Below are 57,671 nucleotides of genomic sequence, written 5' to 3' on the forward strand. Positions count from 1 at the left end.
TCTTCTACAACTCGAACACGCGGGCCGCCGGATCGGGGCAACTCGACGCATCCGGCGACTACGCCCACCTGAAGAGCTTCCCGGCCGGACAATTCGGGACCTGGGGAGAGATCGTATCCCCCGGCAGTGGCCAACTGTTCTTCTACAACAGCAACGGAGGAAGTGCAGTCGCCGGGTCGGGCCGGCTCGACGCCACAGGAAACTACGTGAACCTCAAGGACTTCCCCGCCGGCCAATTCGGACAGTGGACTTCGGTCGTGGGTTGACCGGGCCATCACGGGAATCGGGTCCACGCCGGTTCCATGGATCGCGTACGCCGAAGGCCCCGAACCACTTGACGCGGTTCGGGGCCTTCGCCAGGTGCGGGCTGCATGACAGCATGCGCAAATGAAGGACAACGGCGATGACATGCCCGCACCTCACCCGGTGTCGAGACTTGCCGATCTGGCGGACGCTCCGGCTGAGCGAGCCGTGCCGGACCACCGGAGCCGATCGACGAAGTCGCGGCGGCGCGGGGTACGTTTGCGCGTTTACTGGGCGAGTTCCGGCGTACGGCTGTCCTCGTCCCCTTCCACGACTCCGGGAGCCTGCGGATCGCGGACTTCAGCGGGGCGCACAGGGGAGGCTCCGGGCCCGCAGCCCCTCTCCCCGAATCCGACTCATCATCAGACATGCATAGTCGAGCGGCAAGCAGTGCGAAGGAATCATCGATCGGAGTCCTCGTGGTGCCCGAGCAGGAAGACCCGTTGCTTGCAGATGACGGGGGCTTCGCGCGAGCGTGGCTATCAGGAAAGTGCGTGGCCCTGGTCCCTGCAGGCACCCACCTCGACGGTGATGTGGTTCGCCGCGTCGAAGCGGGGTGTCGAGGGGTGGACGCGCAGCACCTTCTCGACGCTCGGACCGCGGCCGTAGCCCACCACGTCACGGCTTCAACCGCCCCGCGCCAGCCCACCGAGACCGGCCTCATGGCTCCTGTTGCTCCTCCCGTGCTTCTGCACACCCCGGACCTGCGAGGAGCCGTGCTGTTTCCCGAAGCGGGATACGTGCTGATCGCCGGGACCGAGGCGTTCATGAGAGCTGCGGTGCCGGAGGGAATCGATGAGGCGCGTGCTCGGTTCGGGCGCTACGCCCGGGCGATGAAGAAGCGGTGGCCGTACCTCCAGGGGATCGCCGCCGCCTACCCACCCGTACACGAGGCGTGGTCGCGCCCGGGCGATGTCACACCAGGTACGGCTACGGCACACCTCATGTCTCTGCTCAGCGACTTCACTCAAGGAACAATCACCGCGGCGGAGTTCGCGGACGGTTGGTGGGAGGCCCGACGGGCTGCTCGGTCCCATGGCGAACGGGCGAGCGGAGACTTGGCCGAGCTCCTGGACCGGGTGTTCATGGTGCTGGAGGACTACACCCCCGACCCTGAACTCAGAGACCCTGGCGACCTGACGGACGGCGAGCTGCGACAAGGCATCCAAAGCCTCGTCCGGAAGACGCAGCGAGGGGCGGAGCAAGGATGACCGCACCCGGGACCGCTCCCACTCCCTGCGACGGGATCCCCAGGCGGCTCCTCGACGCCCCGTCGCCGGCGGAGCTGGAACGCTACCTGCTGACGCCTGCGACCGAGGCGTGGTCGCAGCGGGACTGGGTGCAGTTGAGGGTTCTCGCGGTCGGCCGCATGCAGTCGCCTGCCCTCACACGCGAGACCAGGCTCCGGTGGGGGCACCTCGCCCTCTCCGCGATCTCGGAAATGGCCCGGAGCCAGACGCCCGAGCAGACGACGGCCGATTCCGCCCGCGTGCGTGCCTACCTGATCCTGGAGTTCGGGGTGAGCGACTCGGATGCGGCGCGGGACCTCCCTGAGCTCTGCTCGGAGATCCTGGGGAACCTGGGAGTCTCGCTGGAGGCGGCCGAGCGGCTCGCCGCAGATTGGCGGTCAGCCCCCGGGGAGCAGATGCTCCGGCTACGCCGTATCAAGAACATGCTGACTCCACTGCTGCCTCTTCAGGCACTCCTGAAAAAGGGTGGCCCTGCGCTCCAGGAGACTCGAGACTGGATGAGGCTCATTCCGGACCTCCCTTGATTGGCGTACCCGTCAGATGGACGAAACAGAATGCGGCGAGCTCCAGATCCATTCCGTGGAGCAGGACGGCCCTGACGGAGGGGTCTGCATCGCTCGGGTCATCGGGGGCGTCGTCCGGACCGGGCAGTCATACGTCCTCGAAGAGGGCGACGATCCGTACAGGGGGAAGTCCACCATCCGAGCCAACATGACGAGATCGGACCTTTGTTCGTTGCTCGTGTGAATGGGCGCGTGGAAACATGCGTGAGTGACGGAGAACAGGGACGGGGACCGCATACCGGAGCCTCAACGGATTTCGAGGCTTGCGGATTTGGCGGCCGGATCGGTCCCCGGGGCGGCGCCCGAACCGGAGGCGATCGCCATGGCCCCGTCCTCATGGGCCGTGCCGCAGCCAGGGGCCGGGCCCGAACCCGAAACTGAGGACGGCGACGAGGTCGCGGTGGCGCGGCGGGAGTTTGCGCGTTTGCTGGGGGAGTTCCGGCGTACCGCCGTGCTGGTGCCGCACGACGACCGCGGGAGTCTGTGGACGGCGGACTTCAACGGGGTCCGGTGGATCTGCGCGTTCTCCCACGAGGAGGCACTGGCGCGGTTCGCGGACGCGCGGGGGGAGTCGGCGCGGGAGTGGACGTACCAGACGATCCTGGGCGCACGGCTCCTTGACGTGATGGTGCCGATGCTGCCCGGCCCGGGCGGGGTCGCGCTGGACGCGGGCAGTACGGACGGGACGCTCTTTCCGCCGGTGGCGGGGATCGTCCCGGACGCGGTGGCGGTGGATCTCGGGGGAACGGGGACGCGATGAGTGGGAACGAGCCGGATCTGGCGGCGCCGGCGGCGGCGCTGACGGAGATAGCGAAGGGCATCGACCTGGCGCACGCCGAGCTGAAGGACCTCGGCATGACCGGCCAGGCGGCGACGGGCCGCGGCTTCTCCGGCCTGGCCCTGTCGGGCATGGAGCTGGGGCACGGCGGCCTGACGGCCGAGTTCGAGACGTTCTGCGACCGGTGGGAGTGGGGCGTCCGCGCCCTGGCCATGCGGGGCAACGGGTTCGCGCAGGGCGTCGGCCTGTCGGCGGGCTCCTTCGCCGAGCAGGAGCAGTACGTCAAGGACTCGATCAAGATCGGCGTGAACTCCCTCAACGGCAACCCGCACCTGTCCGAGGACGAGGTCAAGGGGATGCGCTGGGACGCCGTCCGCGACCAGCACATGTGGGACAACGCCGACTGGAGCGGCGACTCGTTCAGCGAGGCCCACGACGAGGTCAAGCAGAACTGGAAGAACACCGGTTACGACGTCATGGACGCGCAGCTGGACTCCATGGAGCAGTCCGGCCTGATCGACCCGGCGACGCGCGACCGCATGGACGAGGAGCTCAAGAACGACCTCGATCCCGACGAGGCGACCGTCGAGCAGGCCGAGCAGCCGCGCTGGGGGGAGAACCGCTGATGGTGGACTGGGGAGGGCTGGTCGACAAGGGGATCGACAAGCTCGGCGACGGCATCGACAAGGGCAAGGAGCTCCTCGGTGAGGGCGTCGACTATGTGACCGACAAGGCCGGCCAGGGCCTGGAGAAGGTCGGCGCGCACGACTGGGCGGACGCGGTCGAGGACTGGGGCGACGACACCGCCTCCTCGCTGGGCGCGTCGGTCGGGGAGCAGCAGCTCGGGCAGACCGAGGAAGCGGACGAACTGGTCCACGGCAAGCCGGAGAAGATCGCCGAGGCGGTGAAGAACCTCCGCGACTTCCAGGCGGCGTTCGACCTCGTCGGCAGCGGCATGCGGAAGCTGGACTCCGGCCACTGGAAGGGCGAGGCCGCCGACGCCTTCCGGGAGAAGTTCCAGACCCTGCCGACGGACTGGCTGCACGCGGCCGACGCCATGGAGAACGCCGCCAAGGCCCTGGAGACGTACTCCAAGGCGGTCGTGAGCGCCCAGGGCAAGGCACGCGAGGCCATCGCGCTCTACAAGGAGGGCGACAAGGACTCCAAGGCCGCGGCCGACACGTACAACAAGAAGGTCGACGCCTACAACGCCGCCCGCAACGGCGACAGCCCGCTGCCCGACCCCGGCGAGTTCTCCGACCCCGGCAAGGCCAAGCGGCAGCGCGCCCGGGAGATCCTGAACGACGCCCGCAAGGCCCGCGACGAGGCCGGCGACACCGCCAAGGCGGCGGTCAGCGCCGCCCTCGCCCACGCTCCGAAGGAACCCACCGGCCGCGAGCGGGCCAAGCTGGAACTGATGGACCACGCCATGGGCCAGGGCTTCGAGCTCGCCCACTTCGGCGGCGGCATCGTCAAGGGCACCGCCGGCCTCGTCAACTTCGTCCGCTCGGTCAACCCCACCGACCCCTACAACCTCACCCACCCCGCCGACTACTACAAGGGCGTCAACATGACGCTCGCCGGCCTCGTCTCCACCGCCGCCAACCCGGACCGCGCCCTGCAGAACGCCTGGAACGCCGCCAAGGGCGACCCGTCGGAGTTCCTCGGCCGCCTGGTGCCCGAGCTGATCGGGACGAAGGGCGCGGGCCTGGTACGCGGAGGGCTTCGTGCCACCCTGAAGAACGGCACGAAGCACCTTCCCGAGGGGCGGAAGCCTGGCAGCAGCCGTGGGGATCAGGAGAAGGACCCACCCACGGCCTGCAAGCAGGGCAAAGAGACACGGTGCGAACGGGACCCCGTCGACATCGCCACAGGCCGGATGCTGTTGCCGCAGAACGACATCACCCTGCCTGGCTCTCTTCCCCTTGTATTTCGGCGCTCCTTCGACTCCTCACGCCGTTCGGGGCGGTGGTTCGGCCCGACGTGGTCATCGACAGTGGATCAGCGGCTTGAGATCGACTCAGAGGGCGTGATCTTCAGCTGCGACGAGGGCAGCCTCCTCGCCTACCCACACCCTGCTCCCGGCGTCCCTGTCATGCCCACGCACGGCCGGCAATGGCCCCTCAACCGGGTCGAGGGCGGTTACACGATCACCGACCCTTCCACCGAAAAGGTCCTGCACTTCGCCGACCACAACGACGAACTCGCCCTTCTGGCACAGGTCGACGACCGAAACGGTCGGTGGATCGCCTTCGACTACGACGGTACGGGCGCGCCGACCGCCATCGTCCACCATGGCGGATACCACCTGAAGCTCACCACGAGCCAGGGCCGGGTGACAGCCCTGCACCTCGCGGGCGCGGCGGAGGACGGTTCCGACCAGGAGATCCTGCGCTACTACTACACGGACGGGCACCTCACCGACGTCGTGAACTCATCGGGTCGCCCACTGCAGTTCGGCTGCGACGAGCACGGCCGCGTCACGTCATGGACGGACACCAACGGCAGCCGTTTCGACTACGTCTACGACGACCAGGACCGATGCACCTACCAGTCGGGCACGAACGGGCACTTCGAAACCCACTTCACCTGGGACGGTGTCGATGCCGCGACGGGCCTGCGTCTCACCACCGTGACCGACGGCATGGGCAACACGAAGCGCCACCTCGTCAACGAGCACGCCCAGATCGTCGTCGAGATCGACCCGCTGGGCGCAGTCACCCGCTTCGCTTACGACCGCTACAACCGGCTTCTGTCGCGGACGGATCCGCTGGGTCACACCTACTCCTTCACGTACGACGAGCAGGGGCGGGTCGTCGAGGCGGAACGGCCCGATGGACGGCGGGCACGGGTCGAGTACGACGCGCTCGGGAGGCCGGAGCGCATCGTCGGCCCGGACGGCAACGCCATCCGTCAGACATTCGACGAGCGCGGCAACCGCACGTCGATCACCACCGCCGCAGGTACTCGGACCGACTTCGGTTACGACGACGCGGGACGGCTCACCGCGATGACGGATCCCCTCGGATCGATCACACGGCTGGTTCTGGACGCCCGGGGCCTTCCCCTGGAGATCACCGACCCGCTCGGGGCCGTATCCCGCTATGAGCACGACGCCTTCGGCCGCACCGTCCGGTTCACCGACGCCCTCGGCGCGGAGACCCGGATGGAGTGGACGGTGGAGGGCATGCCGGCACGCCGGACGTCACCCGACGGCACAGTGGAGTCATGGGTGTACGACGGTGAGGGCAACTGCCTCAGTCACACGAACGCAGTAGGCGGTACGACCCTCTACACCTACACGGACTTCGACCTGCTGACGTCCCGTACCGGTCCGGACGGCGTCCGGTACGAGTTCTCCCACGACACGAACCTTCTGCTCACGCGAGTGGCGAACCCGCAGGGACTGACCTGGGACTATGTGTACGACGCGGCGGGACGGCTGGTCGCAGAGACGGACTTCGACGGCCGGACGATGAGCTACGGCTACGACCCTGCGGGGAATCTGCGTTCACGGGCGAACGGTCTGGGCCAACGCGTCGACTTCACGCACGACGCCCTGGGCCAGGTGATCCGCAAGGAGGTCGAAGGCGCCGGTGTCACGACGTTCGAGTACGACGTCTTCGACAAACTCGCTGTTGCAGTGGGCCCGGGTGCCGAGTTGGTTCGCCACCGAGATCGACACGGTCGGCTGACATCCGAGACGATGAACGGCCGGACGCTGCATTTCAGATACGACGCGCTGGGCCGCAAAGCTGGACGAACAACCCCCAGCGGTGCCGTGAGCAAGTGGTCCTACGACGCTGCTGGTCGTAGGACACAGCTCATCACATCAGGCCGTGAGATCGCTTTCTCCTTCGACGCACTCGGCCGCGAAGTGCACCGCGCCGTATCGGACTTCGTCTCGCTGACGAGCTCGTTCGACACGATGGGCCGTGTGACGGGCCAGGAGGTCACCTCAGGGAACCGTCGTCTCCAGCGGACGTACACCTACCACCCCGGCGGCGGTCTGATCTCCATCACGGACGGCCTGTCGGGCGCGCGCCACTTCGACGTGGATGGGGCAGGCCGCGTCACGGCGGTGCGGGCGGACCGCTGGACCGAGCGGTACGCGTACGACGAGGCCGGCAACCAGACGGAGGCGCACTGGCCTTCCACCGACCCGGCTCGCTCCGCGTCGGGGACGCGCACCTACAGCGGCTCCAGGCTCGACACTGCAGGTGCAGTGCGCTACGAACACGACGGCCAGGGCCGCATCGTGCTGCGCCAGAAGCCCCGCCTGTCCCGGAAGCCCGACACCTGGCGCTACACCTGGGACGCCGAGGACCGCCTCACGGCGGTGACGACACCGGACGGCACGGTCTGGCGGTACGCCTACGACCCCCTAGGCCGCCGAATATCCAAGCAGTCCCCGTTCGAGACGGTCTACTTCACCTGGGATGGCACGACCCTCTGCGAGCAGACGACCGAGAACGTCATCCTGACCTGGGACCACGCGGGTTCACGTGTGCTCTCCCAGACCGAACGCCGCACCGACACGGACGACGAACGCTTCTTCGCCATCGTGACCGACCTGATCGGCACTCCGACAGAACTCGTCGGCGAATCAGGCGACCTGGCTTGGCGCACCCGCAGCACCTTGTGGGGCACGACTACCTGGAACCGCGACGCCACGGCGTACACCCCGCTCCGCTTCCCGGGGCAGTATTTCGACCCCGAATCGGGTCTCCACTACAACTACTTCCGCTACTACGACCCGGAATCGGCGCGCTACCTCAGCCAGGACCCCCTCGGCCTCGCCCCGGCCCCGAACTCGGTGGCATACGTCCACAACCCGCTCCTGTGGGCTGACCCCCTCGGGCTTCTGCCCTGCAGGACGAACGAGCCGGACGACCCCACGTGGGGCGGCAGGGTTATCTACGGCGAACTCGATGAGTTCGATCGCCCGACGGGAATGCACGCGACACTGGGTGAGGACATGATGGGGAAGAATCCCACCGACCCCCACGGCGATCCCCCCGGTTGGCAGAAGGACAAGGGATACAACCGGGCTCACCTGCTCGGTGCGCAGCTCGGTGGATCGAACTACAACCCCGCAAACTTCGTCACGATGCACGCATACGCGAATTCACCCGTTATGCGGCACATCGAGAACCAGGTCAGGGCAGCAGTCGAGTCCGGAGAGACCATCCAGTACAGCGTGACCCCTCGTTACAACGGCAGCGACAAGATTCCGATAGGGGTGGACATCGAGGCGTACGGCTCGAACGGCTTCACGTTCACCCAGCACAGAAGTACCGGAATCACCGACTCGGGAAATACTGCGTACATACCCAACCAGAAGAGGGGTGCACCATGACCGATGCCCTTGACCGCCTTCTCGAGATCGCCCCGGCGCCGGGCGAGCCCCGCACGAAGGACTGGGACGAGGTGGAGCGCACGATCGGTGTCGTGCTTCCCGGCGACTACAAGGAGCTCGTCGGCGTCTACGGCGGAAGCAACTGGGACGACTACCTGTACGTCCTCGAACCCGGCTGCCCGAACGACAACTACGACCTCGTCGAATGGGCCAGGAACCAGGCCGAGGACCTGGAGGACCTCTGGGAGTTCGAGAAGAAGCCGGTGGAGCTGGAGGCTGAGGGGTCCCGCGTCGTCCCGTGGGCGGTCACGGACAACGGAGAGTGTCTCTACTGGCTTGTCCTACCGGGGGTTCCTCCGGAGCGGTGGACCGTCATGGTGAACGAGGCGCGTGGCGGGCGGTGGGAGCACTTCTCCGTGTCCTGCACGCAATTCCTGGCGGCCTCCCTCGGAGGGGAGCTGCGCTCGGGCATTCTGTCGTCCTCGTTCCCGCTCGCCACTCATGAGTTCCGCCGACTCGAAGCGGCGTGAGCGTCGCTCGGCCGAGCCGCACCGCACTGATCTACGAAACGGGAGAACCGGCCGTGAACGGCGTCGAGTTCCTCGCCTCCTTCATCACCGGCGGAGAGCTGCACGGCCTCCGCATCGGCTCGACGCTCGACGAGGTCGACCGGGCGTTCCGACTTCCCTTCGTCGACGTCGTCGGTGAGGGGAAGAAGTGGCTGCGGCGGGACTACGGGCTCGTCGAGTTCGCCTTCAATCCGGAGCCGGGGCCGGATTGGGTCGTGGCCACCGCGTCGATCCAGTTGCACCGTCTCGCGTCGGACGACGACCTGGCGCGGGCCTGGGCGCGGAGCACGGGCGTGGAGTTTCCGCGGTACACGTCGTGGGAGCAGGTGCGCGCCGAGCTCTCCCGTACGGGGGGTGTCCCGGAGCTGAAGACCACCGACCAGGGCGGGTTCCTCCAGTACCGGGCCGCGTCCTCGAACGTCTCCGTGCTCGTCGTGGACGACGAGGACGAGGAGCGCGGTTACCGCGTCGGCGACGGTGACGTGTGGGCCCTCGACCTGTGGGCGCCGTACCGGGCGGCCTGACGCGCCGACGGAAAGCCGAAGGGCCCGCAACCCCTGGGGGTTCCGGGCCCTGCGTGCTGCTCAAGGCGAGTGACTACCGCGCCGCGTCCGGGTGGACCGCGTCCGTGATGTCGGTGGTCTTCTTCTCGACGGGCTTGCGGAGCTGGATGTTCAGCTCGCGCAGGCGGGACTCGTCCAGCTCGGTCGGGGCGCCCATCAGGAGGTCCTGGGCGTTGCCGTTCAGCGGGAAGGCGATCGTCTCGCGGATGTTGGGCTCGTCGGCGAGGAGCATGACGATGCGGTCGACGCCGGGGGCGATGCCGCCGTGCGGCGGGGCGCCGTACTCGAAGGCGCGGAGCATGCCCGCGAACTCCTGCTCGACCGTCTCGCGGGAGTAGCCCGCGATCTCGAAGGCCTTGAACATGATCTCGGGCTCGTGGTTCCGGATGGCGCCGGAGGAGAGCTCGATGCCGTTGCAGACGATGTCGTACTGCCAGCCGAGGACGTCCAGCGGGTCCTGGGTCTCCAGGGCCTCCAGGCCGCCCTGCGGCATGGAGAACGGGTTGTGCGAGAAGTCGATCTTGCCGGTCTCCTCGTCCCGCTCGTACATCGGGAAGTCGACGATCCACGCGAAGCGGAAGACGTTCTCCTCGAACCGGCCGGCGCGCTTGGCGGCCTCGACCCGGACGGGGCCCATGATCTTGGAGACCTCGTCGAACTCGCCGGCGCCGAAGAAGATCGCGTGGCCGGGCTCCAGGCCGAGGCGCTCGGTCAGGACCTTGACGTTCTCCTCGGTGAGGAACTTGGCGATGGGGCCGGTCAGGGCGTTGCCCTCGCCGACGCGGACCCAGGCCAGGCCCTTCGCGCCGAGGGAGACCGCGAAGTCGCCGAGCGCGTCGAAGAACTTGCGGGGCTGGTCGCCGGTGTTCGGGACGGCCAGGGCGCGGACGTGCTTGCCGGCGAAGGCCTTGAACTCGGACGCCTCGAAGACGTCGGAGATGTCGACGAGTTCGAGGTCGGTGCGCAGGTCGGGCTTGTCGTTGCCGTACTTGAGCATCGACTCGCGGAACGGGATCCGCGGGAAGGGGGAGGTGACGTGGCGGCCGCCGCCGAACTCCTCGAAGAGCTCGGTCATGAGCTTCTCGATGGGCTGGAAGACGTCCTCCTGCTCGACGAACGACATCTCGACGTCGAGCTGGTAGAACTCGCCCGGCGATCGGTCGGCGCGGGCGTCCTCGTCGCGGAAGCAGGGCGCGATCTGGAAGTACCGGTCGAAGCCGGAGATCATGAGCAGCTGCTTGAACTGCTGCGGCGCCTGCGGGAGGGCGTAGAACTTGCCCGGGTTGAGGCGGGACGGGACGACGAAGTCGCGGGCGCCCTCGGGGGAGGTCGCGGCGAGGATCGGGGTCGCCATCTCGTTGAAGCCGAGGGCCACCATCTTGGAGCGGATGGAGGCGATGACGGCGGAGCGCAGCATGATGTTGCGGTGCATGCGCTCGCGGCGCAGGTCGAGGAAGCGGTACTCCAGGCGCCGCTCCTCGTTGACGCCGTCGTCGGTGTTGATGGTGAAGGGGATCTGCTTGGCGGCGCCCAGGACCTCGACCGTGGCGGCCTCGATCTCGATCTCGCCGGTCGACAGCTCGGGGTTGACGTTGTCCGCGCCGCGGGAGACGACCTTGCCGTCCACGCGGACGACGGTCTCCTTGGTCAGCTTGTCGAGGACCTCGGCGGCGGCGGTGCCGGGACGGGCGACGAGCTGCGTGATGCCGTAGTGGTCGCGCAGATCGATGAAGAGGATGCCGCCCAGGTCGCGCCGATTGTGCAGCCAGCCGCTCAGCCGGACGTCGGTGCCGACGTCAGAGGCGCGGAGCTCGCCGCAGGTGTGGGACCTGTACCGATGCATCGTCGTTCATCCAGTCTTCGGGATCTCGGTGGTGGGCGACCGCCCTGTGGCCCCTGTCACGGATGTCACAGGACACGAGGGCAGACCCACCCAGAGTACCGGCCGGGCCAAGATCGGATTTCGAATACTCTCGGTGGCGACCTGCTGTCCGATATTCATAAAGTGGGGCAATGCGCACCGAGGACGTCCTGGCCGCGATCGCGACGGGCCTGTGGCGCTGGGACAACGCGTCGGGGATCGTCTCGCTCGACGCCGAGGCAGCCCGGCTGCTCGGGCTGCCCCCGGAACCGGTGCGCCTCACGGAGGCGGCCGTCCGGTCGCGTTTTCATCCGGTCGACTGGAACGAGATCGACGGGGTGGTGAACCTCGCGGTCGCGGAGGACACGCTCGCCGAGGCGCGGCTGCGGATCATGGACGAGCACGGGCGGGTCGTCCGTACCGTCCGGAGCAGGTCGAAGCCGCTGATCGAGGGGAACGACTACCAGCTGGTCGGCACGATCCAGGAGGTCGCCGAGCAGTTGCCGGGCACGGCCTCGCAGACGCCCGTCACGGGTGACTGGCGCCGTTCACGGGAGGCGTTCCTGCTGGACGCGGGGCGGGCGCTGGCGGAGGCGCGGTCGACGGCCGAGGTGCTGCGGGTGGCGGCGTCGCTGTCGATGCCGGGGTTCTCGCCGGACGGGCTCGCGGTGTTCGGCGTGGCGGGCGACCGGCTGACGGTGATCGGGCACCACGGGCACAGCGAGGGCGACGAGGGGCCGTTCTCGTCGATGTCGGTCGGTACGGACTACCCGGCGGCGGAGGTCGTGCGGACGGGGCGGGCGATCTACCTGCCGTCGCCGGACGAGTACCTGCGCCGCTTCCCGATGACGTGGCCGCTGGCGCAGCGCTTCGGGCGGCGGTCCTGGGCGTTCGTGCCGCTGGTGGTGGCGGGGCGGACGATGGGCGCCTGGATGGCGGCCTTCAAGCACCCGGTGGCGTTCACGCCGGACGAGCGGTCGGTGCTGACGACGGTGGCGCGGATGCTGGCGCAGGCCCTCGCACGCGCGGGCGTGGCGGAGTCGGAGCGGGAGCTGTCGCTGGGCCTCCAGCGGACGATGATGCCGGTGCTGGGGCCGGGGATCCCGGGCATCCAGGTGGCGGCCCGGTACGTGCCGACGGGCGGCGGGCTCCAGGTCGGCGGCGACTGGTACGACATGATCCGGCTGCCCGGCGGCACCTCCCGGACGGGCGGGCGGGGCGCGGGGCGGATCGCCCTCGTCATCGGCGACGTCCAGGGGCACGACGTGCGGGCGGCGGGCCTGATGGGGCAGCTGCGGATCGCGCTGCGGGCGTACGCCTCCGAGGGGCACCGGCCGGACGCGGTCCTGTCGCGGGCCTCGCGCTTCCTGTACGGGATCACGGACGGCGACGACGCGGAGGGGAACGGGGGTCCGCGGTTCGCGACCTGCCTGTACCTGGAGGTCGACCTGGAGACGGGGACGGTCGACATCGCGCGGGCGGGGCATCCGGACCCGGCGGTGCGGATGAACGACGGAACGGTCCTGCTGCGGCCCACGGCCGGCGGTCTGCCCCTCGGCATCGACCCCGACACCGACTATCCGACGACCCGGCTCACCCTGGACCCCGGCGAGACCCTGATGATCTGCACCGACGGTCTCCTGGAGACCGGCGGCCACGACCTGGACAGCGGCTGGGAGCGCGTCAGGGCGCTCCTGGAGACCCATGACGGCCAGGACCTGGAGCACCTCGCCGACACGCTCGTGGAGGCGGTCCACGGGCCGGGTTCGCACCACACGACGGGCCCGCTCGCCGACCGCCGCGAGGACGACATCGCCGTCCTGCTGCTGTCCCGCCGGCCCGCGGGCCCGGCGGTGGAGGCCCCGCGCCGCACCCTGATGACGATCGCGCAGGCGGAGCCGGAGCGGATCGCCGAGGCGCGCCAGCAGCTGCGGCAGCTGCTGCACGACTGGGCGGACGAGGACCAGCTCGACTCGGCGGTCCTGATGGTCTCCGAGATGGTCACCAACGTCCTGGTCCACACGGACGGCGACGCCCTGCTCGTCGCCGAGGTCGCCTGCGCCGAGAAGTCCCGCCGGCTGCGGGTCGAGGTCTCCGACACCAGCGACGAGCTGCCGCACAAGCGCCACCCGGGCGAGATGGCGTCGAGCGGCCGCGGCCTGGTGCTCATGGAGATGCTGGCGCACGCGTGGGGCGTCGACCCGCGCGGCGAGGGCAAGGCGATCTGGTTCGAGCTGAACGAGCCCCCGTCGGAGAACGGCTGCTGCGGCTAGGGCCTGCCGCCACCCGGGCCTGCCGCCCCGCGGGACCTCCCGCCGCACCTGGACCTCACCGGCCCGCGGGCAGCTCGTTCGCCGTGCGCCCCACGCGACCGCGTCGCAGACTGGACGGGTACGGCCGCCGGGGGGACCACGGAGCTTGCCATGGACACCCACAAGGTCGGGAGCGACACCACCGTCCTGGCCGACAGCCTCGAAATACCCGGGCTCGGGCACATCCCCGTCAACGCGTACGTCCTCACCGCCACCGAACCCGTCGTCGTCGACACCGGGCTCTCGATAGCCGACCGGAACTTCGTCAACACGCTCGGCTCGGTCATCGACCCCGCCGACGTCCTCTGGATCTGGCTCACCCACCCCGACCGCGACCACACCGGCGGCATCTTCGACCTGCTCGTGGCCGCGCCCCGGGCGAAGGTCGTCACCACCTTCATCGGCGCCGGGATCATGACGACGGAACGCGCGCTGCCGATGGACAGGTTGTACTTCCTCAACCCCGGTCAGTCCCTCGACGTCGGCGACCGCACGCTGCACGCGTTCCGGCCGCCGCTCTTCGACAACCCCGCCACGGTCGGCTTCTACGACGAGAAGACCAGGATCTGCTTCTCCTCCGACTGCTTCGGCGGGCCGATGCCGACCGCCGAGCTGGCGGAGAGCGGGCACGCGAACGACCTCAAGCCGGAGGAGCTGCGGCAGGCGCAGCTGCTGTGGGCCACCCTGGACAGCCCGTGGGTCCACGTGGTCGACCCGGACAAGTTCCGGGCGACGATCGACCCGCTACGGGACATGGCGCCCGAGATCGTGCTGTCCACGCATCTGCCGCCGGCGGTACGGATGACGTCCTCGATGGCCGACACGATCTCGATGGCCCCGGACGCGGACCCGTTCATCGGTCCCGACCAGGCGGCCCTCGAGCAGATGCTCGCGTCCTTCGAGCCGGGCGGACTGCCGGCGGCGACCTGAGTGGTCCGGGCGTGCCGGGCGACCGTGGGGCGCGGCGCCCGGAGGGGCGCCCTCCTGCCGGACGGCGACGGGCGGGTCCCGGCCGTGCTCAGGCCCGGCTGAGCCCGCCGGGTGGCTGCCCGGCGTCCGGCTTCGGCGGCGGTGGTGCCCCGTACCGGGCTTTCAGTTCGCTGAGGATGCCGGTCGCGGCCGCCGTCAGCGGGACGGCGAGCAGCATGCCCAGGATGCCCGCGACGGACGCCCCGGCGGTGATCGCGAGCATCACCGCGGCCGGGTGCATCTGCACGGTCCGGCTCTGCACCATCGGCTGGAGCAGGTAGCCCTCGATCATCTGGACGGCCAGGACGATGCCGAGCACCCACAGCGCGATGGCGAAGCCCCGGTCGGCGAGGGCGACGAGGACGGCGACCGCGCCGGAGAGGAAGGCGCCGAGGTACGGGATGTAGGCGGTCACGAAGACGAGCGCGGCGAGCCCCACCGCGCCGGGCACGTCGAGGACGACGAGCCCGACGCCGATGAGGACGGCGTCGACGAGGGCGACGAACGTCGTCCCGCGCATGAAGCCCTCGACGGCCTCGAAGGCGCGGCGGGCCATCGCCTCGACGAGGTCGCCGGTGGCGCGGGGGACGAGGGAGCGCAGGGTGCCGACGGCCCGGTCCGAGTCCCGCAGGAAGAAGAAGATCAGGACGAGGGCGAGGGCGGCGGTGGCGATCATCCCGCCGACCACGCTGAGGCCGGTGAGCACGCCGGACGCGGCTGTTCCGCCGAACTCCTTGAGGAGGCCCTCGGCGTTCTGGGCGAGGTCGTCGAGGGAGGTCCCGGCCGGGCCGAGGTGCTCGGCGATGTCGGCGGCGGCCTGCCGGAGGGAGGTGATGATCTGGTCGCCCGTCTTGATGAGCGCGGCGACGACGATGTACGTGGCGCCGCCGACGACCGCGAGGACGGCGACGACGGTGAGCGCGGCGGCGAACGACTTCCTGACCTTGAGCCGGACCAGGTGCCGGTAGAGGGGGCCGAGGAGGGCGGTGCCGAGGATCGCGAGGAGGACGGGCGTGACGACCGTCTTGAAGACGATGCACAGCCAGATCCCGACGGCGGCGACCCCGGCACCGAGGAGCAGGACGACACACCAGGCGGCGAAGCGACGGGCGGGTTCGGGGAGGAGCGGTGCTCTGGTCGTCTGCACCCGTCCACCGGACCACGCCCGTCGGCGTGTCGTCGCGCGCTGACGGCCGTACGGGTGACACCCCGTCAGCGGCCGTCGGCGCGGTGCGCGGACCCTACTCGCCCATGCCGTGGACGGCCGGGATGGTGCCGAGGCGGCCGGCCTGGAAGTCCTCGAAGGCCTGGCGGAGTTCGTCCTGGGTGTTCATGACGAACGGGCCGTAGTGGGCCATGGGTTCGCGGATGGGCTGCCCGCCGAGGAGGACGACCTCCAGGTCGGGGGTGTGCCCGTCCTGCTTCTCGTCGGCGCGGACGGTGAGGGCGCCGCCCTTGCCGAAGACGGCGGTCTGGCCCATGTGGACGGGGCGCCGGTCGGTGCCGACGGTGCCGCGGCCGGCGAGGACGTACGCGAGGCCGTTGAAGTCCTCGCGCCAGGGCAGGTTGATCTCGGCGCCGGGGCGGAGGGTGGCGTGGATCATCGTGATGGGGGTGTGGGTGATGCCGGGGCCCTGGTGGCCGTCGAGTTCGCCGGCGATGACGCGGAGCAGCGCGCCGCCGTCGGGGGAGGTGAGGAGCTGGACCTGGCGGCCGCGGATGTCCTGGTAGCGGGGGGCCATCATCTTGTCGGCGGCGGGGAGGTTGACCCAGAGCTGGAGGCCGTGGAAGAGGCCGCCGCTGACGACGAGGGACTCCGGCGGGGCCTCGATGTGGAGGAGGCCCTGGCCGGCGGTCATCCACTGGGTGTCGCCGTTGGTGATGGTGCCGCCGCCGCCGTTGGAGTCCTGGTGGTCGAAGGTGCCGTCGATGATGTAGGTGACGGTCTCGAAGCCCCGGTGGGGGTGCCAGGGCGTGCCCTTGGGCTCGCCGGGGGCGTACTCCACCTCGCCCATCTGGTCCATCATGATGAACGGGTCGAGGTACTGGTAGTTGATCCCGGCGAACGCGCGGCGGACCGGGAAGCCCTCCCCCTCGAACCCCTGGGGGGCCGTGGTGACGGCGAGCACGGGGCGGGGGGCGGCGTCGGCCGGGGCGGCGACGCGCGGCAGGGTGAGCGGGTTCTCGACAGTCACAGCGGGCATGACCGGACCTCCTAGGTGCGACCTTGTGCGTCCACTTTAGTTGAACAATGAACTTCCTGCCACCCGGAACGCGGAACGCCCGGGAGGAATTCCTCCCGGGCGCCCTCGCGGGTACCAGCGTCGGTCAGCCGTACATCCGCCGCATCGCGAAGTCGACCATCTGCTCCACGGCCTTCGCGTCGAAGACCATGCGGTGGTCGCCCTCCATGTCGAGGACGAAGCCGTAGCCGGTCGGGAGCAGGTCGATCACCTCGGCGCCGGTGATCACGAAGTACTTCGACTCCTTGCCCGCGTACCGCCGCAGCTCCTTGAGCGAGGTGAACATCGGGATGACCGGCTGCTGGGTGTTGTGCAGGGCCAGGAAGCCGGGGTTGTCGCCGCGCGGGCAGTAGACCTTCGAGGTCGCGAAGATCTGCTGGAAGTCCTCCGGCGCGAGCGTGCCGGTGGTGAACGCCCGGACGGCGTCCGCGAGCGAGGGCGGCGACGGCTCCGGATAGAGCGGCGCCTGCTGCTGCCCGTACACACCTCCCGGCATGCCGGCCTGCATGCCCCCCTGCGGCGCGTACTGCCCCTGCGGCGGCGGGGCGTACTGCTGCTGGGCACCCGGATTCTGCTCGTAGCCGTACATGGGCCACGAGCCTACTGCGTCACAGATGACCGGATAGGGGTTGCTCTTATTACCGGCGGGTAGCATCATCGTAGAGAGCGTGTTTGCTACTCGCTGGTACGTGTACGAGGAACCCCTCCCCGAGCCTTACGGAGCCGTCGCCATGGGGCACTACAAGTCGAATCTCCGCGACATCGAGTTCAACCTCTTCGAGGTCCTCGGCCGCGACAAGGTGTACGGCACCGGTCCGTTCGAGGAGATGGACGTCGAGACCGCGAAGAGCATCCTCGACGAGATCCGCCGCCTCGCCGAGAACGAGCTCGCGGAGTCCTTCGCGGACGCCGACCGCAACCCGCCGGTCTTCGACCCGGAGACCAACACCGCCCCCGTGCCGGCCTCGTTCAAGAAGTCCTACAAGGCCTTCATGGACTCCGAGTACTGGCGCCTCGGCATCCCCGAGGGCATCGGCGGCACCACCTCCCCGCGCTCCCTCGTCTGGGCCTACGCGGAGCTCCTGCTCGGCTCGAACCCGGCCGTCTGGATGTACTCCTCCGGCCCGGCGTTCGCCGGCGTCCTCTACAACGAGGGCAACGAGGCGCAGAAGAAGATCGCCCAGATCGCGGTCGAGAAGCGCTGGGGCTCCACCATGGTCCTCACCGAGCCCGACGCCGGCTCGGACGTCGGCGCCGGCCGCACGAAGGCCGTCCAGCAGGAGGACGGCTCGTGGCACATCGAGGGCGTGAAGCGCTTCATCACGTCCGGTGAGCACGACATGGAGGAGAACATCCTCCACTACGTCCTCGCCCGCCCCGAGGGCGCCGGCCCCGGCACCAAGGGCCTGAGCCTCTTCCTCGTCCCGAAGTACGAGTTCGACTGGGAGACCGGCGAGCTGGGCGCCCGCAACGGCGTCTACGCCACCAACGTCGAGCACAAGATGGGCCTCAAGGCCTCCAACACGTGCGAGATGACCTTCGGCGACCAGCACCCCGCCAAGGGCTGGCTCATCGGCGACAAGCACGACGGCATCCGCCAGATGTTCCTCATCATCGAGTTCGCCCGCATGATGGTCGGCACGAAGGCGATCTCCACCCTCTCCACGGGCTACCTCAACGCCCTGGAGTACGCCAAGGAGCGCGTCCAGGGCACCGACCTGGCCAACTTCATGGACAAGGCCGCCCCCAAGGTCACCATCACGCACCACCCCGACGTCCGCCGCTCGCTGATGACGCAGAAGGCGTACGCCGAGGGCATGCGCTCCCTCGTCCTCTACACGGCCTCCGTGCAGGACGAGATCGCGATCAAGGAAGCGGCCGGCGAGGACGTCAAGGCGCTGCACGGCCTGAACGACCTGCTGCTCCCGATCGTCAAGGGCTACGGCTCCGAGAAGGGCTACGAGCAGCTCGCGCAGTCGCTCCAGACCTTCGGCGGCTCCGGCTTCCTGCAGGAGTACCCGATCGAGCAGTACATCCGGGACGCCAAGATCGACACCCTCTACGAGGGCACCACCGCCATCCAGGGCCAGGACTTCTTCTTCCGGAAGATCGTCCGCGACCAGGGCGCCTCCCTGAACGCGCTGTCCGAGGAGATCAAGAAGTTCCTCGCGGTCGGCACCGGCGGCGACGACCTGGCCGGCGCCCGCGACGCGCTCGCCAAGGCGGCCGTCGACCTGGAGGCCATCGTCGGCACGATGATCACCGACCTCACCGCCACCGGCGAGGACGTCAAGAACATCTACAAGGTCGGCCTGAACACCACCCGCCTGCTGCTCGCCTCCGGCGACGTCGTCGTCGGCTACCTGCTCCTCAAGGGCGCGGCCGTCGCCGCCGAGAAGCTGGCCGCCGGCGCCACCGGCAAGGACGTCCCCTTCTACCAGGGCAAGATCGCGGCCGCGAAGTTCTTCGCCGCCAACGTCCTGCCGGGCGTCGGCGCCGAGCGCGCGCTCGCCGAGGCCGTCGACGGCTCGGTGATGGACCTGGACGAGGCCGCGTTCTGACCGACGCCTCTCGTCCTGCCGGTACGGCCCGTCCCCGGGGAGGGAGGCGGGCCGTACCTTTCTCTTCCCGGGGCCCGTTCCGCCTCCGGGGCGCTCCATCGGGCCCACACGACCGACCGTGCTCGGATCGCTCGCCGGACCGTCCGGGCTCCCGCCCCTTCACCCCGGCGCCCGTTCCTTTTCCGGGGCCCCGTATTCGTATTCCGGTCCGGCCGTAAGGTGGCCCCATGAGCAGCGCAGCTTCCCGTCCCACCGCCGGCCCCTTCGACCGCGGCCACACCGACGACCTGATGGCCTTCCTGACGGCCTCGCCGACGCCGTACCACGCGGTGGCGACCGCCGCCGAGCGGCTGGACAAGGCCGGCTTCCACCGCGTCGAGGAGACCGCGGCGTGGGACGGGACGACGGGCGGGAAGTACGTGGTCCGCGGCGGCGCGATCATCGCCTGGTTCGTGCCGGAGGGCGCCGCCCCGCACACCCCGTACCGCATCGTCGGCGCGCACACCGACTCGCCCAACCTGCGCGTGAAGCCGAACCCCGACATGGGCACGCAGGGATGGCGGCAGGTCGCCGTCGAGATCTACGGCGGCCCGCTGCTCAACAGCTGGCTCGACCGCGACCTCGGCCTCGCCGGCCGGCTCACCCTCCGCGACGGCTCCCAGACGCTGGTGAACATCGACCGGCCGCTGCTGCGCGTGCCGCAGCTCGCCGTCCACCTGGACCGCGCGGTCAACGACGGCATGAAGCTGGAGCGCCAGCGCCACATGCAGCCGATCTGGGGCCTCGGCCCGGTCCACGAGGGCGACCTGATCGCCTTCGTCGCCGAGGAGGCGGGCGTCGACGCCGAGGACGTGACCGGCTGGGACCTGATGGTCAGCGCCATCGAGGCGCCCGCCTACCTGGGCCGCGACCGCGAGCTCCTCGCCGGTCCGCGGATGGACAACCTGATCTCGGTGCACGCGGCCGTCGCCGCGCTCATCGCCGTGGCGGGCCGCGACGACCTCGCGTACATCCCCGTCCTCGCCGCCTTCGACCACGAGGAGAACGGCTCCGAGGCCGACACCGGCGCGCAGGGCCCGCTCCTCGGCAACGTCCTGGAGCGCTCGGTGTACGCCCGCGGCGGCGCCTACGAGGACCGCGCGCGCTCGCTCGCCGGCTCCGTCTGCCTCTCCTCCGACGTCGGCCACGCCGTGCACCCCAACTACACGGAGCGCCACGACCCGACGCACCACCCGCGCCCCAACGGCGGCCCGATCCTCAAGGTCAACGTCAACCAGCGCTACGCCACCGACGGCGCGGGGCGGGCCGCGTTCGCCGCCGCCTGCGAGAAGGCCGGCGTGCCGTGGCAGTCCTTCGTGTCCAACAACGACATGCCCTGCGGCACGACGATCGGCCCGATCACCGCCGCCCGCCACGGCATCACCACCTTCGACATCGGCATCGCCTGCCTGTCGATGCACAGCGCCCGCGAGCTCTGCGGCTCCGACGACCCGTACCTCCTCGCGAACGCCCTGGTCGCCTTCCTGGAGGGCTGACCTTCCGCGTGGTACGACGACGGCCCACCCGCGTCCTGCGGGTGGGCCGTCGTCGTACCACGGGCCCTAGCCGTCCATGCCCGCGAGGATCAGCGGCAGCCGGGCGACGCCGTCCGCCGTGACCTTCACCGGGACGCCCCAGTCCTGCTGGTGGACGTGGCAGGCCGGGTACTCGTTGGCCGGGTCGTCGTCGCAGGAGGCCGCCATGGCGGAGACGTGCAGGACGCCCTCGGTGACCTCCGGGTTCAGGTCGAGCTCCCGGAAGAGGTCCGTGCCGGTGCCGTCGCCCGCCACGAGCAGCTCCGGCGGGGTCGAGGAGACCAGGAGCCGGGTCGAAGGGCCGTAGCGGTCGTCGAGCTTCTGGCCCGTGGGGGCCTGGAAGACGACGTCCAGCCGGAGCCGGCCGGGGGCGACCTCGGTCGCCTCGCGGCGGGTGCGGTGGGCGACCGCGTCGACCTGGACGGCCTCCTCGGGCAGCCGCAGCCGGGTCAGCCGGTGGCGGGCCGACTCGACGACCACGATGTCGCCGTCGACCAGGACCGCGTCGCTCGGCTCGCGCAGGTCGGTGGCGAGCGTGGTGACCTCGCCGGTGGCGGGGTCGTAGCGGCGCAGGGCGTGGTTGTACGTGTCGCTGACGGCGACCGAGCCGTCGGGCAGCGCGGTCACGCCCAGCGGGTGCTGGAGCAGGGCCTGGCCGGCGTCGCCGTCGCGGTGGCCGAAGTCGAACAGGCCGGTGCCGACGGCGGTGTGCACGACGCCGTCGGTGTCGATCCAGCGCACGGCGCTCGTCTCGGAGTCGGCGATCCACAGCCGGTCCTCGGTGGCCGCGAGGCCGGACGGCTGCGCGAACCAGGCCTCGGCGGCGGGCCCGTCGACGAGGCCCTCGTTGGTGGTACCGGCGGCGACCTCCACGGTCCGGGTCTCCGGGTCGTACGTCCACAGCTGGTGGACGCCGGCCATGGCGATCCACACCTTGCCCCGCCACCAGGCCACGTCCCACGGCGACGACAGGTCGACCTCCAGGGCCGGCCCCGAGGTGGGGGACCCCTGCCACCACTGGCGGCCGGTGCCGGCGACGAGCTCGATCGCCCCGGTCTCCGGGTCGAGGACGCGCAGCGAGTGGTTCACGGTGTCGGCGACGACGACCTTGCCGTCGGGGAGCGTCGCGAGGCCCTGCGGCTCGCGGAACACGCCCTCGCCGATGCGCCGCACGACGGTCTCGCCGTCCGCCGCCAGCTCGACGAGCTGGTGCCGGGTGGTGTCGGAGACCAGGAAGTTCCCGCCGGCGAGGACGACGGCCTTGCCGGGGAAGCGGAGGTCGGTCGCGACCGGCTCCGGCGCCACGTAGGGCCCGTCGCCGCGCCGGAGCGTGCCCTTGGCCTCGTGCTCGGCCTCCAGCTCCTCGACGAGCGTGCGGATCGCGTTCGCGTGCCCCTCGCCGGCGTGCTGGGCGACGACGTACCCCTCGGGGTCGATCACCACGAGCGTCGGCCAGGCGCGTACGGCGTACTGCTTCCAGGTCGCGAGTTCCGGGTCGTCCAGGACGGGGTGGTGCACCTCGTAGCGCTCGACGGCGTCGACGACGGCCTGGTGCTCGGCCTCGTGCACGAACTTCGGCGAGTGCACGCCGACGATCACGAGGGTGTCGCGGTGCTTCTCCTCCAGGTCGCGCAGCTCGTCGAGGACGTGCAGGCAGTTCACGCAGCAGAAGGTCCAGAAGTCGAGCAGAACGATCTTTCCTCGCAGGTCGGCGAGGGTCAGGTCGTCTCCACCCGTGTTCAGCCAGCCGCCCTTGCCGATCAGCTCGGGGGCGCGGACACGGGCACGTCGGGGCGCGGGGGTGGGCGCGGAGTCGTTCATGGTTCAAGAGTGCCGTACGGGTGGCGCGCGGGGGCCGGGCGGGGCGGGCACGCGTGTCCCCGGGCCCGCCGCCCGGACCGGCGGGGCGGGGACGCCTCCACCCGCTGCTCCGGGTGAGGCGCGCGCCGTACGGGGCAGGCATGGCACCGTGAAATATCTCGTGCGGGACAAGATCTTCGCGATCGGCGACGACTACTGGATCGAGGACGAGCGGGGCCGCCACGCCTTCCTCGTCGACGGCAAGGCCCTGCGGCTGCGCGACACCCTGGAGCTGAAGGACCCCGACGGGCAGGTCCTCGTCACCCTGCGGCAGAAGATGTTCGGCCTGCGGGACGCGATGACGATCGAGCGCGACGGCCGGCCCCTCGCGACCATCCGCCGCAAACGGCTCTCCCTGCTGCGCAACCACTACCGGGTGGCCCTCGTCGAGGGCACCGAACTGGACGTCAGCGGGCGCGTCCTGGACCGGGAGTTCGTCGTCGAGTACGACGGCGAGCTCCTCGCCCACATCTCCCGGCGGTGGTTCCACGTCCGCGAGACCTACGCGGTCGACGTGGTCCGCGAGGACGCCGACGCCGCCCTGCTCGTCGCCGTCGCCGTCTGCGTGATCAGGATGGCCGAACGCGAACGGGAGGACTAGCAGGGCGGTCCGACGGTGTCGTCCCGGTCCGCGGGGCCCGTGGGCCCGGTTCCGGGACCGCCGTTTGCCTTCTCCGGTCCGGTCCCCGCAGATTGGTGCGACGCGCACGCCGACGGAGGAGACCGCATGCACCGCACCGTCAGCCCGTTCACGCTCCGCCCGTGGCGGGAGGGGAAGGGGTACGACCGGCGGACCGGTTGGCGGGGCGACTCCGCCGAGTTCGGCGGGATCACCGTGGAGGCCCCGCTGCGGCAGAGCGTTCCGCAGGTGGCCGTGACGGAGCTGCGGGGCGGTCTGCTGCCCCCAGCCTCGTACGAGACGCGGGGCGTCCACACGGAGGTCGCCCGGCTGCCGACCCTCAACCGGGCGACCCTCCGCGTCGGCGACGCCCTCGTGTCGATGACCCGCAACCGCCTCGGCGCGACGGCCCGCCAGCGGGCGCTGCACCTGCGGTACGGCGGCGACCGCTACCGGCTGTGGGCGCGGGACCGGCGCTCCTGGGTGCTGGCGCGCGAGGCGGACGACGAGGACCCCGGCGTCACCGTGGCCGTACGCGGCGCCGGGCGCGGGAAGCGCCGCCGGCTCGACGTCACGGTGTCGGGCCGGGCGGGCGGGGCCGACCTGGCCCTGGCGCTGGTCTTCGCCGGGGTGGACCGGGCGGCCCTCACCCGCGGCGGCGCGGTGCGCGCGGGCCTCTCCCGGATCACCGGCTTCTGGGCCGAGTCGCAGTACTGAGCCCTGAGCCCTGAGCTTTGAGCCCTGAGCCCTGAGCTTTGAGCCCTCGGCCGGCGGCGGACCCGTCCTTTCAGGCGCTGTGCGGTGCGGGGACGCCGAGGACGCGGTCCTTGAGGGCCGGGAACTGCTCGCGGGTGGTCACGACCTTCGCGGGGTCGAGGACGACCCGGAGGACCTCCTCGTCCGGTCCGGCCTCCGCGAGGACCTCTCCCCAGGGGTCGACGACGATCGAGTGGCCGGCCTGCTCCACGCCCGCGTGGGTGCCGGCGGTGCCGCAGGCGAGGACGTAGGCCTGGTTCTCGACGGCGCGGGCGCGGGCCAGCAGCGTCCAGTGGGCGCGGCGGAGGGCGGGCCAGCCGGCCGGGACGACGAAGGCCTGGGCGCCGGCGTCGACGAGGCCGCGGAAGAGCTCGGGGAAACGCAGGTCGTAGCAGGTGCCTACGCCGAGGGTGAGGTGCGGCAGGTCGACGGTGACGAGGTCCTCGCCGGCGGCCATCAGCACGGCCTCGCCCTTGTCGAAGCCGAAGCGGTGGATCTTCCGGTAGGAGGCGGCGAGTTCCCCGTCGGGGGAGAGGACGAGCGAGGTGTTGTAGAGGGCGCCGCCCTCCGCCTCGACGAAGGAGCCGGCGTGCAGCCAGACCCCGGCGTCGCGGGCGGCGGCCGCCATCGCCGCGTGGGTGGGCCCGTTCAGGGGCTCGGACTCGGCGGCGAACAGGTCGGACGCGAAGGCGCCGACGGTCCACAGTTCCGGCAGGACCACGAGGTCGGCGCGGCCGGATTCCTCCCGTACGAGACGTGCCGCGCGGGCACGCCGGGCGTCGACCGGTTCGTCCGGGTCTACCGCGATCTGGATCAGCGAGGCGCGCACACTACCACCGTCCTGGCATTCGAGCCGTCAACACCGGCCTACGATCGTCACACGAAAGCACTGCCGGGGTGCCTTCGGGCAGCGTAACTTAGCGTCCGAGCCTCCCACCCAGTCGTGTTTTCAGCCCGCGCACCGAAGAACCGCCGAGGGGTCCCGTGACCGTCCATCCCAGCCTCCAGACCTACGCCGACGCCTGGACCCATTCCATCGAGGCGATAGCCGAGCTGGTCCAGCCGCTCGTGGAGGGCGAATGGAACCGGCCAACACCGTGCGTCGGCTGGTCGGTGCGCGACATCGTGTCCCATGTCATCGGCATGGAGACGGAGATGCTCGGCGACCCGCGTCCGATCCACTCCCTGCCGCGCGATCTGTACCACGTACGCAGTGACTTCGCGCGCTACATGGAGGTGCAGGTCGATGTGCGGCGGCACCACACCGCGCCGGAGATGACCTCGGAGCTGGAGTACATCCTGATCCGTCGGGCACGGCAGCTGCGCAACGAGAACCGCTCCCCCGAGCACCTGATCCGCGCACCCCTGGGCGCCGAGCAGTCCCTGGAACTGGCCTACCGACTGCGCGCCTTCGACGTGTGGGTGCACGAGCAGGACCTGCGGACGGCGCTCGGCGTGCCCGGCAACCTGGACTCGCCCGGCGCGCACGTCACCCGGGACCTGCTCCTGGAGGCGCTGCCCAAGGTGGTCGCCAAGGACGCCGGGGCGCCGCCGTCCTCCGCGGTGGTCCTCGACGTGACCGGTCCGCTGGAGTTCCTGCGGACGGTGCGGGTCGACGCGGACGGCCGCGGTTCGATCGACGGCGCGCCGTCGCTGGGCCCCGCGGTGACGCTGGCGACGGACTGGGAGACGTTCGTCCGCCTCGCCTGCGGCCGGGTCCGGCCGGCCGACGTGGCCGACCGGGTCAAGGCGGAGGGTGACGAGGACCTGGCGCGGGCCATCCTGGACAACTTCGCGGTGACGCCCCGGTAGGTCGCCCTACGCGGGCACGTGGACGGCCTCGACGCGGCTGGCCACGAGCCGTTCCCGTTCCCTGCGGTGGGTGCGGGCCTTGAGGCGCAGGATCTGCACCACGCCGACCGCCTCCAGGACGAAGACCGACGAGAACGCGATCCGGTAGTTGCCGCCGGTCGCGTCCAGCAGCACGCCCACGGCGAGCAGCGTCGTCATCGAGGCCACGAAGCCGCCCATGTTGACGATGCCGGAGGCGGTGCCCTGACGCTCCGGCGGGTTGGCCGGGCGGGCGAAGTCGAAGCCGATCATCGACGCGGGCCCGCAGGCGCCGAGGACCGCGCACAGGGTGACGAGCAGCCACATCGGGGCGTGGTCGCCGGGGTGCACGAGGGTGGTCGCCCACAGCAGGGCGGTGGCCGCGACGGTGCCGAGGGCGAGCGGGGCGCGGGCCGTGTGGTGGCGGGCGATGATCTGCCCGTACGCGAGGCCGACGACCATGTTCGAGAGCACCACCAGGGTGAGCAGGGCCCCGGCGGTGGACCGGGACAGGCCCTGCGCCTCGACGAGGAACGGCAGCCCCCACAGCAGCAGGAACACCATCGCGGGGAACTGGGTGGTGAAGTGGACCCACATGCCGAGCCGGGTGCCGGGTTCCCGCCACGACTCGGCGATCTGCCGGCGGACGAAGGCGGCGCCCGCGTGCGTGGAGGGCCGGGGCTCGTACCCCTCGGGGTGGTCCTTGAGGAACAGCAGCAGCAGGACGAGGACGACGACGCCGGCGAGCGAGCTGCCGACGAAGGTGGTCGTCCAGCCGAGGCCGTGCAGGGCGCGGGCGATGAAGACGGTGGAGACGAGGTTGCCCGCCATGCCGAAGAGGGCGGCGACCTGGCCGATGAGCGGGCCGCGGCGGGCCGGGAACCAGCGGGAGCCGAGCCTGAGGACGCTGATGAACGTCATGGCGTCGCCGCAGCCGAGGAGGGCGCGGGAGGCGAGCGCGGTGCCGTACGTGGGGGAGAGCGCGAAGCCGAGCTGGCCGACGGTGAAGAGGACCACGCCGAGGGCCAGGACCTTCTTGGTGCCGAGCCGGTCGACCATGAGGCCGACGGGTATCTGCATGCCCGCGTAGACGAGCAGCTGGAGTATGGAGAAGGTGGACAGCGCGGAGGCGTTGACGTCGAAGCGGTCGGCGGCGTCGAGGCCGGCGACGCCCAGGGACGTCCGGAAGATGACGGCGACGAAGTAGACGGCGACCCCGACGCCCCAGACGAGCGCGGCCCGGCGGCCGCCGGGCGGGTCGCCGGGGAGGGTGACGGCGGATCCGTAGGACCTGTTCACCGGTACTCACCCCGGACCAGGACCTTGACCCAGCTGAGGTGCTGGCGGACGCAGTGGGCCGCGCCCTCGACGTCGCCGGCGCGGATCCGGTCGAGGATCTCGGCGTGCTCGGTGATGTTCTTGGCGACGCGGTCGGGCTGGGACTGCATCACGGCGACGCCCATGCGCAGCTGGCGGTCGCGGAGCTGGTCGTAGAGGCGGGAGAGGATCTGGTTGCCGGCGTGCTGGACGATCTCGGCGTGGAAGCACCGGTCGGTGACCGCCACCTCCGCGAGGTCCCCGGCCGCGGCCCGCAGTTTCTGCTCCTCCAGGAGCTCCTCGAGGCGGGCGATCAGCGAGGCGGGCGCGGGCACGGCCCGGCGGACGGCGAACTCCTCGACGAGCAGCCGGGTCTCGACGACGTCGGCGATCTCCTGGGCGGAGACGGCGAGGACGAGGGCGCCCTTCTTCGGGTAGAGCTTGAGCAGCCCTTCCATCTCCAGCTTGAGCAGCGCCTCGCGCACGGGCGTCCTCGACACCCCCACCGCGTCCGCGAGTTCGCCCTCGGTCAGCAGGGTTCCCCCCTCGTAACGCCGGTCGAGCACGGCCTGCTTGACGTGCATGTAGACACGGTCGGCGGCGGGTGGCTGCTTGGTGGGCAGCGGGACGGGACCGGCGGGCGCTGATGGCATGCGCACAGCATAGATACAACAGAGGTGCAACAGGCAGCCTCGTCCGGGATGTGGACGCGGCAGCCGGAGGGGCCGGGCGCCGCCTGGATCAGACGGAGACGGCTGCGATGATCTCGCGGATCCGCCGGACCGACGACCGCCGGTGCGGCAGGGGCGCCACCTGCTCGACGACCGCGCCGAGCCACTCCGCGTCGCCCAGCCGATGCGTCAGCTTCGCCTCGGAGAGCGCCCGGAAGAGCTCGATCACGAGGTAGATGTGCACACCCGTGTAGCGGCGCTCGTGGTGGCTGTAGCGCGCGTACCAGTCGTCGTACGGATGGCGCACGAGGGCGTGTACGGAGCAGGCGTCGCGGCCCATGTCGATGGCGTCCGACTGGGCGGCCCAGACGAGTGCGGTACCGCCGCGGGTCGCCATCCAGGCCCGGTAGGTGGTGCGGATGCCCAGCTCCATGACCCTGGACCACGGCAGGACCTCCAGCGGCTCCGCAGTGCCGTTCGCCCGGTGTTCCATGCCTTCGGCGGTCAGGACCAGGCACATCCCTCCGGCGCGCTCGGGATCACCTATCACCCATCGGTCCCCGACCAGTTCCAGCGGCCCCAGCTGTCCCATGGACTTCCCCCTCGAAGCGTGAGACACAAAGGGAAACACCCGGCCGGGGATGGTGTCATCCCCGGCCGGGTGTTTCACGTGAAACGTCGCAACTCGGGCCTCACGCCCAGGTGATGAGCCTCTTCGGCTGCTCCAGGACCGCGGCGATGTCCGCGAGGAACTTGGAGCCGAGCTCGCCGTCGACCAGGCGGTGGTCGAAGGAGAGGGCCAGCGTGGTGACCTGGCGGGGCTTCACCTTGCCCTTGTGGACCCACGGCTGGAGCTTGATCGCACCGACCGCGAGGATCGCGGACTCGCCGGGGTTCAGGATGGGCGTACCGGTGTCGACGCCGAAGACGCCGACGTTGGTGATGGTGAAGGTGCCGCCCTGCATCGCCGCCGGGGTGGTCTTGCCCTCGCGGGCGGTGGCGACGAGCTCGCTCAGCGACTTCGAGAGCTCGGGCAGGGTCTGGGCGTGCGCGTCCTTGATGTTCGGCACGATCAGACCGCGCGGGGTGGCCGCGGCGATGCCCAGGTTCACGTAGTGCTTGAGGACGATCTCCTGCGCCGCCTCGTCCCAGGCCGCGTTGATCTCCGGGTTGCGCTTGACCGCGACGAGCACGGCCTTGGCGATGAGAAGGAGCGGGTTGACCCGCAGGCCCGCCATGTCCTTGTCGGACTTGAGCTCCTCGACGAGCTTCATCGTGCGCGTGATGTCGAAGGTCACGAACTCGGTGACGTGCGGCGCGGTGAAGGCCGAGCCGACCATCGCCGCCGCCGTCGCCTTCCGCACGCCCTTGATCGGCACCCGGGTCTCCCGGGCCTCCGACGCACCCGCCGTCGCCGCGGCGGGCACCGCCGCCGGGGCCGCCACGGGCGCCGCGGCCGGGGCCTCGACGACCGGCGCGGGCGCCGGAGCGGCCACCGGCGCGGCCGCCGCGTGGACGTCCTCACGGGTGATGATGCCGTCCGGGCCGGTCGGGGTGACCGTCGCCAGGTCGACGCCGAGGTCCTTCGCGAGCTTCCGGACCGGCGGCTTGGCCAGCGGCCGGTCACCGGCCGGCCCGTGCCCGTTGAGCTGCTCGGGTACGGAGACGGCGATGGGAGCCGGGGCGGCGACGGGAGCCGGGGCGGCGACGGGGGCACTCGCGCCCGCCGGCTCCGACGCCGCCTTGCGCGCCCGGCGCTTGGTGGAGCTGGCGGCCACGCCGTAGCCCACGAGGACCGGCTGGCGGCCCTTGGGCTCGTCGTCCTCGGCCGCCGGCGCGGCGGGGGCCGCCACCACCGGGGCGGCCTCGGCCACCGGGGCCTCGGCCACGGGCGCGGCGCCGCCGCCGACGTTCACCGAGATGATGACCTGGCCGACGTCGACCGTCGTCCCCTCGGGGAAGAGCAGCTCGTGGACCGTGCCGTCGAAGGGGATCGGCAGCTCGACGGCGGCCTTGGCCGTCTCGACCTCGATCACGACCTGGCCGTCGGTGACGGTGTCACCGGGCTGGACGTACCACTTGAGGATCTCGGCCTCGGTGAGGCCCTCGCCCACGTCGGGCATCTTGAATTCGCGGATCGTCACGGTGCTCTCCTCAGTACGCCAGCGAGCGGTCGACGGCGTCGAGCACGCGGTCCAGACCCGGCAGGTACTCCTCCTCCAGGCGCGCCGGCGGATACGGCGCGTGGTAGCCGCCGACCCGCAGGACGGGGGCCTCCAGGTGGTAGAAGCAGCGCTCGGTGATCCTGGCGGCGATCTCCGCGCCGGAGCCGAAGAACACCGGCGCCTCGTGGACGACGACCAGGCGGCGGGTCTTCTCGACCGAGGCCTGGATGGTGTCGAAGTCGAGCGGGGAGATCGAGCGCACGTCCACGACCTCGATCGACTTGCCCTCCTCGGCGGCGGCCGCGGCCACCTCCAGGCAGGTCTTCACCATCGGGCCGTAGGCCGCCAGGGTGAGGTCCGTGCCCTCGCGGGCGACCCGCGCCTTGTGCAGCTCGCCCGGGATGGCCTCGGTGTCGACCTCGCCCTTGTCCCAGTAGCGGCGCTTGGGCTCGAAGAAGATGACCGGGTCGTCGCTCTGGATCGCCTGCTGGAGCATCCAGTAGGCGTCGTTGGAGTTCGCCGGGGTGACGACCTTGAGGCCCGCGACGTGCGCGAAGAGCGACTCGGGGGACTCGGAGTGGTGCTCGACGGCGCCGATGCCGCCGCCGTACGGGATGCGGATGACGATCGGCATCTTCACCGTGCCGAGCGAGCGGGCCCGCATCTTCGCCAGCTGGGACACGATCTGGTCGTACGCGGGGAAGACGAAGCCGTCGAACTGGATCTCCACGACCGGGCGGTAGCCGCGCAGGGCGAGGCCGATCGCGGTGCCGACGATGCCGGACTCGGCGAGCGGGGTGTCGATGACCCGGTCCTCGCCGAAGTCCTTCTGCAGCCCGTCGGTGATCCGGAAGACGCCGCCGAGCTTGCCGACGTCCAGGCCCATGATCAGAACCTTGGGGTCGGTCTCCAGGGCCTTGCGCAGCGACTCGTTGAGCGCCTTCGCGAGGGGAAGCTTCTGAACAGCCATGGTTACTCGGCCTCTCCGCCCTCGAAGGACGCCTGGTAGGCGGCGAACTGCGCCCGCTCCTCGTCGACGAGCGCGTGCCCGTCCGCGTACACGTTGTCGAAGATCGCCATGTGCTCCGGGACGGGCATGGCGCGGACGACCTCGCGGACGTGCTTGCCGAGCGTCTCGCTCTCCGCCTCCAGCGCCTCGAAGAAGGCGGCGTCGGCGTGGCCCTCGTTCTCCATGTACGTCTTGAGACGCTGGATCGGATCCTTGGCCTCCCACTCCTCGCGCTCCGCGTCGCGGCGGTAGCGGGTCGGGTCGTCGGAGGTGGTGTGGGCGGCCATGCGGTAGGTGTACGCCTCGATGAGCGTCGGGCCCTCGCCGCGGCGGGCGCGCTCCAGCGCCGAGCGGGTCACGGCCAGGCAGGCGAGGACGTCGTTGCCGTCGACGCGGACACCGGGGAAGCCGAAGCCGCGGGCACGCTGGTAGAGCGGGACGCGGGTCTGCTTCTCGATGGGCTCGGAAATGGCCCACTGGTTGTTCTGGCAGAAGAACACGACCGGGGCGTTGTACACCGCGGAGAACACGAACGACTCGTTCACGTCGCCCTGGCTGGAGGCGCCGTCACCGAAGTACGCGATCACGGCGGAGTCCGCGCCGTCCTTGGCGATGCCCATGGCGTAGCCGGTGGCGTGCAGGGTCTGCGAACCGAGAACGATCGTGTACAGGTGGAAATTATTGGTGCTGGGATCCCAGCCACCATTGTTCACACCGCGGAACATTCCCAGCAGATTCGTGGGGTCCACCCCGCGGCACCAGGCGACGGCGTGCTCACGGTAGGTGGGGAAGACGTAGTCGTCGTCCCGCAGGGCGCGGCCGGAACCGATCTGGGCGGCCTCCTGGCCGAGCAGCGACGCCCACAGACCCAGCTCGCCCTGGCGCTGGAGCGCGGTGGCCTCGGCGTCGAAGCGACGGCTGAGGACCATGTCGCGGTAGAGACCGCGCAGCTCCTCGGCGCTCAGGTCGATGTCGTAATCGGGGTGCTGGACGCGCTCTCCTTCGGGCGTCAGCAGCTGGACGAGCTCGGGCTCCACAGCGTCCGCCTCGGCGCGCGTGCTCGTCTTCTTGGTGGTGCTCGTGCTCGCGCTTGCGGTGCGCTTGGTGCCGCTGCTGCGTCGCGTCGTCTTGCGCGCGGCAGTGCTCTCCACGGTCACGTGCGTGCTCCTCCGTCGGTCCGGCCCCCGGGTTCGCCGGCAAGGCCAGTGCGGCTCTCCGCCTTATCCGTACCCTTCGCACGGGGTGGGTGCGACGCGGCCGGGGTCGGGCGTGACAGGTGCCCCGGCGAGCGCCCCTGTCATAGGCACGTTACCCACAGCGCAGCATTCCCGCGAAACCCCACTTGACCTGCGATTTTGCTTGGATTTCCAAGTAAATCGAGAAAAGCGGGAAGCGCGGCTGGTCAGCGCGTTGGCAGCGGCTTGAGGGGCCGCCGGAACAACGGGCACGTTATCCCGCGCACCCCGGGCGCGGGAAGAGCCAATATGTGAGACTGACTGCGTGCGCGAAGATGGAAAAATCCGGGTATTTCTGCTGGACGACCACGAAGTCGTCCGGCGCGGCGTCCACGAGCTGCTCTCCGTGGAGGACGACATCGAAGTGGTCGGCGAGGCCGGAACGGCGGCGGACGCGCTGGTCAGGATCCCCGCGACCCGCCCCGACGTCGCCGTGCTCGACGTCCGGCTCCCGGACGGCAGCGGCGTGGAGGTGTGCCGCGAGATCCGCTCGCACGACGAGTCGATCAAATGCCTGATGCTGACCTCGTACGCCGACGACGAGGCGCTCTTCGACGCGATCATGGCCGGGGCCTCGGGCTACGTCCTCAAGGCCATCCGGGGCAACGAGCTGCTGAACGCCGTACGGGACGTGGCGGCCGGCAAGTCGCTGCTCGACCCGGTGGCGACCGCCCGCGTCCTGGAGCGGCTGCGCGACGGCAACAACCCGAAGAGGGACGACAGGCTCGCCAACCTGACGGATCAGGAGCGCAGGATCCTGGACCTGATCGGCGAGGGCCTGACCAACCGGGTGATCGGCGAGCGGCTCCACCTCGCGGAGAAGACCATCAAGAACTACGTCTCCAGCCTGCTGTCGAAGCTGGGCATGGAGCGGCGCTCGCAGGCCGCGGCGTACGTGGCACGGCTCCAGGCCGAGCGCCACTGACCCACCGCCCTCCCTGACCCACCGCCCTCCCTGATCCACCGCCCTCCCTGATCCGCTGATCCACCGGCCGCCGGGCACCACCGGCCTCGGCGCCGAACCCCCGGGCTCCGGTCCGGTCCGCACCTCACCCGTACGGACCAGACCGGGGACCCAGGTGGTTTTCGGGACCTACGTCCCCGCGAAACCGGGGCAGGGGCCCCTTTTCCGACACGGTGCCGGTGGCGGAGAGTGGAACCATGTCCACCACCGACGAGAACCGCGCCATCGAGCTGCTCCGCCGCGTGTCCTACGGCCGGGTGGCGACGAGCATGCGGGCGATGCCGTTCGTCGCCCCCGCCCGGCACATCGTGGCCGACGGCCGCGTCCTGCTCCGGATGCACCAGGGGCTCGGCTACCACCGCGCCTGCAACGGCAGCGTCGTCGCGTACGGGGCGGACAACTTCGACTCGGGGTCCGAGAACCTGTGGTCCGTGCAGTTCACCGGCACCGCGGAGATCGTCGAGCCGACCGCCGCGGAACTCGCGGCCTTCGGGCCCGAGCCGGAGCTCGTGGACGGCGAGCCCTTCGTCCCGGTCTTCATGCGCGTCGAACCGCAGTTCGTGACGGTGCACGCGCTCGACTACGCGAGCGAGACCCCGACGACCGCACCCACCGGGCCCTCCGTACGGCGACACCTTCACCACGTAGCGTGATCTAACATCTGGCGGGTGCCGCGCTCATCTGAACCCCTCCCCGTCCCCGCCGGACGGCACCCCCGTCCGTCCGGGGCCCCGCCCGTCGGCGCCCTGCTGCGCCGCCATCGGCACGCCGGAGAGCCCCTCGCCTGCTTACCCGTCGCCGAAGGCCTGCTCAACCGCGGCTTCCGGCTCACCACCACCCGCGGCACGTACTTCCTGAAACAGCACCTGGACGCCCCCACCGCCGACCGCGCCACCATCGTCCGCCAGCACCGCGCCACCCAGCGCCTGTACGCCCTCGGCCTGCCCGTCGCCCCGCCGCTCGCCGACGCCAAAGGCCGCACGGTCACCGTCGTCGACGGCCACTGCTACGCCCTGCACCCCTGGATCGACGGCCGGCACCGCGACGGCGCCCAGCTCACCGCGGGCTGCTCCCGCCGCCTCGGCACCCTCCTCGGCCAGGTCCACACCGCACTCGACCGGGTGATGGAACCCACCGTCACGGACGGCCGGGGGGGCGCCGACGACCGCGCGAGCGCCGACCTCCCGGACACCTTCCGGGCCATCGACGAACTGATCGGCCTGGCCCGCGCGCACCGCCCCCGCGACAGCTTCGACGCACTCGCCGAGCACCGGCTCAGGGAGCGCCGCCGGCTGCTCGCCCAGCACGCCCACCGGCGGCCCCCGCCGGCCGCCGCCGCCGGCTGGGTGCACGGCGACTTCCACCCCCTGAACCTGCTGTACCGGGGCGCCGAGCCCGCCGCGATCGTCGACTGGGACCGGCTCGGGGTCCGTCCCAGGGCCGAGGAGGCGGTCAGGGCCGCCGCGATCTTCTTCGTACGGCCCGGGGGCGAGCTGGCCCTGGAGAAGGTCCGGGCGTACGCGCGGGCGTACCGGCGGGCGACGGGGGCGTGCGGCGGCGAGCTGGCGGTCGCGGCCCACCGGGTGTGGTGGGAGCGGCTCAACGACTTCTGGACGCTGCGCTGGCGCTACCAGCTGCACGACCGAAGGGCCGACCCGCAGTTCCCTGCGGTGTCGGCCCTGGCGGTCTGGTGGACCCGCGAGTACGAGGCGGTGCGCGACGCGTTCGCCGGCTAGGCGGTGTCCCGCCGATCAGGGCGAGGGCCTTCGGGGCCCGCGCCGTGTCGGCGGGTCACGGGGCGCCGGTGGTCGGCGGGGTGCCCGGGTTGCCGCCCGAGTCGTCGCTCGGGTCGGTGCCCGGGTCCGTGGTGGGGTCGGTCGGCGTCGTGGCCGTGCCGGTCGGCGAGCCCGTGGGGTCGGTGGGCGGCGGCGTCGTCGTCTCCGTGGGCGCCTCGGTCGACGGGGTGCCCGTGGGCTCCGTCGGCTGGTGCGTCGGCGGCGGGTTCCACGGCTCCTGGGTGGAGCCGCCGTCCGAGGTGCCCGAGTCCTGCGTCGGGTCGTCGGTCGGCTCCTCCGACGGCGTGGGCTCCTCGGAGGCCGTCGACGGCGAGTTGCTGACGGTCGTCGGCGTCTTCACGTCGCCGTTCTTGTCTTTCGCCTTGTCGACCGCGTACACGACGCCGGCGACGACCGCGATCAGCGCGAGCGCGACGAACAGCCACAGCTTGCCCCGCCCGCCGTTGCCGCCCTGCGAGCCGTACGACCCGTCCTGGCCGTAGCCGCCGGTGCCGCCCGTGCCGCCGTCGTAGCCGCCGTAGCCGCCGTCGTCCGGGTTCATCGGCGGGAGGATCGGGCGCTGCGCGGTCTCCCCGTGCATCGGGTGGCCCATCGCGGCGGTCGCGGCCATGCCGCCGGCCGGGGTGCGCCCGCCGTCGTGCATGTCGACCGGGCCGGTGTTCCAGGTGCCGGTGTGGCCGCCGTGCTGATGGAGCATCTGCAGGCCGTACTGGATCAGCCCGCGCATCTCCTCGGCGCTCTGGAACCGGTCGTCCGGGTCCTTCGCGAGGGAGCGCATCACCAGGCCGTCGAGCTCCGGCGGCACCCCCGCGGTGACCTCGGACGGCGGGACGGGCGCGTCCTGCACGTGCTGGTACACCACGGAGAGCGGCGTCTCGCCGGTGAAGGGGGGCCGCAGCGCGAGGAGTTCGTAGAGGAGGCAGCCCGTCGCGTACAGGTCGGAGCGGTGGTCGACGGCCTTGCCGAGCGCCTGCTCGGGGGAGAGGTACTGCGGGGTGCCCATGACCATGCCGGTCTGGGTCATCGTCGACTGCGCGCCGTGCAGGGCACGGGCGATGCCGAAGTCCATGACCTTCACCGCACCGGTGTGGGTGATGATGACGTTCGCCGGCTTGATGTCGCGGTGCACGATGCCGTGCTGGTGCGAGTAGGCGAGTGCCTCCAGGACGCCGGAGACGATGATGAGGGCCTGCTCGGGCCCGGGCGCCTCGGCGCTGAGCAGCAGGTCGCGGATGGTGCGGCCCTCGACCAGCTCCATCACGATGTACGGCACGGGCCGACCGGACACCAGGTCCTCGCCGGAGTCGTACACGGCCACGATGGCATGGTGGTTGAGGCCGGCGACCGACTGCGCCTCGCGGGTGAAGCGGGCCTTGGAGACGGGGTCCTCGGCGAGGTCGGCGCGCAGCAGCTTCACCGCGACCGTGCGGCCGAGCCGTACGTCCTCCGCGGCAAAGACCTCCGCCATGCCGCCGCGGCCCAGACGGTGCGTCAGACGGTAACGTCCGTCGCCGACGACGCCGCCGACGCCCCAGGACTCCGCTGCCGAGTCCGGCACACCGCCGCCTGCTCCGGATTCGGGTGCCATCAGTCCTCGCCGTCGTCTGTCGTGCCGTGTCCAGTCGTCACGCTACAGGCTCCGTACGACATCACGGTCCGAGATGGACCGGCCATCCAACCCCGTCCCCGTACACCTGTGCAAATTCGGTGGCATCGTCCGACCGTGGCCGAAACGTTTCGGAGAGGGTTCCTGTGCGGAGGGTCACGGAACGGGCACCCGGCTTGACGTGTCACTGCCCTCGGGCAGACTTGGCCGAGAAAATCCGGATCAACGCCGCCACCGCGCGCGTAGGGGGAAGCACAGATGAGCCAGGACGGCGCACAGGGCCGCTATGCGGGCGGTTCGGTCGCGGGCGGCCGGTACCAGCTGCGCGATCTTCTCGGCGAGGGCGGCATGGCGTCCGTGTACCTGGCCTACGACAGCGCGCTGGACCGGCAGGTCGCCATCAAGACGCTGCACACCGAACTCGGCCGGGAACAGTCGTTCCGCGAGCGCTTCCGCCGCGAGGCGCAGGCCGTCGCGAAGCTGTCGCACACCAACATCGTCTCGGTCTTCGACACCGGCGAGGACACCCTCGACGGCGCCGTCATGCCGTACATCGTCATGGAGTACGTGGAGGGCCAGCCGCTCGGTTCGGTCCTCGCCGCGGACGTCCAGCAGTACGGCGCGATGCCGGCCGACAAGGTGCTCAAGGTCACGGCCGACGTGCTGGCCGCCCTGGAGGTCAGCCACGAGATGGGCCTGGTCCACCGCGACATCAAGCCCGGCAACGTGATGACGACCAAGCGCGGCGTGGTCAAGGTCATGGACTTCGGCATCGCGCGCGCCATGCAGTCCGGGGTCACCTCGATGACGCAGACCGGCATGGTCGTCGGCACCCCCCAGTACCTCTCCCCCGAGCAGGCCCTCGGGCGCGCGGTGGACGCCCGCTCCGACCTTTATTCGGTCGGCATCATGCTCTTCCAGCTGCTGACGGGACGTCTGCCCTTCGACGCCGACTCCCCCCTCGCCATCGCCTACGCGCACGTGCAGGAGGAGCCGGTCGCCCCGTCGACCGTCAACCGGTCGGTGACGCCGGCGATGGACGCGCTCGTCGCCCGCGCGCTCCGGAAGAACCCGAACGAGCGGTTCCCGAGCGCGGCTGCCATGCGCGACGAGTGCCTCCGGGTGCTGTCGGCGGGCCAGACGGGCGCCCCGGTCATCGTCCAGGGCGGTCCGGTCAGCAGCGGCGCGGGCGTCGGCTCGGCGGTCTTCCCGCCGGTCGGCCAGACCCCGCCGCCCGCCCCGCACGGGGTGCAGCAGCCGTACCAGCCGCCGACGCCGCAGCCCGGCCCGTACGGCCCCTCGACCCCGGCACCCGGCCCCTCGTACGGCTACCCCCAGCAGGCCCCGACGCCGGCGCCCTACGCCTCCGCGCCGACGCCCGCGCCGTACGCCGCCGCCCCGACGCCCGCGCCGTACGCGCACATCCCGGCCCCCGCGCCGTACGCGCCCGGCCCCTCGCCCGTCGCGTCCGGCGGCTCCCGGCGGAACACCCCGGTGCTCGTCGGCGCGATCGTCGTCGCCCTCCTCGCCGTCGGCGGCCTCATCGTGGCGCTCAACCTCGACGAGGAGAAGGACCCGACGGCGGGCGGCACCGGCGGGACCGGCACCCAGCAGACCCAGACGGCGGCCCCCGGCCACAAGGGCCCCGACCTGACCAAGACCGTCGACACGAAGAAGTGCACGCAGCCGGAGGAGTCGAGCGACGACCCCGAGAAGTTCGAGGTGCCCAACTTCACCTACAAGAACCTCCAGTCGGTGAAGGCCTGCGTCCAGGCGGCCGGGTGGAAGATCATGACCCAGACGCCGGTGGACGAGTCGACGTACGGCAAGGACACGGTCCTGGAGCAGTACCCGCCGGCCGGCCAGGACATCACCGACAAGGACGCCGAGTTCACCCTCAAGATCTCCACGGGCAACCCGCCGCAGTAGCGGACGCCCCGTACGGCGGTGGCCGAGCCGCCACCGCCGTACGCCGTACGCCTGACGCCTGACGCCTGACGCCTGACGCCTGACGCCACAGCTATACACCTGGCGCTCCCGCCGCACACCCGGCGCCACGGCTGTACGCACGCCTGGCGCCCCGCCGTACGCGTGCCGACCGCCCGGATGCCTGCCGCCCCCGCCGTACGCTCCGTACACCCGCCGCCACCGCCCGGATGCCGGAAACGTCCCGTCATGTGACGCTGAGTTGACCACCTCGGCGGCTCGGCACGGGAGGGGGTCACCCGGTGACTCCAGCAGTCCGCAGGGCACGGGCGCGGGCTCTCCGCCCCGCGCTCACCTGCGCGTTCGTCGGTGCGTGCGCCCTGTACGCCGCACCCCTCGCCCATCCGGCCGACCCTCCGCACACCGCGGTGGGCACCACGGCCCCGACGCCCGCGCCCACCGGCACCACCCCGGCGGCGCCCTCCGCGTCCCCCTCCTCCACCGCGCCGTCCGCGACCGCTCCGACCACGGGCACGGGCACCGCCTCACCGGGGCGCACCGGTGCGGTCGGCACGCCGGCGTCCCCGGCGGCCGCGCCCACCGGCACCGGAACCGGCACCCTCTCGGGCTCCCCCGCCGGGCCGAGTGCCGGGCCGAGTGACGCTCCCGCGCCGAGCGGCTCCGCCTCGCTGGCCGGCCGGCCGGCCGGGGAGGGGCGGCCGCGGCCCGGACGCCCCGAGGCGGCATCCGAGAGTGCGGCGGCCCCGTCGCCGGGCCCCTCTCGTACCGAAACCGCTACAGACGAAGGGGAACAGGAGGCCGTCGAGGAGGAGCCGGAGGCGGTACGCGAGGAGGACGCGGTGCTGCCCGAGGCGGCGCCGGCCACCCTGCCGGCCGCCGGTTCCCGGCTGGCGGCCGAGGCCGCGCCCACCCTCGCCGACCAGCGGATTCCCGTCCTCACCCTGGGCGCGGGGCTGGCGCTGATGGGGCTCGGGATCGGCTTCCTCGGCCTCCGGATGCGCCGCCGCTGAGGCTCCCGCGGACCGCCCGGTCCCCCTTGAGGCGGAGCTGCCGCTTCCGTCTCAGGGCGGTTGTCCCCGAGGGCATACCCGGTATACATACTGAGTATGTCGATCCGCCACGGGCTCCTCGCCCTCCTCGAACGCGGCCCGCGCTACGGCTCCCAGCTCCGTACGGAGTTCGAGTCCCGCACCGGTGCCACCTGGCCGCTGAACGTCGGCCAGGTCTACACGACCCTCAACCGTCTGGAACGGGACGGGATGGTCGCGCAGAGCGGCGAGGACGCGGCCGGGCACGCGCTCTACGCGATCACCGACGACGGTCGCACCGAGCTCAGGACCTGGTTCGAGAAGCCGGTGGACCGCACCAGCCCCGCCCGTGACGAGCTGGCCATCAAGCTCGCCATGGCCGTGGGCGCACCGTCCGTCGACATCCGCGACGTCATCCAGTCCCAGCGCCGGCACACCGTCAAGGCCATGCAGGACTACACCCGGCTCAAGGCGCAGGCACTCGCCGCCGTGGAGAGGGGCGGCGCCCGGGAGCGCGACGACGTGGCCTGGCTGCTCGTCCTCGAACAGCTGATCTTCCAGACCGAGGCCGAGGCCCGCTGGCTCGACCACTGCGAGTCCCGGCTGATCCGCCTGTCGGCGACCGCTCCGCCGGCCCCGGCCGCCGCCGACACCGCGGCCGCCCCGCGGCCGCCGGACGCGGCGGGCATCCCGACCACCGGTACGCCCGGAGCGCGTTGACCGCACGCTCGCGCTCCGCCCGTACCGCCGACGCACCGCCTTCCACCGCACGCTCCGTGCCCGGCCGTCCGCCGGGCACGTCCCAAGGGGGGACCCCTCGATGTCCACACAGCAGCCCGTGCTGCAACTGCAGAACCTGACCCGTGTCCACGGCTCCGGCGCCACCGAGGTGCACGCCCTGCGCGGGATCGACCTCGCCTTGTACCCGGGCGAACTCGTCGCCGTCATGGGCCCGTCGGGCTCCGGGAAGTCCACGCTGCTCACCATCGCGGGCGGCCTCGACACCCCCAGCTCGGGCCGGGTGATCGTCGAGGACACCGACATCACCACCGCGACCGTCAAGCAGCTCGCCGCCCTGCGCCGCCGCAGCATCGGCTACGTCTTCCAGGACTACAACCTCATCCCGGCCCTGACCGCCGCCGAGAACGTCGCCCTCCCGCGCGAGCTGGACGGGACCTCCGCCCGCAAGGCGCGCGCGGAGGCCCTGGCCGCCCTGGAGGAAATGGGGCTCGGCCACCTCGCCGACCGCTTCCCCGACGAGATGTCGGGCGGCCAGCAGCAGCGGGTGGCCATCGCCCGCGCCCTCGTCGGCGACCGCCGGCTCGTCCTCGCCGACGAGCCGACCGGCGCCCTCGACTCCGAGACCGGGGAGTCCGTGCTCGCCCTGCTCCGCTCGCGCTGCGACGCGGGCGCCGCCGGTGTCCTCGTCACCCACGAGCCGCGGTTCGCGGCCTGGGCTGACCGCGTCGTGTTCCTCAGGGACGGCGCCATCGTCGACCAGACCGTGCGCAGCGACGCCGACTCGCTCCTGTCGGGCCAGGTGGCCGAGGCGTGAAGACCTGGTTCCACTCCTGGCGGGCCGCCATCCGCATCGCCCGGCGCGACGCCTGGCGCTCCAAGGGCCGCAGCGCCCTCGTCCTCGCGATGATCGCCCTGCCCATCCTCGGCGTCAGCGCCCTCGACCTGACCTACCGCAGCTCCGAACTCTCCCCCGCCGAAATGGTGGAGCGGTCGCTCGGCGCGGCCGACGCGCGCTTCAAGGACGCCCAGATGGGCGGTGTCCCGATCCTCCAGGACCCGACGGGCGAGATGCACACGCCGGCCAAGGATCCCGGGGAAGGGGTCTGGCCGAGCGGTCCCACCGACGTCGCCGGGGTCGTGCCCGCCGGCTCCACCGTCCTCACGGACGGGACCGGTTCGGCGAAACTGACGACGGTCCACGGCCTGCTCATGACGGAGGTGCGCGAGCTCAAGGCGTCCGACCCCGTCGCCCGCGGCATCATGACGCTCCTCGACGGGCGTTTCCCGGAGAAGGGCGACGAGGTCATGGCCACCTCGCACTTCCTGGAGAACAGCGGTCTGTCGATCGGCTCGACCCTTTCCGCCCGCAACTTCGATCGCCCGTATCGGATCGTCGGCTCCTACGAACTTCCCAACTCTCTCGACGCCGAGCAGATCAACGCGCTGCCCGGAGCGTTCCTCGCCCCCTACGGGAAGGCCGTCGAGAAGGCCGGTCTGCCGGCGCCCGAGACCTCCGTCTCGTACCTGGTGCGCAAGCCCGGTGGTTTCACGTGGAACACCGTGCAGCAGATCAACACCAAGGGCGTCACCGTCGCCTCGCGCGCCGTGCTGCTCGACCCGCCCGCCGAGTCCGAGGTGCCGCTGTTCCGGGCGGGCGGCTACGCGAACTACGAGTCCAGCCCGGCGGCCGACGCCGCCGAGCTCGCCGCCCTCGGCACCGTCGTCGGCCTGGCCATGCTGGAGATCTGCCTCCTCGCCGGACCCGCGTTCGCCGTCGGCGCCCGCCGCTCGCGCCGCCAGCTCGGTCTGGTCGGGGCCAACGGCGGTGCCCGCAGCCACATCCGGGCCATCGTCCTGAGCGGCGGTCTGGTCATCGGCGTCGCCGCCGCCGTCACCGGCACCGTCCTCGCCGTGATCCTGACCCTGCTGCTCCAGCCGGTCCTCGAGGACACCATGGGCCAGCGGTTCGGGGCCTTCGACATCCGGCCCGCCGAACTGCTCGGCATCGCGCTGCTCGCGGTCCTGACCGGCCTGCTCGCCGCGATCGTCCCGGCCGTCACCGCCTCCCGCCAGACCGTGCTCTCCTCGCTCACCGGCCGGCGCGGCGTCCGCCGCAGCAGCCGGGTGCTGCCCCTGGTCGGCCTCGGGGCCGTCCTCATCGGCGGCGCGATCGCCCTCTTCGGCTCGCTCTTCAGCGAGCAGTTCGTCATCGTGGCGGGCGGCTCCGCCATCGCCGAGCTGGGCGTCGTCGCCATGACCCCGGCCCTGGTGGGCCTGTTCGGGCGGACCGGCCGCTGGCTGCCGCTCTCCCCGCGCCTCGCGCTGCGGGACGCCGTCCGCAACCGGGGCCGTACGGCGCCGGCCGTCGCCGCCGTCCTCGCCGCCGTCGCGGGCACGGTCGCCGTCTCCACGTACATGGCCAGCAGCGAGGCCCAGAACAGGGCCGACTACGTGCCCCTGCTGCCGTACGGCGTCGCCTCCGCCTTCGTTCCCGAGGAGGGCGGCCGGGACGTCCCCGCCGTCCGCGAGGCCGTCCAACGCGCCTTCCCCGTCGACGTCAGCGCCGACGTCGAGCGGGTCTCGGTCGGCAACCCCGGCTGCGCGCGGTGGGACCAGACCGCCGGCTGCGGCCGCTACGAGGTCGTCATCCCCCGGGCGAACGAGTGCCCGCTGTACGCCTCCGTCCCCGGCGGCGGCGACCCGGCGGAGAAGTACCCGCCCGCGCAGCGGCAGAAGATGCTCACCGACGACTGGCGGTGCAAGGAGTCCGCGAGCAGCGGCATGTACATCACGGACGGCGGCCTGCTCGTCGGTGACGCCGCCGTGCTCCAGGTCCTCGGCGTCGACGACCCCGCGACCGTGAAGGCCCTCGCCGACGGCAAGGTCGTCGTCTTCAACCGCTCCCTCGTCGACGGGAACGGCACCCTCGGGATCAAGCAGATCACCGACGTCGCCGCCGCCCAGAAGGCCTCCGACGAGAACCGCCCCGTCCCCGGCGAGGTCAGCTCCCTGTCCGCCTACCTGGTGCCCGGCGACAAGCAGTCGTACGGCCTCCAGGCCCTCATGACCCCGGCCACCGCCAAGGCCGCCGGCCTGGCCACGGTGCCGATGGGCGTGTACGTCAGCACCGACCGGCTCCCGAACAGCGAGCAGCGCCAGAAGCTCGAAGGCGACATCGCCAAGCTAGGCAGCGCCGTCGAGTTCCACCTGGAGGAAGGATTCGTCAACCGCGACAGCATCATCCTCATCGCGCTGGCCGTCTTCGCCGGCCTGGTCACCATCGGCGCGGCCGGCATCGCCACCGGTCTCGCCCAGGCCGACGCCGAGGCCGACCTGAAGACGCTCGCCGCCGTGGGCGCCCCGCCCCGGGTCCGCCGCACGCTCAGCGGGTTCCAGTGCGGAGTCGTCGCCGCGATGGGCGTGATCCTCGGCTCGGCAGCCGGGCTGCTGCCCGCCGTGGGCCTCCTGCTCACCCAGGAGCGCGAACAGGTCCGCTACTACGAGGAGAGCCTCGCCCAGGGCTGGAACGCCAACCCCACCCCGCCCGACCTGCCGATCATCGTCCCCTGGGAGACGCTGGCCGGCCTGCTCGTCGCCGTCCCGCTGGGCGCCGCCCTGCTCGCCGCCCTCGTGACCCGCTCGCGCGGCGCGCTGGCCCGGCGCGAGGCGACCTGACGGACCCGGTTCCCGACCTGTGCCCCTGTACGAGGGTGGATCACCCCCGTACAGGGGCACACCAGTGGGTGACGCGATGTGTACGAGAGAATGGCGGCATGGAGATGCCGAGGAATGACAGGTCGCAGGAGAGCCCCCAGGTCCTCATCGTGGGACAGGACGGGATGGCGCTCGGCGGCACTCAGGGCGACGACGAACCCCGCGAGGTCCCGGTGACGGAAATGGTCGAGCAGCCTGCGAAGGTCATGCGGATCGGCAGCATGATCAAGCAGCTCCTGGAGGAAGTACGCGCGGCACCTCTCGACGAGGCCAGCCGCGTCAGGCTCAAGGACATCCACGCCAGCTCGGTGAAGGAGCTGGAGGACGGGCTCGCGCCCGAACTGGTCGAGGAGCTGGAGCGGCTCTCGCTGCCCTTCACGGACGAGGCGATCCCCTCCGAGGCGGAGCTGCGCATCGCGCAGGCCCAGCTGGTGGGCTGGCTGGAAGGCCTCTTCCACGGCATCCAGACGGCGCTGTTCGCCCAGCAGATGGCGGCCCGTGCCCAGCTGGAGCAGATGCGGCGCGCCCTCCCGCCGGGCGCCTCCCACGACGAGGACGACGACCGCGGCCACGGCCACGCGGTGCGCTCGGGACCGTACCTGTAGATCCGTCCGTACGGAGAAGGGGCCCGGCACGGTTCGCGTGCCGGGCCCCTTCGTCGTCCCCGCCGTGCCCGGCGTCAGCCCCGGGGGGCGAGCAGCAGCACCTTGCCGACGTGGCCGCCGGAGTCCAGCGCCCGGTGCCCGTCGGCGGCCTCCGGCATCGGCACCGTACGGTCGACGACCGGCTTGACCGTGCCCGCGCCGATCAGGGGCCAGACGTGCTCGCGGACGGCGGCGACGATCGCGGCCTTCTCCTGCGCGGGCCGGGAGCGCAGCGTGGTCGCCATGACGGCCGCACGCTTCGCGAGCAGCGCCCCGAGGTTCAGCTCGCCCTTCACCCCGCCCTGGAGGCCGATGATCACCAGCCGGCCGTTCACGGCCAGCGCCTTCACGTTCCGCTCCAGGTACTTGGCGCCCATGATGTCCAGGATGACGTCCGCGCCCGCCCCGTCCGTCGCCTTGGCCAGCTCCTCGACGAAGTCCTGCTCGCGGTAGTCGATGAGGACGTCCGCGCCCAGCTCTGCGCAGCGCGCCAGCTTCTCCGGACCGCCGGCCGTGACCGCGACCCGCGCGCCGACCGCCTTCGCCAGCTGGATCGCCATCGTGCCGATGCCGCTCGCGCCGCCGTGCACGAGCACCGTCTCGCCCGGCCGCAGGTGCGCGATCATGAAGATGTTGGACCAGACCGTGCACGCGACCTCGGGGAGCGCGGCGGCCGTGACCAGGTCGACGCCCTCCGGCACCGGCAGGAGCTGGCCGACCGGGACCACGACCTTCTCCGCGTAGCCGCCGCCGACGAGCAGGGCGCAGACCTCGTCGCCGACGGACCAGCCCGACACTCCGGGGCCGAGGGCCGCGATCCGGCCCGAGCACTCGAGGCCGGGGTAGGGGGAGCTGCCCGGCGGCGGGTTGTAGAAGCCCTGGCGCTGGAGCAGATCGGCGCGGTTGACCGCGCTGGCCACCACCTCGACGAGGACCTCGCCCTCGCCGGGTACGGGATCGGGCACCTCGGCCCAGACGAGGGCCTCGGGACCACCGGGTTCCGGAATCGTGATCGCATACATGGCGGCGAGGCTACTCCCGCCGCCCCCGCGGGCCGTGTTCAGTCCTCCGGCGGAGTGGAGAGCGGCGTCACCGGTGCGGCGCGGACGATGGTGATCACCCGGTCCGTGAGCTGGAGGGGGCTGGCCGCGGGATCGTCGTAGCCGAGCAGGCGGTGGCCGCGGAGCACGCTCACCACCAGGTCCCCGGTCTCCCGCACGCTCTTGCCGGCCTCGCTCTTGGTCACCGGGCGTTCGACGAGGTCGAGGCCGGAGCCCTGCTGGATCAGATCCTCCATCACGGTGCCCGCGCTGGGGCTCAGGACGGAGAGGCCGAGCAGGCGGCCGGCGGCGCTGGCGCTGGTGATGACCGCGTCGGCACCGGACTGGCGGAGCAGCGGCGCGTTCTCCTCCTCGCGGACCGCGGCGACGATCTTCGCGCCCCGGTTGAGCTGGCGGGCCGTCAGGGTGACCAGGACGGCCGTGTCGTCGCGCTGGGTGGCGATGACGATCTGACGGGCCCTCTGCACCTCGGCGCGGAGCAGCACGTCGCTGCGGGTCGCGTCGCCGATGACGCCGACGAAGCCGTCCGCGTTCGCCGTCTCGATCACCTTGGTGGAGGGATCGACGATGACGATCTGCTCCTTGTGGAGCCCCGTGGCGCAGAGGGTCTGGATCGCGGACCGCCCCTTCGTCCCGAAGCCGACGATGACGGTGTGGTCGCGCAAGGTGGACCTCCAGCGGTTCAGCCGGAACTCCTCCCGGGTCCGCTCGGTGAGGACCTCGAGAGTGGTGCCGACCAGGATGATCAGGAAGAGCACGCGCAGCGGCGTGACGAGCAGGATGTTGGCGAGCCGGGCCGAGTCGCTGTACGGGACGATGTCGCCGTATCCGGTGGTGGAGAGCGTGACGGTCGCGTAGTAGACGGAGTCGAGGAGGTCGAGCGTCTCGTCGGCGTTGTCGTGGTAGCCCTCGCGGTCGACGTAGACGATGACGACCGTCAGGATCAGCACGCCGAGCGCCATGAGGAGCCTCTTGCCGACCTGGCGGAGCGGCTTCTCCACGACCCGTCGCGGCAGCCTGACCCGCGGGCCCGCGACTTTCTCGTCGGCGTGGCGGGCCATCACGTCACGGCTGGGAAGTTTCACGTGAAACACGCTCCTTGAACCGGAACGGCCCCCGCCGCCGGCCACGGAAGGTCGAGGACGGTCAGCTCCTGGCCGGGTCGCGCGCCGCCCGGCGGGACGACGGCCATGCCGTCGGCCACGGCGATGCCCCGGAGCATGGCCGGTCCGTTGAAGTGGAGGGGAACGGCCCGTCCACCCCGGCGGACGACCGGGACGAGCCGGGTGTCGTGGGGATGCCCGTGCACCTCGCCCGCCACGGGGGAGCGGCCCTCGGCGAGGGCGCTCCCGGCCAGGGCCGCGAGCAGCGGCTCGGCGAGGGTGAGGAGCCCGGAGACGGCGGCGAGCGGGTTTCCAGGGAGTCCGACGAGGTGCCGGTCGCCGCCCAGGGCCGCCAGGAGCATCGGATGGCCCGGCCGCACCTTCACACCGTCGACCAGGAGGGTCGCCCCCGCCTTGTCGAGCACGCGGTGGACGTGGTCCACCGGGCCCGCGGCGGTACCGCCCGTGGTGACGACCAGGTCGGCGGGGGATCCGGTGACGGCCGCGTACAGCTCCTCGGCGTCGTCGCCGATCCGACGGGTGCCGAGCACCTCCGCGCCGAGCGCCTCCAGCCAGGGGCCGAGCATCGGCCCGAGAGCATCCCGGATGAGGCCCTCGCGGGGGAGCCCCGCGGTGAGCAGCTCGTCGCCGAGGACCAGGATCTCCACCCTCGCCCGGGGACGTACGCGCAGCTCGTCGTAGCCCGCGGCGGCGGCGAGGCCCAGCACGGCGGGGGTCACGGCACTGCCCGCCGGAAGCAGCTCGTCCCCGGCCCGGCACTCCTGCCCCCGAGGACGGATGTCCTGCCCCGCCATGACCTCACGAAGCGCATGCAGCACGAGCCCGGTGGCGGCGGGGGATCCGGCGGAGTCGGGCGTTGTTGTGGCGTCCCCCAGGGTCGATCCGGAGAAGTCGGACGTCGCCGTGGCGGCCCCCGGAGTCGATCCGGCGGGAGCGCCTGGGGTGGTGGGACCCGACGGCTCCGGTCGCTCGGTCCGCTCGGTCCGCTCGGTCCTGGCGTGCTCGCTGCGGATGACGGCGGTGATCCCGGGAGGGACGCGGGCGCCGGTGGCGATCCGCACGGCCTCGCCCTCGGCCGGTACGACGGCGGGCGCGTGCCCGGCGAGGACTGCGCCGTCCTCGCGTACGGCCCAGGGGCCGGGACCCACGACGGCCCAGCCGTCCATGGCCGAGGTGTCGAAGGGGGGCAGGTCGGTGAGGGCCGTGAGCGGCTCGGCGACGACCCGCCCGAGCGCCTGCCCGAGCGGGACGGCCACCGGCTCCCGGCCGGCCGCGGCGCGGACGGCGTTCCCGGCGAGGACGGCGGCGGCTCGCGCCTCCGGCCACGGGGTGGCACGGTGCGGCCGCTCCGCCTTCACCGTGGCGTCGGATGCGGGACCGGCACCGGCACCGACACCGGAGGTCGCGGGAGTTCCAGAGGGCGCGGAGGGCGCGGAGGGCGCGGAGGCTGCGGGAGTCCCGGGGGTCCCGGGAGTCCCGGGAGTCCCGGGGGTCCCGGAGGTCCCGGAGGTCCCGGAGGTCTCAGGGCCCCCGGAGCCCGCAGGGATCGCAGCCGCTCCAAAGGCCGCAGGGATCCCAGAACCCGCGGAAGTCGCAGAGGCTCCGGAGGCCGCAGGGGTCCCCGTGGCCGCGGGGGTCGCGGCGGGCTGTTCCGCCAAGGGGGCGGGTTCCGTCGGACTCATCCGGCCTCGTCCTGCTCGGCGGCCCAGCGCTGGGCCAGCGCCGCGGCCTTGCGGGCGGCCTCGGCGACCGCCTCCGGGCCGCCCTCGGGGCCCGCGAGCGCCGCCGCGTACCCGACCAGGAACGTGGTCAGGGGCGCGGCGGGGCGGGCCACGCCGTGCGCGGCGTCACGGGCGAGGTCGAGCAGCACGCCGGTGTCGACGTCCAGCTCGATGCCCAGTTCGTTCTTGACTGCGGTGATCCATTCGTCCAGCACGGTCCCATGCTCCCTGATGCGGGCCCGGGCGATGGCGATGTCCTCCCAGGTGTCGCAGTCGAAGGAGGCCAGGGGCCCCGCGGGGACCCGGAGGGGCCGGAGGGCCCGCGTGAGCCCGCGCAGCGGCAGGTCCGCGAGGCCGCCGTGGTCCTCGCCGAGCCGGGCGAGTTCACGGCGCAGCGGCCCGGACCGGTACGCGGCGACCAGCGGCTGGTCCCGGCCGTCCGGGTCGGTGAGGAGGGCGACCTCGGCGTCGGGGTCCGCGGCGAGGGCGTCGAGGAGGCGCCGGACGGTGGCGGCGTCGAGGAAGGGGAGGTCCGCGGAGAGGCCGAGGAGGACGTCTGCCTCCGTCCGCCGCGCCCCGGCGGCGAGGGCGGCCAGGGGGCCGCCGCCGGGCGGGACCTCCCTGGTCCAGCGGACCGGGCGGACGGTCGGGCGCGGATCGCCGACGACCACGGTCCGGCCCGCGTCGGAGCAGGCCGCGAGCACCCGGTCGAGCAGGGTCCGGCCCCCGACCCGTACCCCGGGCTTGTCGGAGCCGCCGAGGCGCCGGGCGGCTCCCCCGGCGAGCACGACGGCGTCGTATGCGGTGGTCACCCCAGCAGTATGGGCCGAGGAGGGCCGTGGACGTCCGGCCCGTCCCACGGAGAGAGACGGGCCGGACGATCCGTCAGACCGTGCGGAGCAGCACCGCGGGCTGTTCGACGCAGTCCGCGACGTACCGCAGGAAGCCGCCCGCCGTGCCGCCGTCGCAGACGCGGTGGTCGAAGGTGAGCGAGAGCTGCACCACCTGACGGACGGCCAGTTCGCCCTGGTGCACCCAGGGCTTGGGGATGATCCGCCCGACGCCGAGCATGGCGGCCTCGGGGTGGTTGATGATCGGCGTGGAGCCGTCGACCCCGAACACCCCGTAGTTGTTCAGGGTGAACGTGCCGCCGGTCAGATCGGCCGGGGTCAGCGCGGACTGCCGGGCGGCCTCCGTCAGCCGGGCGAACTCGGCCGTCAGCGACTCGGCCGTGCGCCGCCCCGCGTCCTTGACCACGGGGACGACCAGACCGCGCGGGGTCTGGGCGGCGAAACCGAGGTGCACGGACGGCAGCCGGACGATCTCCCGGGCGGCGGTGTCCACCGTGGAGTTGAGCTCGGGGAACCGGTCCAGGGCGTGGACGCAGATCCGGGCGAGGAGCGCGAGGAGCGAGATCTTCGGCCCGCCCGCCGCGTTCATCGCCGCCCGCGCCGCCATCAGTTCGGTCGCGTCGGCGTCGACCCAGCAGGTCGCGTCCGGGATCTCCGTACGGCTCCGGGACAGCTTGTCCGCCACCGCGCCCCGGATCCCGCGCAGCGGAATCCGCTCGCCGTCCGCGGCGACGGGGGTCGCGACCGGGCTCGGGGCGGGTGCCGGGGCGGCGGCCGGCCGTTCGAGGGCCGTGATGGCCAGCTCCACGTCGGCCCGCAGGATCAGCCCCTCGGGACCCGATCCGCGCACCTCCCGCAGGTCGATCCCCCGGTCCCTGGCCAGCTTCCGCACGAGCGGCGAGATGACGGGCACCGGGCCCGCGTGCCCGGCGGGCCCGAGGGCCGCGGGGGCCGGGACGGCCGCGGGCGCCGGAGCGGCGACGGGGGCGGCGACCGGCGCGGCGGCGGGGGCGGCGACCGGCGCAGCGGCCGGGTTCGTGTGCCGGACCCGGCGGCGACGGGCGGCGGGCCCGGCCGTGCCGTAGCCGACGAGCACGTTGCCCGAGTACTCCGAGGAGACGGCGTCCCCGGCGGCGGAACCGCTCGCCGTGGGGGCGGCTCCGGGGGCCGCCTCCGCGAGCTCCTCGGGCGCACCCGTGCCGCCGACGGCGACCGTCAGGAGCGGTGCGCCGACGGGCAGTTCGGTGCCCTCCTCGCCGTACCGGGCGGTGACGACACCGCCGTACGGGCAGGGCACCTCGACCATGGCCTTGGCCGTCTCGACCTCGACGACCGGCTGGTCGATGGCGACGACGTCGCCGACGGCGACCAGCCAGCGCACGATCTCGGCCTCGGTGAGTCCCTCACCGAGGTCCGGCAGCTTGAACTCCAGCACCTGGGCCATCAGTTCCCCGCCTCCCACTGGAGACGCGCCACCGCGTCGAGGACCCGGTCCACGCCCGGCAGGTGGTGCCGCTCCAGCATCGGCGGCGGGTACGGGATGTCGAAGCCCGCGACCCGCAGCACCGGTGCCTCCAGGTGGTGGAAGCAGCGCTCGGTCACCCGGGCGGCGATCTCCGCGCCCGGGCCGCCGAAGCCGGTCGACTCGTGGACGACGACCGCGCGGCCGGTGCGCCGCACCGAGGCGCAGACGGTCTCGTCGTCGAAGGGCACGAGGGATCGGACGTCGACGACCTCCAGGTCCCAGCCCTCGGCCTGGGCGGCCTCGGCGGCCTCCAGGCAGACCGGCAGCGAGGGGCCGTAGGTGATCAGGGTGGCGCCGGTGCCCCGGCGCCGTACGACGGCCTTGCCGATCGGCTCGACGGGCGCGGGCGCCTCGGGGGACCAGTCGGACTTGGACCAGTAGAGCCGCTTGGGCTCCAGGAAGACCACCGGGTCGTCGGAGGCGATGGCCGCGCGCAGCAGCCCGTAGGCGTCCTCGACGGTGGCCGGGGTGACGACGTGCAGCCCCGGGGTGGCCGTGTAGTAGGCCTCGGAGGAGTCGCTGTGGTGCTCGACGCCGCCGATGCCGCCGCCGTACGGGACGCGGATGACGATCGGCATCGGCACCGCGCCGCGGGTGCGGTTGCGCATCTTCGCCACGTGCGAGAGCAGCTGCTCGAACGCCGGGTAGGCGAAGGCGTCGAACTGCATCTCGACGACGGGCCGCAGACCGTACATGGCCATGCCGACGGCCGCGCCGAGGATGCCGGCCTCGGCCAGCGGCGTGTCCGTGCAGCGGTCCTCGCCGAACTCCTTGGCGAGTCCGTCGGTGACCCGGAAGACGCCGCCGAGGGTGCCGACGTCCTCACCCATCACGTGGACGGTCGGGTCCTCGGCCATCGCGTCGCGCATGGCGCGCTGGAGCGCCTGCGCCATCGTGGCGGGCTTGGCCTTCCCGGCGGCCTTGGCCCCCGCGGGGCCGGTCGTCGCGGTCGTCATCACGCCTCACCCTCGGCTTCGAGCTCGGCGCGCAGCTGCGCCGCCTGTTCGCGCAGCTGCGTCGTCTGCTCGGCGTACACGTGGGAGAAGAGCTCCATCGGGTCGAGCACCGGGTCGGCGTTCATCCGTTCGCGCAGCTCCGCGGCCATCGTCTCGGCGGCCTCCGCCGCCGCGCGCCGGCCGTCCTCGTCGAGCAGGCCGCGCTCGGTCAGTTCCCGCTCCAGGAGCAGGATCGGGTCGTGGGCCCGCCAGGTCTCGACCTCGCCGGCCGTCCGGTAGCGGGTGGCGTCGTCGGCGTTGGTGTGGGCGTCGATCCGGTAGGTCACGGCCTCGACCAGGGTGGGGCCGCCGCCGCGCCGGGCGCGGGCCACGGCCTCGGTCAGGACCTGGTGGACGGCGACCGCGTCGTTGCCGTCGACGAGCCGGCCCGGCATCCCGTATCCGACGGCCTTGTGGGCGAGGGAGGGGGCGGCGGTCTGCTTGGCGAGCGGCACGGAGATCGCGAAGCCGTTGTTCTGGACGAAGAAGACCACGGGGGCCTGCCAGACGGCCGCGAAGTTCAGGGCCTCGTGGAAGTCGCCCTCGCTGGTGCCGCCGTCGCCGACCATGGCGAGCGCGACGACGTCGTCGCCCTTGAGCCGGGCGGCGTGGGCGAGGCCCACGGCGTGCGGGAGCTGGGTGGCGAGCGGGGTGCAGAGCGGCGCGATGCGGTACTCGTGCGGGTCGTACCCGGTGTGCCAGTCGCCGCGCAGCAGGGTCAGCGCCTGCACGGGGTCGAGGCCACGGGCGACGGCCGCCAGCGTGTCGCGGTACGAGGGGAAGAGCCAGTCGCGCTCCTCCAGGGCGAGGGCGGCGGCGATCTCGCACGCCTCCTGGCCGGTGGTGGACGGGTACACGGCGAGCCGGCCCTGCTTGGTGAGGGCGGTGGCCTGCGTGTTGTACCGGCGGCCGCGGATCAGCTCCGCGTACAGCCGTAGCAGCAGCGCGGGGTCGGCGTCGGCCACGGCGTCCGTGCCGAGCACGCGGAGCGGCTCGGCGTCGGGCAGCAGCGGGGCGGGGTCGGTGCGCGGCTGCCACGCCGGCGGCGGCGTGGGCCGGTAGGCGTCGACGGCAGCGGGCGGCTCTTGGACTGTCGAACTGCGCTGTTGCAACGAGTCCACCTCCTCGTGGGAGCGGGCATAAGACCCGAAGGCGGGTGGCGCGAGTGTGGCGCGCCTCACCTACCGATTGTTCGGTCGTGGAGGCATTTTGGCTACAGGCACCTCCAGCCTGTGGACAAACGGTTCTCCACAGCCTGGGATAAGGGCAGGTCGTCCACCGGAGAGAGGCGGGGGCACATGGCGGATGAACAAATGGCCGAGGACTGGGAGCAGGTCGTCGCGCCGGGACCGGCGGCGGGGCTGCCGGGGCTGCCGGCGCGCCCGCTCGACGCCATCGACCGCGACATCCTGCGCATCCTGCAGACGGACGGCCGCGCCTCGATCCGCTCCGTGGCCGAGCGGGTGCACGTGTCCCGGGCCAACGCGTACGCGCGGATCAACCGGCTCATCGACGACGGGGTGATCCGCGGCTTCAGCGCGCGCGTGAACCACGAACGGGCGGGGCACGGCGCCTCCGCCTACATCACGCTCAAGATCGTCCAGAACTCCTGGCGGACCGTGCGCGAACAGCTCCAGGCACTGCCGGGAGCCGCGCACATCGCCCTGGTCAGCGGCGATTTCGACGTCCTGCTGCTCGTCCACACCCCCGACAACCGGACCCTGCGCGAGCTGGTGCTCACCAAGCTCCAGTCGATCCCCGAGGTCCTCTCCACCCGGACCCTGCTGGTCTTCGAGGAGACCGACCTCGACCCCGACCACCGGGACCCGGGCCGCTGACGGCCCCCCACTGAGCCGTACGGGTGACACGGGCGCACGGGGCCCGGCGGGGCCCAGGGCAGGACCGGGCCCGCACGACGGCCCGGCGGCCCGCACGACGGCCCGGCGGCCCGCACGACGGACCCGGCGGGCCCGTACGGCAGGTCAGCGGGTCGCCCGGAGCCCGTCGAAGGCCAGGTGGACGACGGTCTCGGCGAGCTGGTCGCGCTCCGCGGTCGACTCCGGGTGCGGCCGGTACCACTCCACCAGCGAGTTGATCATGCCGAAGAGGAGCCGGGTGGCGAGCCGGATGTCCACGTCCGCCCGCAGGTCGCCCTCGGCGGCGGCGGCCTTCAGCAGGGCGGCCACCTCGTGGTCGAACTCGCGGCGCCGCTCCATCGCCCACCGCTCGGTCGCGGTGTTGCCCCGCACCCGCAGCAGCAGCGTCACGTACGGCAGCTCCGCTATCAGCACCTCGACGGTCCGCCGCGTCACGTACTCGACCCGCTCGACGGCCCGGCCGCGCGCGGCCCCCGGCTCGTCGAGGATCGCGAAGAGCCCGTCGAGCGCCCGGCTGACCGCCCGCCGCAGCAGCTCCTCCTTGCCGGACACGTGGTGGTAGATCGAGGACTTCGAGATCCCCGCGGCCTTGGACAGGTGCTCCATGGACGTGCCGTCGTAGCCGCGCTCGTTGAAGATCCGCACCGCGACCGAGAGCAGCGTCTCGGGGGTGTAGGTGTCGCGCTTCGCCGTGGTCATCGCGCATCCTCCTCGTCGGCCTCGGCGCACCGGCGGGCGACCGCCTGGCTCGGCCCGTACCGACCCGTCGGGTAGCGCTCGTGCAACGCCGACAGCAGGTCGCAGACGCGCCTGGGCCCCAGCTTCTCCGCCCACTCCAGTGGGCCTGCCGGGTAGTTGACCCCGAGCCGCATCGCCGTGTCCACGTCCTCGGCGGTGGCGACGCCGCGGTCGACCGCGTCGGCCGCCAGATCGGCCAGCATCGCGACCGTGCGGGCGACGATCATGCCGGGCACGTCGCCGATCACCGACACCTGCTTGCCGAGCGCCTGGAAGAGCCCCACGGCCTCGGCGAGGGTCTCGGGCGCGGTCCGCCGGCCGGTGGAGAGCACCATCCGGCTCGCGCGCGCGTAGTCGAGGGCGAGGTCGAAGTAGATGATCTCCTCGGGGGCGTACTCGAAGGAGCTCTCGCCGTCCGCGAGACCGAGCTTGCCGCCGCCCGGCAGCTTGATGTGCCCGTCGCCCTTCGTGCGCCGGACCTTGATCCCCGCCTCTTCGAAGAGCCCCACCAGCAGCTCGGCGGGCCCCAGGTCGCCGTACACGACGACCTTCGCGGGCGCCTCCGCCGGCGGCGCCGTGTGCGGCTCGGGCCGCTCGGCGCCCTCCGCGTACGAGAACCAGCCGTGGCCCGTCTTGCGGCCGAGCCGGCCCGACTCGACGAGCCGCCGCTGCGCGAGCGAGGGCGTGAACTTGGGGTCCTGGTAGAAGGACTCCCAGACCGAGCGGGTGACGGCCTCGTTCACGTCCTGGCCGATGAGGTCGGTGAGCTCGAAGGGCCCCATGCGGAAGCCGCCGCACTCGCGCAGGGCGGCGTCGATGGTGGCGGGGTCGGCCCCGCCCTCCTCGAACACCCGCAGCGCCTCCGCGTAGAAGGGGCGGGCGACCCGGTTCACGATGAAGCCCGGGGTGTCCGCGCAGCGCACCGGCGTCTTGCCCCAGCCCTTCATCGTCGCGTACGCGCGCGTGGCGACGTCCGCGTCGGTGGCGAAGCCGCTGACGACCTCGACGAGCGGGAGCAGCGGCGCCGGGTTGAAGAAGTGCAGTCCGACGAACCGGCCGGGGAGCCGGAGCCCTCCCGCGATGGCGGTGACGGAGAGGGAGGAGGTGTTCGTGGCGAGGACGGCGTCGTCGCCGACGATCTTCTCCAGGTCGGCGAAGAGCCGCTGCTTGACCGCGAGGTCCTCGACGATCGCCTCGATCACGAGGGCGGCGTCGGCGAGCTCGGCGGGGTCCTCCGCCGCGTGCAGCCGGCCGACGGCCGCTTCGCGCGCGGTGGCGTCGAGGCGCCCCTTCTCCACGAGCCGGTCCAGGCGCGCGGTGAGGGCGGCGACGGCGTCGGCGGCCCGGCCGGGGGCGCTGTCGTAGAGGCGCACGGGATGGCCCGCGACCAGGGCGACCTGGGCGATGCCCTGGCCCATGGTTCCGGTGCCGACCACGGCGACGGTGCGGTCCTGGCCCACGGCGGCGGTCTCACTGGCGGTCACGTCGTCGCTCCCCCTGACGGTCACGTTGGCGCTCATGGGAGTGATCCTCCCCGATGGGTTCTCCACAGGATCGACGGACCCCCTTGTCCCGACCGATCGTTCGGTTACTCTAACTCCGTACGCGTCTCCCTGCCCAGCTCGACGAGGAGTTGGTCCATCCATGGCCATCGCTCAGCTGACCACCGACCGTCTGGCCGAGAAGCACCGGTCCACGCTCGACCAGGCACTCGACACCATCCGCAGCCGTGCCTACTGGTCGCCGTACCCCGAGCACCCGAAGGCGTACGGCGCGGACGGCTCGCTCGACGCGGCGGCCGGCCTCGCGGCCCACCAGGCCCTGCTGAACACCCGCTTCGAGCTCGACCAGCCCGGCACGGACGGCTGGACCGGCGGCGAGACCTCGCCGTTCGGCCCGTCCCTGGGCATCGAGTACCCGCACGCCGACATCGACGTCCTGCTCCCCGCCATGCGCGCGGGCACGGCCGCCTGGCGGGACGCCGGGGCCGAGACCCGCGCCCTGGTCTGCCTGGAGATCCTCGCCCGGATCTCCGCCCGCACCCACGAGTTCGCCCACGCCGTCATGCACACCAGCGGCCAGGCGTTCATGATGGCGTTCCAGGCCGGCGGCCCGCACGCCCAGGACCGCGGTCTGGAGGCCGTGGCGTACGCGTACGCGGAGCAGACCCGCACCCCCGTCGGGCGGGCCGGCTGGTCCAAGCCCCAGGGCAAGCGCGACCCCCTGGAGCTCAGCAAGGAGTTCACCCCGGTCGGCCGCGGCATCGCCCTGGTGATCGGCTGCAACACCTTCCCCACGTGGAACGGCTACCCGGGCCTGTTCGCCTCGCTCGCGACCGGCAACCCGGTCCTGGTCAAGCCGCACCCGCGCGCGGTCCTGCCGCTCGCGCTCACCGTCCGGATCGCCCGCGAGGTGCTCGCCGAGGCCGGCTTCGACCCGAACCTGGTGGCGCTGGCCGTCGAGCGCCCCGGCGAGGGCATCGCCAAGACCCTGGCCGTGCGTCCGGAGATCCGGATCATCGACTACACGGGCTCGACCGAGTTCGGCGACTGGCTGGAGGAGAACGCCCGCCAGGCGCAGGTCTACACCGAGAAGGCCGGCGTCAACACGGTCGTGGTCGACTCCACCGACGACTACAAGGGGATGCTGTCCAACCTGGCCTTCTCGCTGTCCCTGTACAGCGGCCAGATGTGCACCACCCCGCAGAACCTGCTGATCCCCCGCGACGGCATCACCACCGACCAGGGCCCCAAGTCGTACGACGAGGTCGTCGCCGACCTCGCGGGCGCGGTCGGCGGCCTGCTCGGCGACGACGCCCGGGCGAACGGCCTGCTCGGCGCCCTGGTCAACCCGGACGTGAAGGCCCGCCTGGAGGCCGCCGCCGGTCTCGGCGAGGTGGCGCTCGCCTCCCGCGAGGTGGTCAACCCGGAGTACCCGGACGCCGTGGTCCGCACCCCGGTCATCGTGAAGCT

The 57,671-nt window shown here is 72.0% G+C and carries 48 protein-coding genes (1 of these 48 cut by a window edge); 26 read left to right on the top strand and 22 right to left on the bottom strand.

Going from position 1 to position 57,671, the window contains the following annotated elements; translation table 11 throughout:
• The 8 genes from ACIQFX_RS01770 to ACIQFX_RS01805 all read left to right on the top strand — a co-directional run.
• Nucleotides 1-266: hypothetical protein (locus ACIQFX_RS01770; RefSeq protein WP_402457753.1), on the top strand; the 266-nt coding region annotated here is incomplete at its 5' end.
• A 753-nt stretch (nt 267-1,019) separates the two neighbouring features.
• Complete coding sequence (locus ACIQFX_RS01775; RefSeq protein WP_402457756.1) at nt 1,020-1,514, top strand: colicin immunity domain-containing protein; 495 nt, start codon at nt 1,020-1,022, stop codon at nt 1,512-1,514.
• The gene (locus tag ACIQFX_RS01780) at nt 1,511-2,077 is read left to right on the top strand and encodes a hypothetical protein (RefSeq protein ID WP_402457759.1); all 567 of its coding nucleotides are present in this window, start codon (nt 1,511-1,513) and stop codon (nt 2,075-2,077) included. The genes ACIQFX_RS01775 and ACIQFX_RS01780 overlap by 4 nt, the downstream gene beginning before the upstream one ends.
• Nucleotides 2,078-2,324: 247 nt before the next feature.
• The gene (locus ACIQFX_RS01785) at nt 2,325-2,876 is read left to right on the top strand and encodes an SseB family protein (RefSeq protein ID WP_402457761.1); all 552 of its coding nucleotides are present in this window, start codon (nt 2,325-2,327) and stop codon (nt 2,874-2,876) included.
• A complete protein-coding gene (locus tag ACIQFX_RS01790; RefSeq protein ID WP_402457765.1) occupies nt 2,873-3,520 on the top strand; it encodes a hypothetical protein in 648 nt (215 codons plus the stop codon). Before ACIQFX_RS01785 ends, ACIQFX_RS01790 begins: the two co-directional genes overlap by 4 nt.
• Complete coding sequence (locus ACIQFX_RS01795) at nt 3,520-8,253, top strand: putative T7SS-secreted protein (protein ID WP_402457768.1); 4,734 nt, start codon at nt 3,520-3,522, stop codon at nt 8,251-8,253. The genes ACIQFX_RS01790 and ACIQFX_RS01795 overlap by 1 nt, the downstream gene beginning before the upstream one ends.
• Nucleotides 8,250-8,783: an SMI1/KNR4 family protein gene (locus ACIQFX_RS01800; protein WP_402457771.1), complete on the top strand. Its 534-nt coding sequence runs from the start codon at nt 8,250-8,252 to the stop codon at nt 8,781-8,783. Before ACIQFX_RS01795 ends, ACIQFX_RS01800 begins: the two co-directional genes overlap by 4 nt.
• Nucleotides 8,780-9,346, top strand: a complete 567-nt coding sequence (locus ACIQFX_RS01805) for a hypothetical protein (RefSeq protein WP_402457774.1) — start codon at nt 8,780-8,782, stop codon at nt 9,344-9,346. The genes ACIQFX_RS01800 and ACIQFX_RS01805 overlap by 4 nt, the downstream gene beginning before the upstream one ends.
• Before the next feature lie 73 nt (nt 9,347-9,419).
• Here ACIQFX_RS01805 and aspS read toward each other — a convergent pair whose 3' ends face one another.
• Nucleotides 9,420-11,228 (bottom strand): aspartate--tRNA ligase, encoded by a 1,809-nt coding sequence (gene aspS, locus ACIQFX_RS01810; RefSeq protein ID WP_402457777.1) that lies wholly within the window; start codon nt 11,226-11,228, stop codon nt 9,420-9,422.
• A gap of 170 nt (nt 11,229-11,398) precedes the next feature.
• Here aspS and ACIQFX_RS01815 point away from each other — a divergent pair, with 170 nt between their 5' ends.
• On the top strand, nt 11,399-13,519 hold the full coding sequence (locus ACIQFX_RS01815; protein WP_402457780.1) for a SpoIIE family protein phosphatase: 2,121 nt from the start codon (nt 11,399-11,401) through the stop codon (nt 13,517-13,519).
• A gap of 150 nt (nt 13,520-13,669) precedes the next feature.
• A complete protein-coding gene (locus tag ACIQFX_RS01820; RefSeq protein ID WP_402457783.1) occupies nt 13,670-14,488 on the top strand; it encodes an MBL fold metallo-hydrolase in 819 nt (272 codons plus the stop codon).
• Nucleotides 14,489-14,576: 88 nt separating this feature from the next.
• Here ACIQFX_RS01820 and ACIQFX_RS01825 read toward each other — a convergent pair whose 3' ends face one another.
• The 3 genes from ACIQFX_RS01825 to ACIQFX_RS01835 form a co-directional block, all read right to left on the bottom strand.
• On the bottom strand, nt 14,577-15,674 hold the full coding sequence (locus ACIQFX_RS01825; RefSeq protein ID WP_402457786.1) for an AI-2E family transporter: 1,098 nt from the start codon (nt 15,672-15,674) through the stop codon (nt 14,577-14,579).
• A gap of 94 nt (nt 15,675-15,768) precedes the next feature.
• Nucleotides 15,769-16,731: a pirin family protein gene (locus ACIQFX_RS01830; RefSeq protein WP_402457788.1), complete on the bottom strand. Its 963-nt coding sequence runs from the start codon at nt 16,729-16,731 to the stop codon at nt 15,769-15,771.
• Nucleotides 16,732-16,855: 124 nt separating this feature from the next.
• Nucleotides 16,856-17,359, bottom strand: a complete 504-nt coding sequence (locus ACIQFX_RS01835; RefSeq protein WP_376490049.1) for an SseB family protein — start codon at nt 17,357-17,359, stop codon at nt 16,856-16,858.
• Nucleotides 17,360-17,501: 142 nt separating this feature from the next.
• Here ACIQFX_RS01835 and ACIQFX_RS01840 point away from each other — a divergent pair, with 142 nt between their 5' ends.
• The gene (locus ACIQFX_RS01840) at nt 17,502-19,331 is read left to right on the top strand and encodes an acyl-CoA dehydrogenase (RefSeq protein WP_402458548.1); all 1,830 of its coding nucleotides are present in this window, start codon (nt 17,502-17,504) and stop codon (nt 19,329-19,331) included.
• Nucleotides 19,332-19,558: 227 nt separating this feature from the next.
• A complete protein-coding gene (locus ACIQFX_RS01845; RefSeq protein ID WP_402457792.1) occupies nt 19,559-20,866 on the top strand; it encodes a M18 family aminopeptidase in 1,308 nt (435 codons plus the stop codon).
• A gap of 66 nt (nt 20,867-20,932) precedes the next feature.
• Here the strand turns inward: ACIQFX_RS01845 and ACIQFX_RS01850 are convergent, their stop codons facing one another.
• Nucleotides 20,933-22,726 carry an NHL domain-containing thioredoxin family protein gene (locus ACIQFX_RS01850; protein ID WP_402457795.1) on the bottom strand — a complete coding sequence of 598 codons (1,794 nt, stop codon included), beginning with the start codon at nt 22,724-22,726 and terminating at the stop codon, nt 20,933-20,935.
• A 148-nt stretch (nt 22,727-22,874) separates the two neighbouring features.
• On the opposite strand from ACIQFX_RS01850, the gene ACIQFX_RS01855 reads away from it, so the two are divergent.
• Nucleotides 22,875-23,366, top strand: coding sequence for an LURP-one-related/scramblase family protein (locus ACIQFX_RS01855; protein ID WP_402457796.1), 492 nt, complete (start codon nt 22,875-22,877; stop codon nt 23,364-23,366).
• 126 nt (nt 23,367-23,492) lie between these two features.
• The gene (locus ACIQFX_RS01860) at nt 23,493-24,101 is read left to right on the top strand and encodes a hypothetical protein (protein ID WP_402457798.1); all 609 of its coding nucleotides are present in this window, start codon (nt 23,493-23,495) and stop codon (nt 24,099-24,101) included.
• Nucleotides 24,102-24,171: 70 nt separating this feature from the next.
• Here ACIQFX_RS01860 and ACIQFX_RS01865 read toward each other — a convergent pair whose 3' ends face one another.
• A complete protein-coding gene (locus ACIQFX_RS01865) occupies nt 24,172-24,969 on the bottom strand; it encodes a carbon-nitrogen family hydrolase (protein WP_402457801.1) in 798 nt (265 codons plus the stop codon).
• 155 nt (nt 24,970-25,124) lie between these two features.
• Here ACIQFX_RS01865 and ACIQFX_RS01870 point away from each other — a divergent pair, with 155 nt between their 5' ends.
• Nucleotides 25,125-25,952, top strand: a complete 828-nt coding sequence (locus tag ACIQFX_RS01870) for a maleylpyruvate isomerase family mycothiol-dependent enzyme (protein WP_402457805.1) — start codon at nt 25,125-25,127, stop codon at nt 25,950-25,952.
• 6 nt (nt 25,953-25,958) lie between these two features.
• Here the strand turns inward: ACIQFX_RS01870 and ACIQFX_RS01875 are convergent, their stop codons facing one another.
• The 6 genes from ACIQFX_RS01875 to pdhA (ACIQFX_RS01900) all read right to left on the bottom strand — a co-directional run bounded on the left by ACIQFX_RS01875 (nt 25,959) and on the right by pdhA (ACIQFX_RS01900) (nt 32,289).
• Nucleotides 25,959-27,269 carry a nitrate/nitrite transporter gene (locus ACIQFX_RS01875; protein WP_402457808.1) on the bottom strand — a complete coding sequence of 437 codons (1,311 nt, stop codon included), beginning with the start codon at nt 27,267-27,269 and terminating at the stop codon, nt 25,959-25,961.
• Nucleotides 27,266-27,940 (bottom strand): GntR family transcriptional regulator, encoded by a 675-nt coding sequence (locus tag ACIQFX_RS01880; protein WP_402457811.1) that lies wholly within the window; start codon nt 27,938-27,940, stop codon nt 27,266-27,268. Before ACIQFX_RS01880 ends, ACIQFX_RS01875 begins: the two co-directional genes overlap by 4 nt.
• A gap of 88 nt (nt 27,941-28,028) precedes the next feature.
• Nucleotides 28,029-28,550 carry a hypothetical protein gene (locus ACIQFX_RS01885; RefSeq protein ID WP_402457814.1) on the bottom strand — a complete coding sequence of 174 codons (522 nt, stop codon included), beginning with the start codon at nt 28,548-28,550 and terminating at the stop codon, nt 28,029-28,031.
• Between the two features lie 100 nt (nt 28,551-28,650).
• A complete protein-coding gene (locus ACIQFX_RS01890; RefSeq protein WP_402458551.1) occupies nt 28,651-30,081 on the bottom strand; it encodes a dihydrolipoamide acetyltransferase family protein in 1,431 nt (476 codons plus the stop codon).
• Nucleotides 30,082-30,112: 31 nt separating this feature from the next.
• A complete protein-coding gene (locus tag ACIQFX_RS01895; protein ID WP_402457816.1) occupies nt 30,113-31,093 on the bottom strand; it encodes an alpha-ketoacid dehydrogenase subunit beta in 981 nt (326 codons plus the stop codon).
• Between the two features lie 2 nt (nt 31,094-31,095).
• Nucleotides 31,096-32,289, bottom strand: coding sequence for a pyruvate dehydrogenase (acetyl-transferring) E1 component subunit alpha (gene pdhA, locus ACIQFX_RS01900; RefSeq protein WP_402457819.1), 1,194 nt, complete (start codon nt 32,287-32,289; stop codon nt 31,096-31,098).
• 343 nt (nt 32,290-32,632) lie between these two features.
• Between pdhA (ACIQFX_RS01900) and ACIQFX_RS01905 the strand changes: the two genes are divergently transcribed.
• The 3 genes from ACIQFX_RS01905 to ACIQFX_RS01915 all read left to right on the top strand — a co-directional run bounded on the left by ACIQFX_RS01905 (nt 32,633) and on the right by ACIQFX_RS01915 (nt 35,067).
• Nucleotides 32,633-33,292, top strand: coding sequence for a response regulator (locus ACIQFX_RS01905; protein ID WP_402457822.1), 660 nt, complete (start codon nt 32,633-32,635; stop codon nt 33,290-33,292).
• Between the two features lie 236 nt (nt 33,293-33,528).
• Nucleotides 33,529-33,984, top strand: coding sequence for a pyridoxamine 5'-phosphate oxidase family protein (locus tag ACIQFX_RS01910; protein WP_402457825.1), 456 nt, complete (start codon nt 33,529-33,531; stop codon nt 33,982-33,984).
• Between the two features lie 15 nt (nt 33,985-33,999).
• Entirely contained in the window at nt 34,000-35,067 is a 1,068-nt protein-coding gene (locus tag ACIQFX_RS01915) for a phosphotransferase (protein ID WP_402457828.1), read from the top strand.
• A gap of 55 nt (nt 35,068-35,122) precedes the next feature.
• On the opposite strand, the gene ACIQFX_RS01920 is transcribed toward ACIQFX_RS01915, so the two are convergent.
• Nucleotides 35,123-36,715, bottom strand: a complete 1,593-nt coding sequence (locus ACIQFX_RS01920; protein ID WP_402457832.1) for a protein kinase — start codon at nt 36,713-36,715, stop codon at nt 35,123-35,125.
• Nucleotides 36,716-36,991: 276 nt separating this feature from the next.
• On the opposite strand from ACIQFX_RS01920, the gene ACIQFX_RS01925 reads away from it, so the two are divergent.
• From ACIQFX_RS01925 to ACIQFX_RS01950, 6 genes are all read left to right on the top strand, one after another.
• Entirely contained in the window at nt 36,992-38,662 is a 1,671-nt protein-coding gene (locus ACIQFX_RS01925) for a protein kinase (protein ID WP_402457835.1), read from the top strand.
• Nucleotides 38,663-38,961: 299 nt separating this feature from the next.
• On the top strand, nt 38,962-39,690 hold the full coding sequence (locus tag ACIQFX_RS01930) for a hypothetical protein (protein ID WP_402457838.1): 729 nt from the start codon (nt 38,962-38,964) through the stop codon (nt 39,688-39,690).
• Nucleotides 39,691-39,786: 96 nt separating this feature from the next.
• Nucleotides 39,787-40,428 carry a PadR family transcriptional regulator gene (locus ACIQFX_RS01935; protein ID WP_402457841.1) on the top strand — a complete coding sequence of 214 codons (642 nt, stop codon included), beginning with the start codon at nt 39,787-39,789 and terminating at the stop codon, nt 40,426-40,428.
• Between the two features lie 100 nt (nt 40,429-40,528).
• The gene (locus ACIQFX_RS01940) at nt 40,529-41,263 is read left to right on the top strand and encodes an ABC transporter ATP-binding protein (protein ID WP_402457843.1); all 735 of its coding nucleotides are present in this window, start codon (nt 40,529-40,531) and stop codon (nt 41,261-41,263) included.
• Nucleotides 41,260-44,124 (top strand): FtsX-like permease family protein, encoded by a 2,865-nt coding sequence (locus ACIQFX_RS01945; protein ID WP_402457846.1) that lies wholly within the window; start codon nt 41,260-41,262, stop codon nt 44,122-44,124. Before ACIQFX_RS01940 ends, ACIQFX_RS01945 begins: the two co-directional genes overlap by 4 nt.
• Before the next feature lie 98 nt (nt 44,125-44,222).
• Entirely contained in the window at nt 44,223-44,768 is a 546-nt protein-coding gene (locus ACIQFX_RS01950; protein ID WP_402457849.1) for a bacterial proteasome activator family protein, read from the top strand.
• A gap of 74 nt (nt 44,769-44,842) precedes the next feature.
• Here ACIQFX_RS01950 and ACIQFX_RS01955 read toward each other — a convergent pair whose 3' ends face one another.
• The 7 genes from ACIQFX_RS01955 to pdhA (ACIQFX_RS01985) all read right to left on the bottom strand — a co-directional run bounded on the left by ACIQFX_RS01955 (nt 44,843) and on the right by pdhA (ACIQFX_RS01985) (nt 53,205).
• Entirely contained in the window at nt 44,843-45,829 is a 987-nt protein-coding gene (locus tag ACIQFX_RS01955; RefSeq protein WP_402457852.1) for an NAD(P)H-quinone oxidoreductase, read from the bottom strand.
• A gap of 38 nt (nt 45,830-45,867) precedes the next feature.
• Nucleotides 45,868-46,953, bottom strand: coding sequence for a potassium channel family protein (locus ACIQFX_RS01960; RefSeq protein ID WP_402457854.1), 1,086 nt, complete (start codon nt 46,951-46,953; stop codon nt 45,868-45,870).
• Nucleotides 46,950-48,350 carry a molybdopterin molybdotransferase MoeA gene (locus ACIQFX_RS01965; protein WP_402457857.1) on the bottom strand — a complete coding sequence of 467 codons (1,401 nt, stop codon included), beginning with the start codon at nt 48,348-48,350 and terminating at the stop codon, nt 46,950-46,952. The genes ACIQFX_RS01960 and ACIQFX_RS01965 overlap by 4 nt, the downstream gene beginning before the upstream one ends.
• Nucleotides 48,351-48,670: 320 nt before the next feature.
• Complete coding sequence (locus ACIQFX_RS01970; protein ID WP_402457860.1) at nt 48,671-49,525, bottom strand: NTP transferase domain-containing protein; 855 nt, start codon at nt 49,523-49,525, stop codon at nt 48,671-48,673.
• A gap of 73 nt (nt 49,526-49,598) precedes the next feature.
• A complete protein-coding gene (locus ACIQFX_RS01975; RefSeq protein WP_402457863.1) occupies nt 49,599-51,008 on the bottom strand; it encodes a dihydrolipoamide acetyltransferase family protein in 1,410 nt (469 codons plus the stop codon).
• Nucleotides 51,008-52,045 (bottom strand): alpha-ketoacid dehydrogenase subunit beta, encoded by a 1,038-nt coding sequence (locus ACIQFX_RS01980; protein WP_402457866.1) that lies wholly within the window; start codon nt 52,043-52,045, stop codon nt 51,008-51,010. The genes ACIQFX_RS01975 and ACIQFX_RS01980 overlap by 1 nt, the downstream gene beginning before the upstream one ends.
• On the bottom strand, nt 52,045-53,205 hold the full coding sequence (gene pdhA, locus ACIQFX_RS01985; protein ID WP_402458553.1) for a pyruvate dehydrogenase (acetyl-transferring) E1 component subunit alpha: 1,161 nt from the start codon (nt 53,203-53,205) through the stop codon (nt 52,045-52,047). Before pdhA (ACIQFX_RS01985) ends, ACIQFX_RS01980 begins: the two co-directional genes overlap by 1 nt.
• Nucleotides 53,206-53,382: 177 nt before the next feature.
• Here pdhA (ACIQFX_RS01985) and ACIQFX_RS01990 point away from each other — a divergent pair, with 177 nt between their 5' ends.
• Entirely contained in the window at nt 53,383-53,922 is a 540-nt protein-coding gene (locus tag ACIQFX_RS01990) for an Lrp/AsnC family transcriptional regulator (protein ID WP_402457869.1), read from the top strand.
• 144 nt (nt 53,923-54,066) lie between these two features.
• On the opposite strand, the gene ACIQFX_RS01995 is transcribed toward ACIQFX_RS01990, so the two are convergent.
• Nucleotides 54,067-54,660 (bottom strand): TetR/AcrR family transcriptional regulator, encoded by a 594-nt coding sequence (locus tag ACIQFX_RS01995; protein ID WP_402457872.1) that lies wholly within the window; start codon nt 54,658-54,660, stop codon nt 54,067-54,069.
• Nucleotides 54,657-56,219 carry a 3-hydroxyacyl-CoA dehydrogenase gene (locus tag ACIQFX_RS02000; protein ID WP_402457874.1) on the bottom strand — a complete coding sequence of 521 codons (1,563 nt, stop codon included), beginning with the start codon at nt 56,217-56,219 and terminating at the stop codon, nt 54,657-54,659. Before ACIQFX_RS02000 ends, ACIQFX_RS01995 begins: the two co-directional genes overlap by 4 nt.
• 124 nt (nt 56,220-56,343) lie before the next feature.
• On the opposite strand from ACIQFX_RS02000, the gene paaN reads away from it, so the two are divergent.
• A protein-coding gene (paaN, locus tag ACIQFX_RS02005) for a phenylacetic acid degradation protein PaaN (protein WP_402457877.1) crosses the window boundary here: on the top strand, nt 56,344-57,671 show its 5' portion. 370 nt of this gene lie beyond the right edge of the window; only the first 1,328 of its 1,698 coding nucleotides appear in the window; it begins with the start codon at nt 56,344-56,346; its stop codon lies beyond the right edge, outside the window.

This window comes from Streptomyces sp. NPDC093089, from assembly GCF_044754405.1.
GTDB lineage: Bacteria > Actinomycetota > Actinomycetes > Streptomycetales > Streptomycetaceae > Streptomyces.

Excerpts from the sequence above, each read along its gene's own strand:
- ACIQFX_RS01780 (WP_402457759.1), top strand. The coding sequence starts at position 1,511 with ATGACCGCACCCGGGACCGCTCCCACTCCCTGCGACGGGATCCCCAGG.
- ACIQFX_RS01790 (WP_402457765.1), top strand. The coding sequence starts at position 2,873 with ATGAGTGGGAACGAGCCGGATCTGGCGGCGCCGGCGGCGGCGCTGACG.
- ACIQFX_RS01795 (WP_402457768.1), top strand. The coding sequence starts at position 3,520 with ATGGTGGACTGGGGAGGGCTGGTCGACAAGGGGATCGACAAGCTCGGC.
- ACIQFX_RS01800 (WP_402457771.1), top strand. The coding sequence starts at position 8,250 with ATGACCGATGCCCTTGACCGCCTTCTCGAGATCGCCCCGGCGCCGGGC.
- aspS (WP_402457777.1), bottom strand. The coding sequence starts at position 11,228 with ATGCATCGGTACAGGTCCCACACCTGCGGCGAGCTCCGCGCCTCTGAC.
- ACIQFX_RS01815 (WP_402457780.1), top strand. The coding sequence starts at position 11,399 with ATGCGCACCGAGGACGTCCTGGCCGCGATCGCGACGGGCCTGTGGCGC.
- ACIQFX_RS01820 (WP_402457783.1), top strand. The coding sequence starts at position 13,670 with ATGGACACCCACAAGGTCGGGAGCGACACCACCGTCCTGGCCGACAGC.
- ACIQFX_RS01830 (WP_402457788.1), bottom strand. The coding sequence starts at position 16,731 with ATGCCCGCTGTGACTGTCGAGAACCCGCTCACCCTGCCGCGCGTCGCC.
- ACIQFX_RS01835 (WP_376490049.1), bottom strand. The coding sequence starts at position 17,359 with ATGTACGGCTACGAGCAGAATCCGGGTGCCCAGCAGCAGTACGCCCCG.
- ACIQFX_RS01840 (WP_402458548.1), top strand. The coding sequence starts at position 17,502 with ATGGGGCACTACAAGTCGAATCTCCGCGACATCGAGTTCAACCTCTTC.
- ACIQFX_RS01845 (WP_402457792.1), top strand. The coding sequence starts at position 19,559 with ATGAGCAGCGCAGCTTCCCGTCCCACCGCCGGCCCCTTCGACCGCGGC.
- ACIQFX_RS01850 (WP_402457795.1), bottom strand. The coding sequence starts at position 22,726 with ATGAACGACTCCGCGCCCACCCCCGCGCCCCGACGTGCCCGTGTCCGC.
- ACIQFX_RS01860 (WP_402457798.1), top strand. The coding sequence starts at position 23,493 with ATGCACCGCACCGTCAGCCCGTTCACGCTCCGCCCGTGGCGGGAGGGG.
- ACIQFX_RS01880 (WP_402457811.1), bottom strand. The coding sequence starts at position 27,940 with ATGCCATCAGCGCCCGCCGGTCCCGTCCCGCTGCCCACCAAGCAGCCA.
- ACIQFX_RS01885 (WP_402457814.1), bottom strand. The coding sequence starts at position 28,550 with ATGGGACAGCTGGGGCCGCTGGAACTGGTCGGGGACCGATGGGTGATA.
- ACIQFX_RS01890 (WP_402458551.1), bottom strand. The coding sequence starts at position 30,081 with ATGCCCGACGTGGGCGAGGGCCTCACCGAGGCCGAGATCCTCAAGTGG.
- ACIQFX_RS01895 (WP_402457816.1), bottom strand. The coding sequence starts at position 31,093 with ATGGCTGTTCAGAAGCTTCCCCTCGCGAAGGCGCTCAACGAGTCGCTG.
- ACIQFX_RS01910 (WP_402457825.1), top strand. The coding sequence starts at position 33,529 with ATGTCCACCACCGACGAGAACCGCGCCATCGAGCTGCTCCGCCGCGTG.
- ACIQFX_RS01920 (WP_402457832.1), bottom strand. The coding sequence starts at position 36,715 with ATGGCACCCGAATCCGGAGCAGGCGGCGGTGTGCCGGACTCGGCAGCG.
- ACIQFX_RS01925 (WP_402457835.1), top strand. The coding sequence starts at position 36,992 with ATGAGCCAGGACGGCGCACAGGGCCGCTATGCGGGCGGTTCGGTCGCG.
- ACIQFX_RS01935 (WP_402457841.1), top strand. The coding sequence starts at position 39,787 with ATGTCGATCCGCCACGGGCTCCTCGCCCTCCTCGAACGCGGCCCGCGC.
- ACIQFX_RS01940 (WP_402457843.1), top strand. The coding sequence starts at position 40,529 with ATGTCCACACAGCAGCCCGTGCTGCAACTGCAGAACCTGACCCGTGTC.
- ACIQFX_RS01950 (WP_402457849.1), top strand. The coding sequence starts at position 44,223 with ATGGAGATGCCGAGGAATGACAGGTCGCAGGAGAGCCCCCAGGTCCTC.
- ACIQFX_RS01955 (WP_402457852.1), bottom strand. The coding sequence starts at position 45,829 with ATGTATGCGATCACGATTCCGGAACCCGGTGGTCCCGAGGCCCTCGTC.
- ACIQFX_RS01975 (WP_402457863.1), bottom strand. The coding sequence starts at position 51,008 with ATGGCCCAGGTGCTGGAGTTCAAGCTGCCGGACCTCGGTGAGGGACTC.
- ACIQFX_RS01980 (WP_402457866.1), bottom strand. The coding sequence starts at position 52,045 with ATGACGACCGCGACGACCGGCCCCGCGGGGGCCAAGGCCGCCGGGAAG.
- ACIQFX_RS01990 (WP_402457869.1), top strand. The coding sequence starts at position 53,383 with ATGGCGGATGAACAAATGGCCGAGGACTGGGAGCAGGTCGTCGCGCCG.
- ACIQFX_RS01995 (WP_402457872.1), bottom strand. The coding sequence starts at position 54,660 with ATGACCACGGCGAAGCGCGACACCTACACCCCCGAGACGCTGCTCTCG.
- ACIQFX_RS02000 (WP_402457874.1), bottom strand. The coding sequence starts at position 56,219 with ATGAGCGCCAACGTGACCGTCAGGGGGAGCGACGACGTGACCGCCAGT.